The organism is Kitasatospora sp. NPDC048545 (genome assembly GCF_040651155.1).
Classification (GTDB): Bacteria; Actinomycetota; Actinomycetes; order Streptomycetales; family Streptomycetaceae; genus Kitasatospora.
Genome location: NZ_JBEZIQ010000073.1, coordinates 1 through 45,644, shown reverse-complemented (window position 1 = coordinate 45,644; position 45,644 = coordinate 1). Strand labels below are relative to the sequence as shown.

The following is a 45,644-nucleotide window of genomic DNA, read 5'->3' as shown; positions in this document are numbered from 1 at the left end:
ACCGTGCATCTGAGTATCCGTACTCAGTACCCCGGTGCTCCCCCGGGCGCTCACCCCGGCGGCGGAACCGGCGGGGGCCCGCACGGCGTCCCGGGCGCGTCCGCACGGACCCCTCAACCGGGACGTTAGATCAGGCTCTTCAGCCGACCGCCTCGACGCTCTCACCGGGCGGGCGTCCGCTCACCCGTTCGGACTCAAGGGCGGTCTGCAGGATCACCACGGCGGCGGCCTGGTCGACCACCGAGCGGCCCTTCTTCGCCTTGACCCCGGAGGCGCGCAGCCCGTGGGTCGCCGTGACGGTCGACATCCGCTCGTCCACCAGCCGCACCGGCACCGGGTAGAGCCGGTTGGCCAGCCGCGCCGCGTACCCGCGGACCTTCTCCGCCGCCGGGCCCTCCTTGCCGCTCAGCGAGCGGGGCAACCCGACGATCACCTCCATCGCGTCGTACTCCTCGACGATGGCGGCGATCCTGGCCTGCGACTTCACGCCGGCCGGGACGGTTTCCACGGGCGTGGCGAGCACCCCGTCGGGGTCGCAGGACGCGACCCCGATCCGGGCGTCACCGACGTCGACGGCGATCCGCCGCCCACGCCGGAAGGGCCTCTCCTCCTGCTCCATCAGCTGGCGCGCTCCGCGACCAGGCCGCGCACCGCGGCGATGGCCTCGCCGACCGCGGCCGGGTTGGAGCCGCCGCCCTGGGCGACGTCGTCCTTGCCGCCACCGCCGCCACCGAGGGTCTTGGCGGCGGTCCGGACCAGCTCGCCGGCCTTGATGCCGCGGCCGCGGGCGTCCTCGTTGGTGGCGATCACGGTCAGCGGGCGGTCGTTGGCCACGGTGAAGGCGGCGACCACGGCCGGGCGCGAGCCGAGGCGGCCGCGCACGTCCAGGACCAGCTTGCGCAGCTCGTCCGCGCCCACGCCGTCGGCGACCTGGGCCGCGACCACGGCGATGCCGTGCACGTCCTCGGCCGAGTCGGCCAGGCCGGCGGCGGCGGCCAGCACCTTCTCGGCGCGGAAGCGCTCGATCTCCTTCTCGGCGTCCTTGAGCTTGGCGAGCATGCCCGAGATCTTCTCCGGCAGCTCCTCCGGGCGGCCCTTGACCAGCTCGGTGAGCTGGGAGACCACGGTGTGCTCACGGGCCAGGAACTTGTACGCGTCGACGCCGACCAGCGCCTCCACGCGGCGCACGCCGGAGCCGATCGAGGACTCGCCGAGCAGCTTCACCAGGCCCAGCTGGGCGGTGTTGCCGACGTGGGTGCCACCGCACAGCTCCTTGGAGAAGTCGCCGATGGAGACGACCCGGACCTCGTCGCCGTACTTCTCGCCGAACATGGCGATGGCGCCGGCCTTGCGGGCCTGGTCCATCGTCATGACCTCGGCGGTGACGTCCAGTTCACGACCCAGCACGTCGTTGATCTTCTGCTCGACGTCGACCAGCACGCTGCCCGGGACGGCGGCAGGCGAGCCGAAGTCGAAGCGGAAGCGGCCGGGGGCGTTCTCGGAGCCGGCCTGGGCGGCCGTCGGGCCGAGCGCGTCGCGCAGCGCCTGGTGGGTCAGGTGGGTCGCCGAGTGGGCGCGGGCGATCGACCGGCGGCGCTCGGTGTCGATCGTGGCGTACGCCGAGGCGCCCAGCACGACCTCGCCGAACAGCACGCCGCCCGAGTGCACGATGACGCCCGGGACGGGCTGCTGCACGTCGCGGATCTCCACCACCGCGCCGGACTCCAGCCGGATCCGGCCGTGGTCGGCGAGCTGACCGCCGCCCTCGGCGTAGAACGGGGTGCGGTCGAGGATGATCTCGACCTCGTCGCCCTCGGAGGCGGCCGGCGAGGGGACGCCGTCCACCAGCAGGCCGACCACGGTGGCCTCGCCCTCGGTGAGGGCGTAGCCGGTGAAGACGCTCGCGCCGGCCTTGTCGGCGACGTCGCGGTACGCGGCGACGTCGGCGTGGCCCATCTTCTTCGCCTTGGCGTCGGCCTTGGCGCGGTCCCGCTGCTCCTGCATCAGGCGGCGGAAGCCGGCCTCGTCGACCTGGAGGCCCTGCTCCTCGGCCATCTCCAGGGTGAGGTCGATCGGGAAGCCGTAGGTGTCGTGCAGCTTGAACGCCTGCTCGCCGGAGAGCACCACGCCACCGGACTGCTTGGTGTCGGTGACCGCGGCGTCCAGCAGGTTGGTACCCGCCTTCAGGGTCTGCAGGAAGGCGCCCTCCTCGCCGATGACGACCGTCTCGATGCGCTTGCGGTCGGTCTCCAGCTCGGGGTACTGCGGCGCCATCGCCTTGATGGCGACGTCGATGAGCTCCTTGGCCACCGGCTCGGTGGCACCCAGCAGGCGCATGTTGCGGATGGCGCGGCGCAGGATGCGGCGCAGCACGTAGCCGCGGCCCTCGTTGCCGGGGGTGACGCCGTCGCCGACCAGCATCAGCGCGGTGCGGATGTGGTCGGTGACCACGCGCAGCGAGACGTCCGACTTGTGGTCGGCGCCGTAGGTGTGGCCGGTGAGCTCGGCGGCACGGTCGAGGATCATCCGGCTGGTGTCGATCTCGAAGAGGTTGTCGACGTCCTGCAGGATGGCGGCGAGGCGCTCCAGGCCGAGGCCGGTGTCGATGTTCTTGCTCGGCAGGTCGCCGAGGATCTCGAAGCCGTCCTTCCCGTCGCCGTGGCCGCGCTCGTACTGCATGAAGACCAGGTTCCAGATCTCCAGGTAGCGCTCGCCGTTGACGGCCGGGCCGCCCTCCTCGCCGTACGCGGGGCCGCGGTCGTAGTTGATCTCCGAGCACGGGCCGCACGGGCCGGGGACGCCCATCGACCAGAAGTTGTCCTTCATGCCGAGTCGCTGGATGCGCTCGGACGGGACGCCGATGACGTCACGCCAGATCTGCTCGGCCTCGTCGTCGTCCTTGTAGACGGTGATCCAGAGCTTCTCCTTCTCCAGGCCGTAGCCACCGTCCGCGACGGGGCTGGTGAGCAGCTCCCACGCGAACTTGATGGCTCCTTCCTTGAAGTAGTCGCCGAAGGAGAAGTTGCCGCACATCTGGAAGAAGGAGCCGTGCCGGGTGGTCTTCCCGACCTCCTCGATGTCCAGGGTGCGCACGCACTTCTGGACGCTGGTGGCGCGCGAGTACTGCGGCTTGACCTCGCCCAGGAAGTAGGGCTTGAACGGCACCATGCCGGCGTTGACGAGCAGCAGGGTGGGGTCGTCGGCGACCAGGGACGCCGACGGAACGACGGTGTGGCCGCGCTCCTCGAAGAAGCGCAGCCAGCGGCGGCGGATCTCAGCCGACTCCATTAGTGGTCCTTCCGGTTCGGGGTGCCGCCCCGCGGCGGCAGGGCGCGGCGGGGCGTTTCTTCAGTGGTCCGGGGGGTGGTGCGGGCACTGCGGGCGGGGGGCAGGGCGGCGGCCGGGCTGCCGGGCGCCGCCGAGATAGCTCGGTACTGCGGCTCGCCGCGCAGGGCTCTGCGCGCGGTGCGGGGCTCCGCCACGGCGGTGCCGCGCAGGCCGAGGTCGTCCTTCAGCTGCTCCTCGCGCTCGGCCATGCCGGCCTTCACGTCCTGCGCGAACTGCTTGGCCAGGTCGCCCAGGTGCAGCGCACCGCGCGCGGCGGTGCCGGAGAGGCTGTCCGGGGTGAGCCGCTGGACGGCCTCGTTGGCCTTGTTCATGGCCCAGACGGTGGCGCCGGCGCCGACCGCCATCCAGAAGATGCGTCGCACCATGCCGTCAGCCCCTCACCGCTCGCCGGACCCTGGAGAGCAGACCGCCCCTGGGGGCGGTCGCGGCGCGCACCTCGGCCCGGATCAGCCGGGCCAGTTCCTCGCGCTCGCCGGTCTGCAGCGGCACGGACGGCAGGGTGCCCTGCTGCTTGGCGACGGCCTTGCGGACGCCGTAGCTGAAGGCCGCGACCTTCACCAGCGGTCCGCCCAGGGTGGCGGCCACGGTGGAGGAAAGCGCGTTGGCGTTGGCGGCGGCGTCCTGCACGTTGGCGGTGATCTCGTCGACCCGCTCCAGCTGCTCGTTGGCGCTGCGCACCGCGGCGCCCGCGTCGGTCAGCAGGGGCACGGCCTGATCGGTGACCGCGGAGACCAGCACGGCGGCCTCCTTCAGCACCCGGGAGAGGCGGACCAGCACGACGGCGAGCAGGGTGACCAGGACCGCCCAGAACACGGCGACGAGCAATCCGGCCAGCTCTCCCACGGACACCTTTGCGCGCTCCCTCGCCTTGCTGTTCTCCAGACGGAACCCTATCGCGCCCGCGCCCGCTTTCCGGACCGGGTCGCGGCCCCGGGCGATCCGACCGGGTGTGCGATCCGCGCGCGTAACCTACCGGCCGGTCACCTCGTTCTGCCAGGCAGGCCGTCGCGCGGACGGCCCGAGCACGTCCGGACCGCGACGGTCCGGCCTGGAACACGGGGAGCAGCGGTTGGCCGGCGACTGGACAGCACAGCCCGGGGAGCCCGCGGCGGGGCCGCGCGGGCCGGAGTGCGGCCGGCTGCCGGCCGAGGTGACGGGGTTCGTCGGGCGCCGGCGGGAGCTGGCGGACGTGGCGGACCTGCTGGCCGCCGCCCGGTTGGTGACGGTGACCGGCCCCGGCGGGGTGGGCAAGAGCCGGCTGGCGCTGCGGGCGGCGGCCCGCGCGGACGCCGTCTTCCCGGACGGCACCTGGCTGGTGGACGTGACCCCGGTGCAGGACCCGCTGCTGCTCGGCCACGCCGTCCTGGAGGCCCTGCGGTTGACCGACGGCACCGCCTGTCCGCCGCTGGACGTCCTGACCGAACAGCTGGCCGACCGGCGCCTGCTGCTGGTGCTGGACGGGTGCGAGCACCTGGTGGAGGCCTGCGCCGAGCTGGCGGACGCGCTGCTGCGGGCGCTGCCGGGCCTGCGGCTGCTGGCCACCAGCCGCACCGCGCTGCGGGCCTCCGGCGAGCACCTGCTGACCCTCGCGCCGCTGCCGGTCGGTCCGGTGCCCGCGGGTGCTCCGGAGCCCGGCGCGCTGCCGGACGCGGTGCGGCTGTTCGCCGAGCGGGCCCGGGCGGTCCTGCCGTCCTTCGAGGTGACGGAGGCGAACGCGGAGGCGGTCGGCGTGCTCTGCCGACGGCTGGACGGCATCCCGCTGGCCGTGGAGCTGGCGGCCGGACGGCTGCGCGCGCTGTCGGTGGAGCAGATCACCGCCCGTCTGGACGACCGGTTCCGGCTGCTCACCGGCGGCTCCCGGACGGCGCTGCCGCGGCACCAGACGCTGCGCACGACGATCGGCTGGAGTCATGAGCTCTGCACGGTGCAGGAACGTTTACTCTGGGCCCGCCTCTCGGCCTTCGCCGGCAGCTTCGACCTCGAAGCCGCCGAGTACGTCTGCGCCGGCGAGGGCATCGAGCCCGAGGACGTGCTGGACCTGGTCGACGAACTCGTCGCCAAGTCCGTGGTGCTGCGCGAGGACAGCGCCTTCGGCGTCCGCTTCCGCCTGCTGGACACCCTGCGCGAGTACGGCGGCCACTGGCTGCGCGCCACCGGCGAGGAGCAGCGGCTGCTCCGCCGCCACCGGGACTGGTACCTCGGCGTCGCCACCTGGGGCGAGGTCGAGTGGTTCGGCCCCCGCCAGGCGGAGACCGCCGAACGCACCGAGCTGGCCCACACCAACCTCCGCGCGGCACTGGAGTTCTGCCTCGCCGAGCCCGGCGAGGAGCAGATCGCGCTGCTGCTGGCCGGCACGCTCTGGTTCTACTGGGTCGGCTGCGGCCACCTCGGCGAGGGGCGGCACTGGCTGGACCGCGCGCTCGCCCTGGGCCGCGAACCCACCGAGGCCCGCGCCAAGGCGCTGTGGGTGACCGGCTACACGGCCACGCTGCAGGGGGACCTGGGCGCCGCCCGTCCGGCCCTGGAGGAGTGCCGCCGCCAGGCCCTGGACACCGGCGACGACCGGGCCCTCGCCTACGCCGTCCACCGTCAGGGCTGCGCCGCCCTGATCGGCGACGACCCGAACCGCGCCGCCGAGCTCTTCGAGGAGGCTCTCTGGCACTACCGGACCATCGGCGAGCTCAACAGCAACGTGGTGATGGCGATGCTGGAGCTGGGTCTGGCCTACCTCTTCCAGGGCGACCTGGACAGCGGCGAGCTCTGGTTCGGCCAGGCCCGCGAACTGTGCGAGGAGCACGGCGAGCAGTGGGCGTACGCGTACGTGCTGTACGCGATGGCGTACTCGCACTGGCTGGACGGCGCGGTCCAGCCGGCCCGTGCGCTGGCCCGCGAGTGCGTCCGGCTGAACCACCTGTTCCACGACCTGCTCGGCATCGTGCTGGGGATCGACCTGCTGGCGCTGCTGGAGACCGAGCCGAGCGGCCCGGGCGAGCCGGGCGACCTGCGCGAGGCCCGGGTGCTGCAGGGCGCCGCGCACCGGATCTGGCGCACAATCGGCACCCCGTTCCTCGGCTCGCGGAACTTCTTCGGCACCCACCAGGAGTGCGCCGAGCGGGCCCGGGCCGGTCTGGCCGAGCAGGAGTACGAGGAGTGCTACCGGGCCGGCGCCCGGCTGGACCTGGACGAGGCCGTCTCCCGGGCGCTCGGCGGAGGAGGTTCGGCGGAGGGTTCGGAGCCGGGCGCGGGGCCCTTCTCGGTGCCGCCGGCCCCGGCCCCCTCACCGGCCCGGAAGGGCTGAGGCACGGGCCGGAAGGGCCGTTTCACAGGCCGGAATAGCTGAAGCTTGCCCATTGCTTGAGGAGGCAAGGATCCACCCGGAAGGAGCACCATGGCCGTCCACAACGCCGCCGACGAGTACCGCATGGCGAAGTTCTACTTCGACTCCAAGGCGTACACCGATGCCGCCCGCATGCTCGAAGGCGTGCTCGCCGAGGAGCCGGCCAACCTCTCCGTCCGGCTGCTGCTCGCCCGCAGCTACTACCACTCCGCCCGACTCGGCCGCGCCGAGGCCGAGTTGCACCGGATCCTGGAGGCGAACCCGGCCGAGGACTACGCCCAGATGATGCTCGGCCGCACCCTGGAGCGCCAGGGCCGCACCGAGGAGGCCCGCCCGCACCTGCGGCTGGCCGCCGCCATGGCCGGCGAGAGCGTCTGAGCACCGGGCGCAACCGGAAAAGGGGCGAGCCCCCGCCGCCTCGAAAGGCGACGGGGGCTCGCTGGTGGTCACGCGAAGAGCGGAACCGCTCGCGGGTCAGCGCGAGTAGTACTCGACGACGAGCTGCTCGTCACAGATCACCGGGACCTCCTTGCGCTGCGGCGCGCGGTCCAGGCGGAAGGCCAGGGCCTTCAGGTTGACCTCGAGGTACTTCGGGGTCTGGCCCTCACCCGCGTAGCCACCCTCACGGGCGACCTGGAACGGGACCTTCTCCTTGCTGCGCTCGCGGACGGTCACCACGAAGCCCGGCTTCATCTGGTACGACGGCTTGTTGACCTTGCCACCGTTGACCTCGATGTGACCGTGGACGACCATCTGGCGGGCCTGGTAGATGGTGCGGGCAATGCCCGAACGCAGCACCAGGGAGTCCAGACGGGTCTCCAGCTCGGCGACGAGCGCCTCACCGGTCTTGCCCTCGGCCTTCTTCGCGCGGTCGAACGCGCGCGCCATCTGCTTCTCGCTCAGGTCGTACTGGGCGCGCAGACGCTGCTTCTCGAGCAGACGGACCTTGTAGTCCGAGTTCTGCTTGCGACCACGGCCGTGCTGGCCGGGCGGGTACGGGCGGGCCTCGAAGTACTTGACGGACTTCGGGGTCAGCGGCACGCCGAGCGCACGCGCGATCTTGACCTTGGGACGCTTCTGGTTCGCCATGAACCAAACCTTCCTTGCTTACGAATACGGCTTTCACCAGGTGTTGACGGAGGTCGCACGTCGCGACCCGGAGAAAACCCCGCCGCCTGCGCGATGGGATCAGCCGCTCTCCGGAGCCGGGCACGAGAGTGCTTGTCACACGGACGGTCCGGAACCCCGGGCCACCCGCGACACCGAAACGGTGCGCGACGCTCCTGTTGCGGGCCCCTCGGAAGGGGCCTACGGCCGCTGTCCCGCTGGTGCGGCCGGTCGGTGGGGTCTCCCCCGCCGCCGTCCCGGGACATGGCACTCCGATCGAGTATAGCCGCCGATCACTCGCCCTTTTGCCCGGGCTCCCGCTCCGGCGCCCGCTCCGGCGTCGACGCCGGATCCGGGTCCGGCTTCGACGCCGGCCTCGGCTCCGGCTTCCGCTCCGGCTTCTTCTCGCTCCGCCGCTCCCCCCGCAGCCGCCCCCGGGTCCAGTCCACGACGTCCGCGTAGCGGGCCTCGCCGCCGCGCCGCGTCGGCTGGTAGTACTCCTTGCCGTGCACCGCGTCCGGCGCGTACTGCTGGCCGGCGATGCCCTCCGGCAGGTCGTGCGGGTACTGGTAGCCCTTGCCGTGGCCGAGCTTGCCCGCACCGCCGTAGTGCGCGTCCCGCAGGTGCGCCGGCACCGCGCCCGCCAGGCCCTGCCGGACGTCCGCCAGCGCCGCGTCGATCGCCAGGTAGGCCGCGTTGGACTTGGGGGCCAGGGCCAGCGCGATCGCCGCCTGGGAGAGGATGATCCGCGCCTCCGGGAAGCCGATCAGCGCCACCGCCTGCGCGGCCGCCACCGCCGTCTGCAGCGCCGTCGGGTCCGCCAGGCCGACGTCCTCGCTGGCCGAGATCATCAGTCGGCGGGCGATGAACCGCGGGTCCTCGCCGGCCTCGATCATCCGGGCCAGGTAGTGCAGGGTCGCGTCCACGTCGCTGCCGCGGATCGACTTGATCAGCGCGCTCGCCACGTCGTAGTGCTGGTCACCGTCCTTGTCGTAGCGCACAGCCGCCTGGTTGACGGCCGTCTCCGTGGTGGCCAGCGTGATGCTCGACTCGCCCTTCTCCAGCGCCGCTCCGGCCGCCGCCTCCAGCGTGGTGAGCGCCCGCCGGGCGTCGCCGCCGGCCAGCCGCACCAGGTGGTCCTCGGACTCCCCGGTCAGCTCCAGCGCGCCCTCCAGGCCGCGCTCGTCGGCCACCGCGCGGCGCAGCAGCGCGCGGATGTCCTCGTCGGTCAGCGACTCCAGGGTGAGCAGCAGCGAGCGGGACAGCAGCGGGGAGATCACCGAGAAGTACGGGTTCTCGGTCGTCGCCGCGATCAGGGTGACCCAGCGGTTCTCCACGGCGGGCAGCAGCGAGTCCTGCTGGGCCTTGGAGAAGCGGTGGATCTCGTCCAGGAAGAGCACCGTCTCCCGGCCGGACATCCCGACCGCCCGCCGGGCGCCGTCGATCACCGCCCGGACCTCCTTGACCCCGGCGGTGATCGCGGAAAGCTCGACGAAGCGCCCCTCGACGGCCTGGCTGATCACGTGCGCCAGGGTGGTCTTCCCGGTGCCGGGAGGCCCCCAGAGGATCACCGAGCTGGTGGCCGCCGGCCCGCGCGAGCCCGCGACCAGCCGCCGCAGCGGCGAACCGGGCTTCAGCAGCTGCCGCTGCCCGGCGACCTCGTCCAGGGTGCGCGGTCGCATCCGTACGGCCAGGGGCGCCCGCCCGGGCTCCTTGGCCTGGCGTTCCTCGGCGGCGGCGGTGAAGAGGTCCGGTTCGTCCACACCGGAAGCCTATGCGAGCGCTCGGACAGCGGGTCCCGCGGCGGACGGCCGGCACCGGCCGCCGCCCGGGGCGACGAGGCCCCGGCCTAGCGGAGCAGCCCGGCCGCGTGGTCCGGGACGTACTTCTGCAGGTCGCGCGGGGGCCGCTGGTAGCCGCGCGGGGCCGGCCGCGGCGGCAGCTCGATCTGCGGCGCCTTGATCTCGTGGTACGGCACGGTGGAGAGCAGGTGGGAGATCATGTTGATCCGGGCGCGGCGCTTGTCGTCGCTCTCCACCACGTGCCAGGGCGAGTCCGGGACGTCGGTGTGGATGAACATCTCGTCCTTGGCCCGCGAGTAGTCCTCCCAGCGGGTGATCGACTCGACGTCCATCGGGGAGAGCTTCCAGCGCTTCATCGGGTCCCCCAGCCGGGCCCGGAACCGCCGCTCCTGCTCGGTGTCGCTCACCGAGAACCAGTACTTGCGCAGCAGGATGCCCGCCTCGATCAGCATCCGCTCGAAGGTCGGGCACTGGTGCAGGAACTGCCAGTACTCCTCGTCGCTGCAGAAGCCCATCACCCGCTCCACCCCGGCGCGGTTGTACCAGCTGCGGTCGAACAGCACGATCTCCCCGGCCGCCGGCAGGTACTCCACGTACCGCTGGAAGTACCACTGGGACTTCTGCCGCTCGGTCGGCATGGGCAACGCCGCGACCCGGGCGATGCGCGGGTGCAGGTACTCCGTCACCCGCTTGATCGCCCCGCCCTTGCCCGCGGCGTCACGTCCTTCGAAGACCACCACCACGCGGGCGCCCTCGACCCGCACCCACTCCTGGAGCTTCACCAGCTCCTGCTGCAGCCGCAGCAGCTCCCGCTCGTACGGCCTCTTCGCCAGTCGCTCCGGCTTCGCGGTCCGCTGCTCCTCGGCCACCCTCTGACCCTCCCGTCCGATCCGTGCTGATGCACACTCACCGTAGGCGCAGCACGGCGAATTCGCAGGCCGGAACGGAACCGGGCGGCGGCGGAGCGGGAGGAGTGCGGCGGTCTAGACCGCGACGAAGGGCTCGGGGTAGCGGCAGAGCCCGCGCGGGCCGCCGTCGTACGCCGTCAGCGGCAGCGCCTGGAAGTAGGCCTCCGGCACCTCGAAGGGGCCGACGACCTCGTGCCGCCCGGCCGGCGCGAAGCCGAACCGCGCGTAGTACTCCGGATCGCCGAGAACGACCACGAGCTTCTCCCCCGCATCCTCGGCCGCCGACAGCACGGCCCGGACGACGAGCTCGCCGACGCCCCTGCGCTGCCACTCGGGCGCCACGGCGACCGGCGCGAGCGCCACCGCGTCGCCGTCCCCGACCTGCAGCCGGGTGAGCAGCGCGTGGCCGACCACCAGCCCGGTGTCGTCCACGGCGACCACCGACAGCCCGGGCAGCCAGGCGGGATGGCGGCGCAGCGCGTCGACCAGGTCGGCCTCGTCCGGACCGGGGAACGCGGCCATGTGGACGCGTCTGGTCGCCGGGGCGTCCTGCGGACATTCGATTCTCGTTGTGACCTGCATGGGGTCGACCCTCCCTGTGTCACACACCGTTGTGGACCGGCCCCGGACGGTGGGTGGACCGTCCGGGGCCGTTGCAGGTTAGCGGATGACGTGTCGTCAGGACTTGGGCTGAGCCTCGGACTTGGCGTCCTCGCGGACCTTGGGCTGGGCGTCCACGCCGGCCTCGCGGCGCTGCGCCGGGGTGATCGGGGTCGGAGCGCCGGTCAGCGGGTCACCACCGGTGGACGTCTTCGGGAAGGCGATGACGTCGCGGATGGTGTCGTACCCGCCGAGCAGGGTGACGATCCGGTCCAGACCGAAGGCGACACCACCGTGCGGCGGCGGGCCGTAGTTGAACGCGTCCAGCAGGAAGCCGAACTGCGAGGCCGCCTCCTCCTCGGAGAGGCCGATCGCGTCGAACGCCCGCTTCTGCACGTCGCGCTGGTGGATACGGATCGAACCGCCGCCCAGCTCCGAGCCGTTGAGGACCAGGTCGTACGCGTTGGACAGCGCCGCACCGGGGTCGGTGTCGAACGTGTCCAGCGACTCGCCGGTCGGGGCGGTGAACGGGTGGTGCACCGCGTGCCAGCCCTGGAAGGCGCCCTTGTCGTCCTCGATCGGCTCGAACATCGGGAAGTCGACGACCCAGAGGAAGGCCCACTTGGACTCGTCGATCAGCTCGCAGCGGCGGCCGATCTCCAGACGGGCGGCGCCGAGCAGCTCCTGCGAGGCGCGCTCCTTGCCGGCCGCGAAGAAGACCGCGTCGCCGTTCTTGGCGCCCGCGGCGGCGGCCAGGCCGGCCAGGTGCTCCGCGGACAGGTTCTTGGCGACCGGGCCGCGCAGCTCGCCGGTCTCGGCGTCGATGAGCACGTAGGCCAGGCCCTTGGCGCCGCGCGCCTTGGCCCAGTCCTGCCAGGCGTCCAGCTGCTTGCGCGGCTGCGAGGCACCGCCGGGCATGACCACGGCGCCGACGTACGGGGCCTGGAAGACGCGGAACTCGGTGCCCTTGAAGTACTCGGTGAGGTCGGTGAGTTCCTGGCCGAAGCGGACGTCCGGCTTGTCGGAGCCGTAGCGACCCATGGCGTCCGCGTAGGTCATCCGCGGCAGCGGGTTGGGGACCTCGTAGCCGTGCACCTCGCGCCAGATCGCACCGATGATCTTCTCGCCGAGGGCCAGGATGTCCTCCTGGTCGACGAAGGAGGCCTCGATGTCCAGCTGGGTGAACTCCGGCTGCCGGTCGGCACGGAAGTCCTCGTCGCGGAAGCAGCGGGCGATCTGGTAGTAGCGCTCCATGCCGGCCACCATCAGCAGCTGCTTGAACAGCTGGGGCGACTGCGGCAGCGCGTACCAGTGGCCGGGCTGCAGGCGGACCGGGACGAGGAAGTCGCGGGCGCCCTCGGGGGTGGAGCGGGTGAGGTACGGCGTCTCGATGTCGAGGAAGTCGTTCTCCTCCATCACCCGGCGGATGATGTTGCTGACCTTGGAGCGCAGCCGCAGGCCCTTGGCCGGGCCCTCACGGCGCAGGTCCAGGTAGCGGTAGCGCAGCCGGACCTCCTCGTTGACCGTGCCCGGCTCGTACTCGGCGACCGGGAAGGGCAGCGGGGCGGCCTCGGAGAGGACCTCGATCGCGCTGACGACGACCTCGACGGCGCCGGTCGGGATGTCGGGGTTCTCGTTGCCCTCGGGGCGGACGCGGACGTCGCCGACGACCTTGACGCAGTACTCGGCGCGCAGGCCGTGCACCGAGTCCAGGTCGCGGACCACGATCTGCACGGTGCCGGAGGCGTCGCGCAGGTCGATGAAGGCCACGCCGCCGTGGTCGCGGCGGCGGGCGACCCAGCCGGCCAGGGTGACGGTGGTGTCTGCGTGCTCCGGGCGGAGCGTGCCCGCGTCGTGCGTGCGGATCACAGCTGCTTCTCCTTCAGGGTGGTGACGAGTGCGTCGAGGGCGACGGGGGTCTGCTCGCCGGTGCTCAGGTCCTTGAGCTGGACGACGCCCTCGGCGAGGTCCCGGTCCCCGGCGATCAGGGCGAAGCGGGCGCCGGACCGGTCGGCGGACTTCATGGCGTTCTTGATGCTCTTGACGCCGAAGGCGAGGTCGGTGGCCACGCCGGCCCGGCGCAGCTCGACCACCTTGGCGAACAGGACGTTCTTGGCCTCCTCGCCGAGCGCGACCGCGTACACGGCGGTGGCGGCCGGCAGGTCGAGGGTGACGCCCTCGGCCTCCAGTGCGAGGTAGGTGCGGTCCACGCCGAGGGCCCAGCCGACGGACGGCAGCGCCGGGCCGCCGATCATCTCGGAGAGGCCGTCGTAGCGGCCGCCGCCACCGATCGCGGACTGCGCGCCGAGGCCGTTGTGCACGAACTCGAAGGTGGTGCGGGTGTAGTAGTCCAGGCCGCGGACCAGCTTCGGGTCGTCCACGAAGGCCACGCCGGCTGCGGTGAGCAGCTCGCGGACCTTCTCGTCGTACGCCTTGCAGTCCTCGCACAGGTAGTCGCGCAGCATCGGGGCGCCGACCAGCTGCTCCTGCACCGACTCGCGCTTGTCGTCCAGGACGCGCAGCGGGTTGATCCCGGCGCGGCGGCGGGTGTCCTCGTCCAGGTCCAGGCCGGAGAGGAACTCGATCAGCGCGGCGCGGTAGACCGGGCGGCACTGCTTGTCGCCGAGGCTGTTGAGCAGCAGCGAGTAGTCGGCGAGGCCCAGCGAGCGGAAGGCGTCGTCGGCCAGGATGATCAGCTCGGCGTCCAGTGCCGGGTCCTCGGCGCCGATCGCCTCGGCGCCGACCTGGGAGAACTGGCGGTAGCGGCCCTTCTGGGCGCGCTCGTAGCGGTAGTACGAGCCGGAGTACCAGAGCTTGACCGGCAGGTTGCCCTGCTTGTGCAGGTTGGCCTGGAGCGCGGCACGCAGCACCGACGCGGTGCCCTCCGGGCGCAGCGCGAGTTCGTCGCCGCCCTTGGTGGTGAGGGTGTACATCTCCTTGGTGACGATGTCGGTGGACTCGCCGACGCCGCGGGAGAACAGCTTCACGTCCTCGAAGACCGGGGTCTCGACGTAGCCGTAACCGGCCCGGCGGGCGGGCGCGGCGATGCGCTCGCGGATCGCCAGGAAGGTCGCGGAGCTGGGGGGCAGCAGGTCGTAGGTGCCCTTGGGGGCGGTGAAGGTGCTCAACTTCTCTTCCGTCACATTCCTCGTCGCGGGAAAGCCGGGGCGCCGGCCGCCCCCGCTGCCTGTCGGAGGTAGGGGTTGGTGGCGCGCTCGCGGCCGATGGTGGTCTGACCGCCGTGGCCGGAGAGGACCACGGTGGAATCGTCGAGGGGCAGGCACACCCGGGCCAGCGACGTCATGATCGCCTCGCTGTCCCCGCCCGGGAGGTCGGTACGCCCGATGGAGCCGGCGAACAGCAGGTCACCCGAGAACAGCACCGGGGGGAGGTCCTCGGCACCGGGCGTCCGGAAGGTCACCGACCCCCCGGTATGGCCCGGGGCGTGGTCCACGGTGAGCTGCAGGCCGGCCAGCTCCAGCACGCTGCCGTCGGTGAGCTCGCGCACGTCGTCGGGCTCGCCGACGGTGAGCTCGCCCATCAACTGGGTGCCAAGGGAGCGGCCGAGCGCCTTCTCCGGGTCGGACATCATGTACCGGTCCTCGGGGTGGATCCAGGCCGGGACGCCGCGGGCGCCGCAGACCGGGACCACCGAGGCCACGTGGTCGATGTGGCCGTGCGTGAGCAGCACGGCGACGGGCTTGAGCCCGTGCTCGCGGACCATGTCCTCGACGCCGCGGGCCGCCTGGTGGCCGGGGTCGACGATGACGCACTCCTCGCCCGCCGCCGGAGCGACCAGGTAGCAGTTGGTGCCCCAGGCTCCAGCGGGGAATCCGGCGATGAACACGCGCGTCCTTCGGGTGTGCGGCGGTCGGTGAGCGAGAACCACCAGTAGTGATGCTGCCTATTGGTTACTCAGGGGCAGCCTACCGGCGGTCCGGCTCCGGTTGCGAACCAGATAGGGGTGGCGGGACGGGCCGTCTGACAGGTTCACCGCGTCCTTACGGGCCCGGTCCCTACACTTGGCCGCCGAGGGATGCGATGATCCGCTCCGGAATCCATCCACTTTTCCCGCACATCCGTAGGAGACACGGCCGGTGGTCAGTAGCGAACAGCGGCGGCGGCAGCTCGCCCGCGAGAAGTACGAGCGCCAGATGGAGCGCCGGGTCGAGATGGCGGCCGCCCGCAAGCGCCGCAACACGATCATGGGCGCGTCGCTTGCCGTCGTTGTCCTGGCCGGAGGCGGGACGCTCTTCGCCACCGGCGCGTTCAACTCGGACGACAAGGGCAAGAGCGCCGCGAACAGCGCGCAGGCCGCGCCGACCCAGGCGGCCGAGCCGACCGCCCCGACCCGCAAGCCGGTCGAGGGCTGCACCGACCCCGCGCCGGGCGCCCCCAACGGCAAGAAGTGGCAGGCCGAGCCGGCCATGTCGGTCGACCCGGCCGGCTCGTACACCATGACGATGGACACCAACTGCGGCAAGGTCACGATCGCGCTGGACGCGGCCAAGGCCCCGCACACGGTGAACTCCTTCTCGTTCCTGGCCGGTGAGAAGTACTTCGACCACACCAAGTGCCACCGCCTCACCACCAGCGACATCTTCGTGCTGCAGTGCGGCGACCCGACCGCCAGCGCGACGGTCCCGGGCGGTGCGGGCGACCCCGGCTACAAGTTCGCGGACGAGAACCTGACCGGCGCGACGTACCCGGCGGGCACGGTGGCGATGGCCAACTCCGGCCCGGGCACCAACGGCAGCCAGTTCTTCCTGGTCTACAAGGACACCCCGCTGCCGCCGAAGTACACCCCCTTCGGGAAGATCACCGGCGGCCTGGACGTGGTGCAGAAGATCGCCGCCGCCGGCACCCTGGAGGGCGGCACGGACGGCCACCCGATGGCGGACGTGACGCTCAACGCCCTTACAGTGTCCAAGGGTTGAGCAATCCCGGGACGGTCGGCGCGCGGTGTCCGCACCGCCGCCGCCCGGCCCCGGCCCGAAGTCGCCCGGCCCGGATGCGGACAGCACCGGGCCTGGTCGCCTATGTTGGCGTTGTATAGGGTGCCCGGACCCGCCTAGCCGCCACCCTCGGCAGCAAGGCACGGCGGACGGGGACGGCGGACTCATCGGTCCGCCGCACATCAACTGTGGACGACGGTCGCGCGCCGCCCCGGCGCGGGCGCGACGTCATGTGGAGGACGCGCTATGAGCAGCGACCCGTGGGGCCGTGTGGACGAGCAGGGCACGGTCTACGTCAGGACGGCCGACGGCGAACGCGTCGTGGGTTCCTGGCAGGCCGGCTCGCCCGAGGAGGCCCTCGCCTACTTCGAGCGCAAGTACCAGGGCATCGAGGTGGAGATCGGCCTGCTGGAGAAGCGGGTGCGCACCACCGACCTGGCCGCCAAGGACGCCCAGACCGCACTGGAGCACCTGCGCGCGCAGGTGGTCGAGGGGCACGCGGTCGGCGACCTGGAGTCCCTGGCCAAGCGGCTGGACACGCTCGCCGGCGAGATCGAGACCCGGCGCGAGGAGCGAAAGGCCGCCCGCGCCAAGGCGCAGGACGAGGCCCGCGCGGCCAAGGAGGCCCTGGTCGCCGAGGCCGAGCAGCTCGCCGAGTCGACCCAGTGGCGGGAGGCCGGGGACCGGCTGCGCGCCCTGGTGGACACCTGGAAGGGCCTGCCCCGTCTGGACCGCAAGAGCGACGACGAGCTGTGGCACCGCTTCTCGCACGCCCGCTCGGTCTTCTCCAAGCACCGCAAGGCGCACTTCGCCACCCTGGACGCCGAGCGCGAGACCGCGCGGCAGACCAAGGAGGCCCTGGTCGCCGAGGCCGAGGCGCTGTCCTCGTCCACGGACTGGGGCAGCACCGCGGCCGCCTACCGCGACCTGATGGCGCGCTGGAAGGGCGCCGGCCGCGCCCAGCGCGACATCGAGGACGAGCTGTGGGCCCGGTTCCGCGGCGCGCAGGACGTCTTCTTCCAGGCCCGCTCCGCGGTGTTCAGCGAGCGGGACGCCGAGCAGGTGGAGAACCAGAAGCTCAAGGAGGCGCTGGCCACCGAGGCCGAGGCGATCCTGCCGATCACCGACCTGAAGGCCGCCAAGGCCGCGCTGCGCGAGGTCAACGAGCGCTGGGAGGCGATCGGGCACGTGCCGCGCGAGGTCCGTCCGAAGCTGGACGGCCGGCTGAACGCGGTCGAGCGGGCCATCCGCGAGGCCGAGGACAGCGAGTGGAAGCGGTCCAACCCGGAGGCCAAGGCCCGCGCGGCCGGCATGGTCGGCCTCTTCCAGGCCAAGGCCGACAAGATCCAGGCCGACCTGGACAGGGCCCGCGCCGCCGGCAACGCCTCCAAGGTCGCCAAGCTTGAGTCCGAGCTGGCCGGTGTGCAGACGCTGCTGGAGCAGGCGCACAAGAGCCAGGAGGAGTTCAGCGGCTGATCACCGCCGAACGGACCGTCCGGACGACGAAGGCCCCCGGGGAAGCTCCCCGGGGGCCTTCGTCATGCCGTTCCCGTCACGTCCGGCGCGACACCGCCGTCACTTCCGGGCGGAGGTGACGCGGTAGACGTCGTACACGCCCTCGACACCGCGCACCGCCTTGAGCACGTGGCCGAGGTGCTTCGGGTCGCCCATCTCGAAGGTGAAGCGGCTCATCGCCACCCGGTCGCGTGAGGTCTGCACCGCCGCCGACAGGATGTTGACGTGCTGGTCGGAGAGCACCCGGGTGACGTCCGAGAGCAGGCGGGAGCGGTCCAGCGCCTCGACCTGGATGGCCACCAGGAAGACCGAGGACTGGGTGGCCGCCCACTCGACGTCGATCATGCGCTCCGGCTGCTGGCTCAGCGACTCCACGTTGACGCAGTCGGCGCGGTGCACCGACACGCCGTTGCCGCGGGTCACGAAGCCGACGATCGGGTCGCCGGGCACCGGGGTGCAGCAGCGGGAAAGCTTGACCCAGACGTCCTCGACGCCCTTGACGATCACGCCCGGGTCGCCCTTGGCCCTGCGGCGCGCCGCCCGGCGGTTGTCGTGCGTCGGGGTGGCGGTCTCCGCCAGGTCCTCGGTCGCGCCCTCCTCGCCGCCGAGCGCCTGGACCAGCTTCTGGACGATGTTCTGCGCGGCGACGTGCCCCTCGCCGATCGCGGCGTAGAGCGAGGAGATGTCGGGGTAGCGCATCTCGTGGGCCAGGGTGACCAGCGAGTCGCCGGTCAGGATCCGCTGGATCGGCAGGCCCTGCTTGCGCATCGCCCGGACGATCGCCTCCTTGCCGTGCTCGATCGCCTCCTCGCGGCGCTCCTTGGAGAACCAGGCGCGGATCTTGTTGCGGGCGCGCGGCGACTTGACGAAGCCCAGCCAGTCCCGGGAGGGGCCGGCGTTCTCCGCCTTGGAGGTGAACACCTCGACGGTGTCGCCGTTCTCCAGGGTCGACTCCAGCGGCACCAGCCGCCCGTTCACCCGGGCGCCTATCGTCCGGTAACCGACCTCGGTGTGCACCGCGAAGGCGAAGTCGACCGGGGTCGCGCCCGCCGGCAGGGCTATCACGTCGCCCTTGGGGGTGAAGACGAAGACCTCGTTGCTGGCCAGGTCGAAGCGCAGCGACTCCAGGAACTCTCCCGGGTCGGCGGTCTCCTTCTGCCAGTCCAGCAGCTGCCGCAGCCAGGCCATCTCGTTGACGGCGCCGGCCTTGTCGTCCTTGCGGACCTGGGTCGGGGTGTCGGTGCGCACCTTGGAGGCCCCGGCGACCGCGCGCTGCTTGTACTTCCAGTGCGCGGCGATGCCGTACTCGGCCCGCCGGTGCATGTCGAAGGTGCGGATCTGGAGCTCGACGGGCTTGCCCCCGGGACCGATCACCGTCGTGTGCAGCGACTGGTACATGTTGAACTTGGGCATCGCGATGTAGTCCTTGAACCGCCCCGGCACCGGGTTCCACCGCGCGTGGATGGTGCCCAGCGCCGCGTAGCAGTCGCGGACGGTGTCGACCAGGACCCGGATGCCCACCAGGTCGTAGATCTCGGCGAAGTCCCGGCCCCGGACGATCATCTTCTGGTAGACCGAGTAGTAGTGCTTCGGCCGACCGGTGACGGAGGCGGTGATCCGGGCGCCGCGCAGGTCCGCCTGGACCTGGTCGATGACCGTCGCCAGGTACTCGTCCCGCTTGGGGGCGCGCTCGGCGACCAGCCGGACGATCTCGTCGTACATCTTGGGGTAGAGGATCGCGAAGGCGAGGTCCTCCAGCTCCCACTTGATGGTGTTCATGCCCAGCCGGTGCGCCAGCGGGGCGTAGATCTCCAGCGTCTCGCGGGCCTTCTTCTCCTGCTTCTCCCGCTTGAGGTAGCGCATGGTGCGCATGTTGTGCAGGCGGTCGGCCAGCTTGATCACCAGAACCCGCGGGTCCTTGGCCATCGCGACGACCATCTTGCGGACGGTCTCGGCCTGCGCGGCCTCGCCGAACTTGACCCGGTCCAGCTTGGTGACGCCGTCCACCAGCAGGGCCACCGAGTCGCCGAAGTCCCTGCGCAGGGTCTCCAGGCCGTAGTCGGTGTCCTCGACGGTGTCGTGCAGCAGCCCGGCCATCAGCGTCGACGCGTCCATCCCGAGCTCGGCGAGGATCGTCGCGACGGCCAGCGGGTGGGTGATGTACGGGTCGCCGCTCTTGCGCTTCTGACCGCGGTGCCATCTCTCGGCGACCGCGTACGCCTTCTCGATCTCGCGCAGCAGCGCCGGGTCGGCCTTGGGGTCGTTCGCCCGGATCGAACGGAACAGCGGTTCCAGGACGGGGTTGAGCACGCTGGAACGCTGGCCGCCGAGGCGGGCCAGACGGGCGCGCATGCCGCCGGTGGAACCGCGGCCGGACGGGGCGGGCGAACGCGGGGAGGTCGGAGCCGGGCGTGCCGGGGTGGCCCCCGAGGGCGTGGGACGGTCTTCGGGGGCGGCCGCTGCGGCCGTGGGCACAACCTCGTCGGGCAAGGACAACTCCTCGGGGCACCGGGCCGACCCCTGCCGGGGCCCGAACGAGCGGACACAACCGGGAGGGGATGAATCTTCATGGTACCGAGCCGGGCGCCCCGGTGTTCATCCGGCCGGGCCAGCAAACGGAGGGGCGGCGGTCGGATCGCTCCGGCCGCCGCCCCTTCGCACACGTCCCTCAGACCGTGACCAGCGTCTCCAGCGGAGCGCCGGCCAGGTGCCCGGCCAGCCGCGCGCGGCCGTCCAGGAAGCCCAGCTCCATGAGCACCACGACGCCCACCAGTTCGGCGCCGGCCTCCTTCACGAGGTCCAGTGAGGCACCGATGGTCCCACCGGTGGCCAGCACGTCGTCCACCACCAGCACCCGCTCACCGGGTGCGAAGGCGTCGCACTGGACCTCCAGCGTCGCCGAGCCGTACTCCAGCTCGTACGAGCGCCGGAACACCTCGCCGGGCAGCTTGCCCTGCTTGCGGATCGGCACGAAGCCGAGCCCGGCCTCGACGGCCGCCGGGGCCGCCAGCACGAAGCCGCGCGCCTCCAAGCCCACCACCTTGGTCGCCCCGAGCTCCTTCGCACGGTCCGCGAGCGCCCGGGTGAGGGCGCCGAAGGCCTCGGCGTCGGCGAGCAGCGGCGCGATGTCCTTGAACAGCACGCCCGGCTTCGGGTAGTCCGGGACGTCCCGGATCCGGCTGTTCAGCAGCTCGGCCAGGAGGGTGTCGGCGGTGGTCACGGTGGTCGTCCTCGGGGTTCGTGGTTCGGTTCAGCGCTTGGTGGACGGACGGCCCTTGGCACGGGAGCCGGCCGCGCTGCCGCGCTGACCGACCATGCCCGCGGGCTGGCCCTCCTCGGCGACGTCGTCCGCGGGCCCCTCGTCCCCGGCCTTGGCGGCCGCGGCCCGGTGCTGCAGGACGCGCTTGCGCAGCGCCTTCATCTCCGGCTGCTCCTCCTTGAGCTGCGCCAGCAGCGGGGTGGCGACGCAGATCGAGGAGTAGGCACCGGCCGCGAGGCCGATGAACAGCGCGAGCGAGATGTCGTTCAGCGTGCCGGCGCCCAGGATGCCGCCACCGATGAACAGCAGCGCGGCGACCGGCAGCAGCGCCACCACGGTGGTGTTGAGCGAGCGCACCAGGGTCTGGTTGAGGCCCGCGTTGGCCGCCTCGCTGTAGGTGAGCTTGTTCTGCTTGGCGAGCCCCTTGGTGTTCTCCTTCACGGTGTCGAAGACGACGACCGTGTCGTAGAGCGAGTACCCGAGGATCGTCAGGAAGCCGATCACCGTACCGGGAGTGACCTCGAAGCCCACCAGGGCGTAGACCCCGATGGTGATCAGGAGGTCGTGGATGAGGGCGACCAGGGCCGCCACCGCCATCCGCCACTCGAAGGCGATCGCGAGGTAAACCGTCACCAGGATCATGAAGATGATCAGACCGGTGAGCGCCTTGTTGGAGATCTGCTTGCCCCAGCTGGGGCCGATCACCTGGGCCTCGACGGTGTCCAGCGGAACGCCGACCTTCTCGGCGAGCTGCGCGCGCACCTCGTCCGAGCTCTTCGGCTCCTCGGTGCTGACCTGGATGCGGATCTTGCCGTTGTCGGTCGACTGCACCAGCGGGTGCGAGGAGACGACCTGGTCGGCCTTCTCCTGTGCCTGCGAGACGGTCAGGCCGGGCTTGGACACGGTGTAGACCGAGCCGCCCTTGAACTCGATGCCCAGGTGCAGGCCCATGGCCAGACCGATCGCCGCGACCAGCACGATCACGCCGGAGATGGAGTACCAGAGCTTGCGGCGCCCGACGAAGTCGAAGCTGATTTCGCCCTGGTAGAGCCGGTGGCCCAGATTGGAGAAGCGCGACACGGTGTCAGGCCTCCTTCACGGCGGCAGAGGAGGAAGAGCTACGGCGACGGCTGCTGCGCAGCGGCGGGCGGGCGCCCAGACGCTTCGGGTCCAGGCCGGACCACGGGTGGCCGTCGAGGAAGAACTTGCGGCGGGCCAGCAGCGTGATCAGCGGCTTGGTGAACAGGAAGATCACCACGACGTCGAGCGCGGTGGTCAGACCCAGGGTGAACGCGAAGCCCTGGACCTTGCCGACCGAGACCACGTAGAGCACGGCGGCACAGAGGAAGGACACGAAGTCCGAGACCAGGATGGTGCGCCGGGCGCGCGGCCAGGCCCGCTGGACCGCCGGGCGCAGCGGGGCGCCCTCGCGGACCTCGTCGCGGATGCGCTCGAAGTACACGATGAAGGAGTCGGCGGTGATGCCGATCGCGACGATCGCACCGCAGACCGCGGGCAGGTTCAGCGCGAAGCCGATCCCGCCACCGAGCAGGCTCATGATCGAGTAGGTCATGATCGCCGAGACGATCAGACCGGCGATCGAGACCAGGCCGAGGCCGCGGTAGTAGACCAGCGAGTAGGCGACGACGAGCAGCATGCCGATCGCGCCGGCGACCAGGCCGGCCTTGAGCTGGTCGCTGCCGAGCGCCGGGGAGACGGTGGTGATGTCGCTCTTGGTGAACTCCAGCGGCAGGGCGCCGTAGCTGAGCACGTTGGACAGGTCCTGCGCCTCGGCCTGGGTGAACCGGCCGGTGATGACCGCGCTGCCGCCCGGGATCGGGCCGTTGACCTGCGGGTGCGAGACGACCTGGTTGTCCAGGACGATGGCGAACTGGTTGTTCGGCGGGGTCTGGGTGGCCAGCTGGCCGGTGACCTTGGCGAAGGCGTCGGTGCCGGTGCCGTTGAACTGCAGTTGGACCTGCCAGCCGGAGCCGGTCTGGGTGTCGAGGCTGGGCTGGGCCTTGGAGACGTCCGCGCCCTTCACGGCCGCGGGGCCGAGCGCCAGCTTCTCGTAGTAGCCGTTCTCGGCCTTCTGGGAGCAGGCGACGACGGCCTTGTCGTCGGCCCCGGTCTGGGCGGCGCGGACCTCGGGCTTGGAGCAGTCGAGGGCGGCGAACGCGGCGGACAGCTCCGGCGGCACGGTGCCCTGGGTCATCGCGGCGCTCAGGTCGGCGGCGCTCGGCGGGGTGGCCGGGGCGCTCGGGGTGCCGGTGGCGGCCGGGGCGGCGCTGCCGGTCGCGGCGGCGGACGGGGCCGCGCTCGCGCCGGTGGCGGCCGCGGACGGGGAGGAGCCGGCTGCCAGTGCCTCACCGACGGTGCGGCCCTGCTTGGTGGCGCTCGCGGTCGCGGACGGCGTGCCGGTCGCGGCGGCCGACGGGGTCGCACCGGCGGACGGGGCCGCGGCCGGGGTGCCGGTGGCACCGGCGGACGGGCTGCCGGTGGGCGCCGGAGCGGTGACGCCGCTGGGGGCCACGGCCAGGACCGGGCGGAAGAACAGCTTGGCGGTGGTACCCACCTGGTCCGCCGCGTTCTGCCGGTCGCCGCCCTTGGGGATGTTCACGATGATCGTGTTGTCGCCCTGGGTCTGGACCTCCGCCTCGGAGACACCCATACCGTTGACGCGGCGCTCGATGATCCCGGTGGCGATGTCCATGCTGGACTTGTTGATCGCCTTGGGGTCGGTCGACTTCGCGGTCAGCGTGATGCTGGTGCCACCGGCGAGGTCGATACCGAGCCGGGGCTTGGTGTTGCCCGTCCCGAACATGAGGGCGACCAGTCCGACGGTGACGACCAGGATGAGGGCCAGTGCCCGCCCTGGGTAGCCGTCGCGCGGGCGCGACTTGGGTGTTGCCACCTTGCTCGTTTCTCCCTGTCCATGCCACATCCCCGACCGGACCCCCGTCCGGCTCGTGGCTGAACGGGGGTGGGGTGGTTCTGCGGCCCTGAGGTCCTGTGGGCTCGCGGCACTGTGCCGCGCGGCCGAGCGGGTTGCCCGGCCGTACTACTTGCTCGCGGGAGCCCCGCCCTCGACGTCGCCCTTCTCGGCGCCGTCCTTGGTGAGCGACAGCGGCTTGTCCTCGACCGGCTCGGCGTCGACGTCCTCGGCCTCCGGCTCGGGGAACTCGTCGTCGGTGGGGCGGCCGTTGATGATCGCGTCGTACTCCTGGGGGTCCAGGACGGCCGCGATCGCGCTCTTGGTGAAGTGGGTGACCACGCCGGGCGCGATCTCCAGCTCGACGGTCTCGTCGTTGACCGCCTTCACCTGGGCGTACAGACCGCCGATGGTGCGCACTCCCGCCCCGGGCTCCAGCGAGGTCTGCATGCTCTGCTGCTGCTGCTGGCGCTTCTTCTGCGACCGGAACATGAGCACGATCGCGATGATCGGGAGGAGAAGGATGATGAGGTTCACTGCAGCCAGGGTCCTTTACGGGCCGCCGGCCGGCGGCCTGTGTGGTATGGGTCGGCCCGTCAGGTGAGAGGGGCGGTCCGGCGGAGTCTATGCAACCCCGAACTGATCGGACAACGCCAAGCATCGCATCCTGCCGCCGAAAGTGGCGACCCTCCGCCTGCACAGTTTCCCCGGGCTTCGTTCCCGGCTCCTCCTTGCGGTGCGGCGGCCGCACCGGGCGGGAACGTACCACCGCGGCTCACCCGTTCAGCCGATGGCGGTCAACTTTCGTCGGCCGGGAAGAGCTCCGGCTGGGGCGGCACACCGCCCCGGGTGGTCTGGACCGGCGGGGTCTGCACCGACGGGGTCAGGCCGAGGTGCCGCCAGGCCGCGGCGGTGGCGATCCGCCCGCGCGGGGTCCGGGCGAGCAGACCCTCGCGGACCAGGAAGGGCTCCGCCACCTCCTCGACCGTCTCGGCCTCCTCCCCCACGGCGACCGCGAGTGTCGACAAACCGACCGGTCCGCCGCCGAACAGCCGCAGCAGCGCGTCCAGCACCGCGCGGTCCAGCCGGTCCAGGCCGCGGGCGTCCACCTCGTAGACGGCCAGCGCCTGGGCGGCGATCCCGGCGGTGACCACCCCGTCGTGCCGGACCTGCGCGTAGTCGCGGACCCGGCGCAGCAGCCGGTTGGCGATGCGGGGCGTGCCGCGCGAGCGCCCGGCGATCTCGGCCGCGCCGGCCGCGTCTATCTCGACGTCCAGCAGCGCGGCCGAGCGGTGCACCACCCGCTGGAGCTCGGCCGGGGCGTAGAACTCCATGTGACCGGTGAAGCCGAAGCGGTCGCGCAGCGGCGGCGGCAGCAGGCCGGCCCGGGTGGTGGCGCCGACGAGCGTGAAGGGCGGCAGCTCCAGCGGGATGGCGGTGGCGCCCGGACCCTTGCCGACGATCACGTCGACCCGGAAGTCCTCCATCGCCATGTACAGCATCTCCTCGGCGGGCCGGGACATCCGGTGGATCTCGTCGAGGAAGAGCACCTCCCCCTCGGTGAGCGAGGACAGGATCGCCGCGAGGTCACCCGCGTGCTGGATCGCCGGGCCGGAGGTGATCCGGATCGGGGCGCCCAGCTCGGCCGCGATGATCATGGAGAGGGTGGTCTTGCCCAGCCCGGGCGGCCCGCTCAGCAGGACGTGGTCGGGCGCGGCGCCGCGCTTGCGGGCGGCCTGGAGCACCAGGGACAGCTGCTCGCGCACCCGCTCCTGGCCGATGAACTCGTCCAGCAGCTTGGGGCGCAGCGCCGCCTCCACCGCCTGGTCCTCACCGTCGGCGGCAGCCGTGACCAGCCGGTCGGCGGGTTCCGAGTCGTACATCGTGGCGTGCTCCAGGGTCTCCGAAGTCGACAAAGGGACAGATCGTCAGGTGGTCTCAGCGGGCCCGATTGAGGCCCCGCAGCGCGAGCCGGAGCAGGGCGCCGACGTCCGGCGTCTGCTGGGCCTCGGCCTCCGGGGTGACGGCCGCGACCGCTTCGTCCGCCTCGCGCGGGGCGTAGCCGAGGCCGGTCAGCGCGGAGTGCAGCTGCTCGCTCCACGGCGCCGGGCCGCTCGCGATCGGCTTCTGCGCGGGCACCGCGCCGTGCGGGGCGCCCAGCTTGTCCTTGTACTCCAGCAGCAGCTTGGCCGCCTTCGCCTTGCCGATGCCCGGGACAGCAACCAGCGCCTTCTCGTCACCGTTCGCGATCGCGGCCCGCAGCGCGTCGGGGCTGTGCACCCCGAGGATCGCCTGCGCCAGCTTGGGGCCGACGCCCGGCGCGGCCTGCAGGATCTCGAAGACGGCACGCTCGTCGTCGTCCGCGAAGCCGAACAGCGTCAGCGAGTCCTCCCGGACCACCAGCGAGGTCGCCAGCCGGGCCGGCTCGCCCAGCCGCAGGCCGGCCAGGGTGTTCGGGGTGCACTGCACCGCCATGCCCACCCCGCCGACCTCGACCACCGCGAGCCCCGAGGAGATGGCCGCCACGGGCCCTTGAACGAAGGCGATCACCGGCCGGTGCCTTTCACAGGAACAGTGCCTCTCGGGTAAGCGGAACGGGCTCTCGCCGGTTCGGAGCGGGGGGCGGCGCGGGCGGCCAGGACGGCGGCCTCCAGGCGGTTGGTCGCCCCGCCGCGCCAGATGTGACAGATCGCGAGCGCAAGCGCGTCGGCGGCGTCCGCCGGCTTGGGCGGGGCGTCCAGCCGCAGCAGGCGCTGCACCATGGCCGTGACCTGGGCCTTGTCGGCCCGGCCGGAGCCGGTGACGGCCGCCTTGACCTCACTCGGGGTGTGCAGGGTGACGGGGATGCCGCGGCGCGTCGCGCAGAGCATCGCGACGGCGCTGGCCTGGGCCGTGCCCATCACCGTCCGCACGTTGTGCTGGGCGAAGACCCGCTCGACGGCGACCAGGTCGGGCCGGTGCTCGTCCAGCCAGGCCTCGATGCCCTGCTCGACCAGCAGCAGCCGCTGCCCGATCTCGGCGTCGGCGGGCGTGCGCACCACCCCGACCCCGGCCATCCGCAGGGGCCGACCCGGCGCGCCCTCGACCACGCCGACCCCGCACCTGGTCAGCCCCGGGTCCACGCCCAGTACCCGTACCACTCGCCCCGCCTCTCCCTGACTCGCCACTCGCGGCGAAGGACCTCCGCAGGCTACCGCCCGGGTCCGACAACCCGCCCGACGACACCGGCCCGGCGGTCCTGGGACCACCGGGCCGGGCAGTGGGAACGATCACCCACCGACGATCACTGGGCAGTGATCACTCGGCGTCGAGCTGCGCACCGACCTCGTCGGAGATGTCGAAGTTGGCGAAGACGTTCTGCACGTCGTCGCTGTCCTCCAGGGCGTCGATCAGCTTGAGGATCTTGCGGGCGCCGTCGACGTCCAGCTCGACCTGCATGCTCGGGAGGAAGTTGGCCTCGGCCGAGTCGTAGTCGACACCGGCGTCCACCAGCGCGGTGCGCACGGCGACCATCTTGGAGGCCTCGGAGACGATCTCGAACGACTCGCCGAGGTCGTTGATCTCCTCGGGCTCCTGGTCCAGGACGACCTCGAAGAGCTTGTCCTCGTCCACGCCGTCGGCCTTGGGGACGATGACGACGCCCTTGCGGGCGAAGAGGTACGACACCGAGCCCGGGTCGGCCATCGAGCCACCGTTGCGGGTCATCGCGACGCGGACGTCGGAGGCCGCGCGGTTGCGGTTGTCCGTGAGGCACTCGATCAGGACGGCGACGCCGTTGGGGCCGTAGCCCTCGTACATGATGGTCTGGTAGTCGGCGCCGCCGGCCTCCAGACCGCCACCGCGCTTGACGGCGCGGTTGATGTTGTCGATCGGGACCGAGCTCTTCTTCGCCTTCTGGATGGCGTCGTAGAGGGTCGGGTTGCCCTGCGGGTCGGGACCGCCCGTGCGCGCCGCCACCTCGATGTTCTTGATCATCTTGGCGAAGAGCTTGCCGCGCTTGGCGTCGATCACGGCCTTCTTGTGCTTGGTGGTAGCCCACTTAGAGTGGCCGGACATCGCCAGCTCCTTTACGTCGCCAAAGGGAAATGAACAGATGAGATCTTACCGGTGTCGTCACCGGTGAGGTGCACACGGTCAGCGCGCGGTCAACACGCGCCCGTCCCGCACCCGGCCCGCGGTCAGCCCGCGACGGCCGCGAGGTGCTCCTCGACCATCTTCACGAAGTACGCGTGCACCCGGTGGTCGCCGGTCAGCTCCGGATGGAAGGAGGTGGCCAGCAGATTGCCCTGGCGCACGGCCACGATCCGGCTGTCCGGACCGTCCGCGGCGGGCAGCTCGGCCAGCACCTCGACGCCCGCGCCGACCGCCTCGACCCAGGGGGCGCGGATGAAGACGCCGTGCACCGGCGCGTCGTCCAGGCCCTTGAAGGCGATCCCGGACTCGAAGGACTCGTTCTGCCGGCCGAAGGCGTTGCGGCGCACCGTCATGTCGATGCCGCCGACGCTCTCCTGGTCCTCCCGACCGTCCAGGATCTTGTCCGCCAGCATGATCATGCCCGCGCAGGTGCCGTACACCGGCATCCCCGCGGCCACCCGCTCGCGCACCGGGTCCATCACGCCGAACAGCAGCGCCAGCTTGGACATGGTGGTGGACTCCCCACCGGGGATCACCAGTGCGTCGACCTCGGCCAGCTCCTCGGCGCGGCGCACCGGACGGGCGAGCGCGTCGGCCTCGGCCAGCGCCACCAGGTGCTCGCGGACGTCGCCCTGCAGGGCGAGGACGCCGATGACTGGAGTGCTCACGGTCTTCAACCTCAATCGATCGTTACTACGGACGTACGTGGCGCGGCCCGCCGCGGCGCCGAAGCGCTGCGGCGGGCCCTGACCTTCGGAACCCGCGGGGCGACTACCAGCCGCGGTTGGCGTAGCGCTCGGTCTCCGGCAGGGTGTCGCAGTTGATGCCGACCATGGCCTCGCCCAGGTTGCGGGAGGCGTCCGCGATGATCTTCGGGTCGTCGTAGAAGGTGGTGGCCTTCACGATGGCCGCGGCGCGCTTGGCCGGGTCGCCCGACTTGAAGATGCCGGAGCCGACGAAGACGCCCTCGGCGCCCAGCTGGCGCATCAGCGCGGCGTCGGCCGGGGTGGCCACGCCACCGGCGGAGAACAGCACGACCGGCAGCTTGCCGAGCTCGGCGACCTCCTTGAACAGCTCGTACGGGGCGCGCAGCTCCTTGGCGGCGGCGTACAGCTCGTTGTTGTCCAGGGCGCGCAGCCGGCCGATCTCGTTCTTGATCTGGCGCAGGTGGCGGACGGCCTCGACGACGTTGCCGGTGCCGGCCTCGCCCTTCGAGCGGATCATGGCCGCGCCCTCGGCGATGCGGCGCAGGGCCTCGCCCAGGTTGGTGGCGCCGCAGACGAACGGGGTAGTGAAGGCGAACTTGTCCGAGTGGTTGACCTCGTCGGCCGGGGTCAGCACCTCGGACTCGTCGATGTAGTCGACGCCGAGCGACTGCAGGACCTGGGCCTCGACGAAGTGGCCGATGCGGGACTTGGCCATCACCGGGATGGAGACCGCGGCGATGATCTCCTCGATCATGTTCGGGTCGGACATGCGGGCCACGCCGCCGTCCTTGCGGATGTCGGCCGGAACCCGCTCCAGGGCCATGACGGCGACCGCCCCGGCGTCCTCGGCGATCTTGGCCTGCTCGGCGTTGACCACGTCCATGATCACACCGCCCTTGAGCTGCTCGGCCATGCCGCGCTTGACCCGGGCGGTGCCGATCTGCGGCTGGTCTGCGGTGGTGGGGGTGGTGGACACGTGAGACCTCACTCGAAGATGAACCAGTGCTATCGCCCTATGGTAGGCGGAACAGGGGGCCCCTCCATGCGCCACCAAGTCCAGCCAGGGCGAAGGGATACGACAAACGGGCCGTATCCCCGGACACCCTATGCAGGCGCCCCTTCCGGCGTGAGAGCGGGCGGCGGGGCGTCGTCCATCTCGAAGGCCATCGGGAACGGCGCCTTCCCCGCCAGCCGGAAGTACCGCACCAGCCGGTGCTCGCGCACCGCCCGCGCCGCCCGCACCGCGTCGTTGTGGAACCGACGGGCCATCGGCACCCGGCGCACCGCGGCCGTCAGATCACGAACCGCGTCCTCCCCGCCCGGCTCGGCCACCAGCGCCGCCACCTGCGCCGGCTCCTCCAGCACCGCCCGCAGCGCCAGGCTCAACTGGCTCTCCGCCACCTCGCGCTGCTCGTCGTCGGCCTGCCGGGCCGCGTGCGCAGCGTCCAGCAGCAGCAGCGACGCCGCCGGGTCCAGCAGCGAGGACGTCGCCAGCTCCACCGCCACCGAGGCCCGGCGGACCAGCTGCGCGTCCAGTGCCGCCCGCGCGGCGTCGATCCGGGCGTGCAGCCGGTCCAAGCGTCCGGCCGTCCAACTCAGGTACATGCCGAAGAGCACCACGGCCACGCCGGCCCAGATCCAGGTAGTCACGGGCCGCTACGTTACCGGGTGTCACCGGGCGGCCCGACCGGCGTCAGCCGACCGCGACCGCGTTGCGGTAGCTCTCCCGGTCGATGTCCGCCACGTTGACGGCGGTGAACAGCCGGGTGCCCGGCGCCGGCCGGACGTGCGCGGCCAGCAGCGCCAGGACGCCCTCGCCGAGCGCCGCCTTCGCCTCCGGCGTCCGGCCCGGGAACATCTGGACCTCGACGTACACCTGGACGTCGGCCGGGGTCCCGCTCGTACCGACCACGAGCTCCTCGCTCTGCCGGAACAACGTCTTGCAGGACTCGGGCTTCGCGCCGACGGTGTCCTCGGCGAGCCGGTTGATCGCCAGGCCCAGTGCCCGGCGGTCGAAGCCGCCGGCCAGGCCGGCCGAGTAGTCGACGGAGATGTGCGGCATCGTCTTCCCCCATGCGGTGAAGCAGTACGGTCGGCCCGACCCTAACCCCACCGACACCCGGGCCCGACCCGGCCCCACCACCGTGCGGGCTCAGTCCCTGGCCAGCCCGAACCGGCCGCGCCGCCCGCTGCGCTCGTCCTCCTCGACGACCGCGGCGGCCCCCGCCGTCACCGTCTCGTACACGGCCAGGATGTCCGCGCCCACGGTCGACCAGTCGAACCGCCGCACGTGCCGCGAGGCCGCCTTGCGCAGCTCGTCCAGCCGCCCCGGATCGTCCAGCAGCCGCAGCGCCGTCCGGGCCAGCGCGTCCGCGTCCTCCACCGGGAACAGCTCGCCCGCGTCCCCGCCGTCCAGCACCTGCTTGAACGCGTCCAGGTCGCTCGCCAGCACCGGGGCGCCCGCCGACATCGCCTCGACCAGGATGATCCCGAAGCTCTCGCCGCCCGTGTTCGGCGCCACGTACAGGTCCACGCTGCGCAGCAGCCGGGCCTTCTCCTCGTCGCTCACCATGCCGAGGAACTCCACCTGCCGGCGCACCTCCGGCGCCAGGCCCGCGACGGCCTCCGCCTCGTCGCCCTTGCCCGCCACCAGCAGCCGCACCCCCGGACGCTCCGCCAGGATCCGCGGCAGCGCCGCCAGCAGCGTCGGCAGGCCCTTGCGCGGCTCGTTGATCCGGCCGATGAAGCCGATCGTGCCCGGCTCCCCCTTCGCCGCGCCGCCCGTCCAGCGCTCGTCCGGCTCGGCGTCCGCGAAGAAGCCCACGTCCACGCCGTTCGGGATCACCACGGCGTCCCCGCCCAGGTGCTCCACCAGGGTCCGCCGGGCGTACTCCGACACCGCGATCCGGGCCCGCATCTTCTCCAGGCCCGGCTGCAGGATCGGCGAGGCCGCGATCATCGCCCGCGAACGCGGGTTGGAGGTGTGGAACGTCCCCACCATCGGCCCGGTCGCCGACCAGGCGGCGAGCATCGACAGGCTCGGCGAGGCCGGCTCGTGGACGTGCAGGATGTCGAAGCGCCCGTCGTGCAGCCACCGCCGCACCCGCGCCGCCGACAGGATGCCGAAGCTCAGCCGCGCCACCGACCCGTTGTACGGCACCGCCACCGCCCGCCCGGCCGAGACCACGTACGGCGGCAGCGCGTCGTCGTCCTCGGCCGGCGCCAGCACCGACACCTCGTGCCCCAGGCCGATCAGGTGCTCGGCCAGGTCCCGGATGTGGAACTGCACCCCGCCGGGGACGTCCCAGTCGTACGGGCAGACGATGCCGATCTTCACGGGTTCCTCAAGCTCCTTCGGACAGTCGTAAGGGTCGGCGGTCAGGACCCGGAGGCCTCGGCCGCGGGCTCGGGCGCCGATTCCGCGGGCACCGCGGACGGCTCCTTCACCGTCTCACGGGCCGGCAGGTCGGCCAGCCAGAACTTCTGCAGCATGTGCCAGTCCTCCGGGTGCTCGCGGACGTCGCGCTCCCACACCGCCGCCATCGCCTGGGTCATCGCCCGCGCCTGCTCCTTGCGGTCGCCCTCCCCGGGCACCGCCACCTCGGGGTGGATCAGCGCCCGCAGCACCGGGCCGTCGTACCAGAGCGTCACCGGCAGCAGCGCCGCACCGGTGCGCTGGCACAGCGCCGCCGGACCGGCCGGCATCCGGGTCGCCTCACCGAAGAAGGACACCTCGATGCCCGCCTCCGACAGGTCCCGGTCCCCCACCAGACACACCAGCCGGCCCTCGCGCAGCCGCCGCGCCAGCGTGCCGATCACGTTCACCGAACCGCCGGTCAGCGCCAGGACCTCCATGCCCTGGCCCTCCCGGAACTCCACGAACCGGTCGAACAGCCGCTCCGGCTTCAACCGCTCCGCGACCGTCGTGAACGGGTAGCCCTGCTGTGCCACCCAGGTGCCCGCCAGGTCCCAGTTGCCCATGTGCGGCAGCGCTATCACCGCGCCCCGGCCGGTGTCCACCGCCGCCCGCAGGTGCTCGAAGCCGTCCACCTGCACGTCCCGGGCCACCCGCTCCCGGCTCCACACCGGCAGCCGGAACGACTCCATCCAGTACCGCAGGTACGAGCGCATCCCGGCCCGCGACAACGACCGCAGCGCGGCGTCGTCCAGCTCCGGACGGACCCGGCGCAGGTTCGCCTCCAGCTGCAGCACCCGCTTGCCGCGCTTGCGCCACGCGTAGTCCGCCAGCCGCTCGAACAGCCCCCGCGCCACCGGCTCCGGGAGGTGTTTCAGCAGCCCCCACCCCAGCGCGTACGCCCAGTACACCAGTCGGTCCGTCACCGCAGGACGCCCCCCATCAGCTCCCGGCCGCCGCTCGGTCGGCCTCGAACGCCTCCCGGCGCACGGTCAGCATCCGCTGGAACACCGTCACCAGGCTGCCCGCCGCCACCAGCCACAGCGCCACCGGCAGCAGCCACTCCACGTACGGCACGCCGAACGTGTGCAGACCCGCGATCCCGGCCGCCACCAGGCTGGCCACCAGCCGCTCGGCCCGCTCCACCAGCCCCGACACGTCACACGGCAGGCCCTGGCTCTCCGCCCTCGCCTTCGTGTACGACACCACCAGACCGCTCGCCAGGCAGAAGATCGCCACCGCGCACAGCAGGTTGTCGTCGCCCTTGCCGGCGTACCACATCGCCAGGCCGCCGAAGATCGCCGCGTCCGCGACCCGGTCCAGCGTGGAGTCCAGGAACGCCCCCCACTTGCTGGTCCGGCCCAGCTGACGGGCCATGTTCCCGTCCACCAGGTCCGAGAAGATGAACAGCGTGATCGTGATGGTGCCCCAGAAGAACTCCCCGCGCGGGAAGAACACCAGCGCACCGGCCACCGAACCGGCCGTCCCGACCAGCGTCACGGTGTCCGGGCTCACACCCAGACGGATCAGGAACGCGGCGAACGGGGTCAGAACACGTGTGAAGAAGGCACGCGCGTATTTGTTGAGCATGGCCTTCCCAGCCGCCCCGATCTCCCGGATACCCGCCTGGCGCAACACGCGCGGCAGACGGCCGGACGGATCAGCCCGTCCGGCGCACCCATCGTAGCCACGCCCGGGACACGCTCCACCGCACGCACCGCCGGACCGCACCCCCGCCACGGCACGCACACGTACGGTCACCGCCCGGCCGTGCGACACCCACCCCGGCCCCGCCGCACAGGCGGCGGCTCGAAGACCGGCCCTAAACTGCGAAGGACAGCCTCGGCGCCACGGGAGGAGACCCCGATGCCCGACCGCAGCACGGCACGAGCCGGCCAGGCACCCGCCGTCACCGGCCCCCGGGACCTGCGCAACGTCGTCCTCATCGGCTCCAGCGGTGTGGGCAAGACCACCCTCGCCGAATCCCTCGCCCACGCCGCCGGCGCCACCGGCCGCGCCGGACGCGTCACCGACGGCACCACCGTCTCCGACCACGAGGACATCGAGCACCAGCAGCAGCGCTCCGTCCAGCTCTCGCTGCTGCCCCTCGAGTGGAAGGGCGTCAAGATCAACCTGCTCGACCCGCCCGGCCACCCCGACTTCACCGCGGACCTGCGCGCCGCCCTGCACGCCGCCGACGCCGCCGTCTTCGTCGTCTCCGCCACCGACCCGGTCACCGCCTCCACCCGCACGCTGTGGCGCGAGTGCGCCGCCGAAAACGTCCCGCGCGCCATCGCCGTCGCCAAACTCGATGTCGCCCGCACCGGCTTCGACGACATCCTCGCCGTCTGCCACGACGCCTTCGAACTCGGACCGGACACCCTCCGCCCGCTCTTCCTGCCCGTCCTCCACGACGGCCGGCCCGACGGCAGCGTCGACCTGCTCACCGGCGACACCTACGGCGACGCCACCCCGCTCCCCGACACCGGCCCCGCCCACGACAGCCTCGTCGAGGCCATCTCCGGCCAGGACGACACCCTCATGGAGCGCTACCTCTCCGGCGACACCCTCGACACCGACTCCCTCGAAGCCGGCCTGCGCCGCGAAGTCCTCGACTGCACCCTCCACCCCGCCGTCCCCACCAGCGAGAACGGCCTCGGCGCCGCCGAACTCCTCGACCTCATCGCGCACACCTTCCCCGACCCCACCGAACGCACCCGCCCCGGCCCCGACTGCGACCCCGACGCCCCGCTCGCCGCCCAGGTCATCCGCGTCACCGGCGACGCCTACGTCGGCCGGATCAGCCTGCTGCGCGTGTACGCCGGCACCCTGCGCCCCGACACCAAGATCCACCTCGTCGGCCCGGCGCACACCGCCGACCAGAACGGCGACGAACGCGTCACCGGCCTCACCAGCCCCTTCGGCAAGGTCCAGCGCCCCGTCCCGCACGCCGTCGCCGGCGACCTCGTCTGCGCCGCGAAACTCACCACCGCCCGCGCCGGCGACACCGTCCACGACCCCGGCCACCCCGTCGAACTCGACGGCTGGACCCTCCCCGAACCCCTGCTCCCGATCGCCGTCGAGGCCCACAGCAAGGCCGACGACGACAAGCTCTCCCAGGGACTCACCCGGCTCACCGCCGAGGACCCGGCGCTCCGCCTCGAACAGAACCCCGACACCCACCAGCTCGTCCTCTGGTGCACCGGCGAGGCCCACGCCGAGGTCGTCCTCGACCGCCTGCGCACCCGCCACGGCGTCCACGTCGACACCGTCGAACCCAAGGTCGCCCTGCGCGAGACCTTCGGCACCGCCGCCGCCGGCCACGGACGCCTCGTCAAACAGTCCGGCGGGCACGGCCAGTACGCCATCTGCGACCTCGAAGTCGAACCCCTCCCGGCCGGCTCGGGCTTCGAGTTCCAGGAACACGTCGTCGGCGGCGCCGTCCCCAAGCATTTCATCCCCTCCGTCGAGAAGGGCGTCCGCGCCCAGCTCGCCAAGGGCGTCTCCACCGGCCACCCGCTCGTCGACGTCCGGGTCACCCTCACCGACGGCAAGGCCCACTCCGTCGACTCCTCCGACGCGTCCTTCCAGAACGCCGCCGCCCTCGCCCTGCGCGACGCCGCCGAACACGCCGTCATCCGCCTACTCGAACCCGTCGCCGCCGTCAGCGTCCTGCTGCCCGACGACTACCTCGGCGCCGTCCTCGGCGACCTCTCCGCCCGCCGCGGCCGCGTGCTCGGCACCGAGACCGCCGGCCCCGGCGTCACCCTGCTGCGGGCCGAGGTCCCCGAACTCGAACTCGTCCGCTACCCGATCGACCTGCGCTCCCTCACCCACGGCACCGCCGAGTTCTCCCGCGCCTACCTGCGCCACGAACCCATGCCCGCCGCACTGGCCGAGCGCCAGACCGACTGAGCGCCCAGGCCGTACGGACCGCACCGACCCACCGCCGACAGCCGACAGCCGCCCGGGCGGCTGTCGGCGTCACCCGGACGGGCTCAGGGCCGGACGGGCCCGCGGTTCGGCAGCGCGCACGCGGCCGTGCCGCCCGGCATCCGGTGCCGGTTGCGCGCCACCCAGCGGTAGACCACGCCCGCCACCGGCCGCACCGGCGCCGCCGTCAACACCGCGCCCAGGTACGCCCACGCCCCACCGGAGCGCATCAGCAACCGCGCGACCGCCTGTGCGCCCCCGTGCACCCGCCCGGTCGGCGTCACCCACAGCACCTCGCGTTCGGCCCGCTCGGCCGACACCTCGCCCCGACCGCCCGCGAGCCCGTCCAGCACCCCGAGGTCCGCGAACTGGAAGGCCACCGCCTCCCAGCCCCCCGAGGCCAGCGTCTGGCGCAGGTACCGCTCCGCCCACCGCACGCAGGACGAACAGAACGCGCAGTCCCCGTCGAAGACCAGCACCGGATCCTTCACAGCGGCTCCCCTTTCCTCGCTCCCCCACCATCCTCCTCCACCCCACCGCGCCCCGCCCCGGCGGGTATCGACCGGCCCGAACCTGGGCATCATGCCTCTCGGGTCCGGCACGGCTCGAACGTGACGGTACTTCAGACGATCATCCGCGCCGGGGTGCCGCAGCACGGTAACCTGCCGCTGACAAGGGGAGGAGGGGACGCCACCGTGACCACACTCGACATGACCCCGGGTGCGCAGATACCCCGGACCGACGCCGGCCCGCAGACCGCCGTCACCCAGGCGCTCTCCTCGGCCGCGTACCGCGACGGCGAGATCGGCGACTTCGTCACGGCCGTCGCCGACGCCAAGGAGAAGAAGGGCCGCTTCGCCCTCTTCCGTCCCAACCTCGGCGAGGCCTTCAGCAAGGCCCTGGTCTCCCGCGCCCTCGGCGGCGACCGCAAACCCATCGTCCCCGCCTTCGGCGTCGACACCCGCCAGGTCGTCGAACACTGCCTGGCCGCCGAGGAGTTGCGCAACACCCGAGACCGGCAGCTCACCACCGTCACCCTGGTCACCGGCGCGCTCTTCCTCCCCGGCACCCTGCTCTGGCTCGCCGCCTTCCAGGTGCGCGCCTGGCTGAAACGGGACAACCCGAAGAACGCCGGCGTCTACGGCGGCATCGTCCTCGCGCTCGCCGCCGCACTCGCCGTCTTCCTCGTGCTGCGCCCGCCGGCCGCCGGCGCCCTCGGCGTCTACCTGCGCGTCACGATGCTCGCCCCGGTCATCGGCTGGTACCTCGCCCGGCGGATCGTCGAACGCTCCGCCAAGGACCTGCGCGCCCGCTGGCAGGCCCTGGTCGAGGGCTCCGCCGTCGCCGCCACCGTCGCCAAGGCCGTCCCCCGTGACGACCTCGACAAGAAGGCCACCACCCTGCGCGACAAGCTCGGCCGCCTCGACGCCGAGCAGGAGACCAACGTCCACCACTACGCCGGCCCCAAGGGCATCCTCGGCGCCGGCCGCCGCTGGGGCGAGTGGCGCCTCGCCGACACGCTCCACCCCGCTGACGGCCACGCCGACTTCCGCGCCTTCCACCCCTGGGACCTCGTCCGCCGGATCTCCTCCCACCTCAAGGGCCTCGGCATCAGCCACGTCGCCAACAGCGGCATGCCCAACGTCACCATCAAGCAGTGGGTGGTCTTCGACATCGGCGAGGGCGCCGACGAGATCAGCCGCCCCGGCAACGCCGACATGGACGGCGACCGGATGCGCGACTTCGCCGTGCAGAGCATCGCCGACAAGCAGACCTTCTCCGGCGGCCCCCGACACTACCTCGCCACCCAGTTCATCACCCACGACGGCAAGCTGGTCCTCACCTTCACCGTCACGGTGACCCTGCTCGCCAACGTCCTCAACATCACCGTGTCCGGCTACGCCCTCGGGCCGGTCAAGGGCGTCTTCTTCGACAAGCCGAAGGACAAGGAGAAGTCGGTCTCCAAGACCGTGAAGTTCTGGGAGGAGCGCACCGTCAAGCTCCCCCTGATCGACAACGACGAGGTCGTCCGCCAGGCCGTCCGCGCCCCCTTCTACCGGATGCCCGGCCTGCTCGGCTGGCTCGGCGGCGGGCTCGGCCTGCCCGAGCCGTTCGGCCTGCGGCACATCTGGGCCGGCCGCGCCTGGGACAACCGCTCCATGGTCGACAACGCCATGAACGCCTCCGTCCCGGTGCTCAACGCGGTCCACAGCGCCACCCTGGAGTTCCTGCAGGAGCACGACCTCGACGCCGACCGCTTCTTCAAGACCCGCACCTCGATCATCAAGTCCGAGGCGCAGAGCCCCCGGCCGTACGACGTCGACACCTTCAACGCCGGCTGAGCCGACCCCGCACGGCGGAGGGGCCCGCCACCGATCTCGTCGGTGGCGGGCCCCTCCGCGTTCCGGCGTCCGCGTCCGGTCCGGGTCAGCCCTGCGGCCAGACCTCGGCCAGCATCTTCCGGGTGTCCGCCAGCAGCTGCGGCAGCACCTTGGTGTGGCCGACCACCGGCATGAAGTTGGTGTCCCCGCCCCAGCGCGGAACCACGTGCTGGTGCAGGTGCGCCGCGATCCCGGCGCCGGCCGCCGCGCCCTGGTTCATCCCGATGTTGAACCCGTGCGCCCCGGAGGCCGCCCGCAGCGCGGTCATCGCCTTCTTGGTGAAGTCCGCCAGCTCGGCCGTCTCCGCCCCGTCCAGGTCGGTGTAGTCGGCCACGTGCCGGTACGGGACCACCATCAGGTGCCCGCCGTTGTACGGGTACAGGTTCAGCACCGCGAAGACGGCGCTCCCCCGGGCGATGACCAGCCCGTCCTCGTCGCTCAGCGACGGGATCGAGCAGAACGGACAACCGTCGTCCGGAGCCGGGCCGGTGGGCTTGTTCTCACCCTGGATGTACGCCATCCGATGGGGGGTCCACAGGCGGCGGAAGCCGTCCGGCTCCCCGACGCCCCGCTGCAGTTCCGGCTCAGTCGTCATGCTGATCAGCATATTCGCCCGACGGTGGATGCAAAGCCGCGCGGGACAGACTCATCGAGAGCCTGCCCCGCGCGTGACGGTCGTGCTACCGGATCACACCTGGATCCGGTTCTTGACCGCGTCCACGATCTCGGCGACGGCGTCCGCGACCGGAACGCCGTTCTTCTGCTCGCCGTTGCGGTAGCGGAAGGACACCGCGCCCGCCTCGACGTCGTCGTTGCCCGCGATCAGCATGAACGGGACCTTGGTCTTCTGGGCGTTGCGGATCTTCTTCTGCATGCGGTCGTCCGAGGTGTCCACCTCGACCCGGATCCCGTGCTTCTTCAGCTCCGCCGCGACCTCCAGCAGGTACGGCACGTGCTCGTCGGTGATCGGGATGCCGGTCACGGTGACCGGGGCCAGCCACGGCGGCATGGCGCCGGCGTAGTGCTCCAGCAACACCGCGAAGAAACGCTCGATCGAGCCGAACAGTGCACGGTGGATCATGACCGGACGCTGACGCGAACCGTCCGCCGCGGTGTACTCCAGGTCGAAGCGCTCCGGCAGGTTGAAGTCGAGCTGGATGGTCGACATCTGCCAGGTCCGGCCGATGGCGTCCTTCGCCTGCACCGAGATCTTCGGGCCGTAGAAGGCCGCGCCGCCCGGGTCCGGCACCAGCGGCAGGCCCTGCTTCTCGGCCACGCTCGCCAGGACGGCGGTGGCCTCCTCCCAGGTCTCGTCGCTGCCGACGTACTTGACCGGGTCCTTGGTCGACAGCTCCAGGTAGAAGTCGGTCAGACCGTAGTCGCGGAGCAGGTTGAGCACGAAGGTCAGCGTGGAGTCGAGCTCCTCCGCCATCTGCTCACGGGTGCAGTAGATGTGGGCGTCGTCCTGCGTGAAGCCGCGGGCACGGGTCAGGCCGTGCACGACGCCGGACTTCTCGTAGCGGTACACCGTCCCGAACTCGAAGAGGCGCAGCGGCAGTTCACGGTACGAGCGGCCGCGCGCGTCGAAGATCAGGTTGTGCATCGGGCAGTTCATCGGCTTGAGGTAGTAGTCCACGCCCTCGTCGAGCTGCATGGGCGGGTACATGCCGTCCGCGTACCAGTCGAGGTGGCCGCTCTTCTCGAAGAGCTTCCCCTTGGTGGCGTGCGGGGTGTAGACGAACTCGTAGCCCTCTTCCTCGTGCCGCTTGCGCGAGTAGTCCTCCATCGCCCGGCGGATGATGCCGCCCTTGGGGTGGAAGACGGCGAGGCCGGAGCCGATCTCCTCGGGGATGGAGAAGAGGTCCAGCTCGTTGCCGAGCTTGCGGTGGTCGCGCTTCTCGGCCTCGACCAGGAAGTCGAGGTGGGCCTTCAGCTCGTCCTTGGACGGCCAGGCGGTGCCGTAGATGCGCTGCAACTGCGGGTTCTTCTCGCTGCCGCGCCAGTAGGCGGACGCGTTGCGCATGAGCTTGAACGCCGGGATGTGCCGGGTGCTGGGCAGGTGCGGGCCGCGGCAGAGGTCGCCCCAGCACTGCTCGCCGCTCTTGGCGTCCAGGTTGTCGTAGATGGTGAGTTCGCCGGCGCCGACCTCGACGTCGGCGCCCTCGCCGGCGGTGGCGGCGGAGCCCTTGAGGCCGATCAGTTCGAGCTTGTACGGCTCGGCGGCCAGCTCCTCGCGGGCGGACTCGTCGGTGACCACGCGGCGGGAGAACTTCTGCCCGCGCTTGATGATCTCCTGCATCTTCTTCTCGATGGCCTTGAGGTCATCGGGGTGGAAGGGCTTCTCGACGTCGAAGTCGTAGTAGAAGCCGTCCTTGACCGGCGGACCGATGCCGAGCTTGGCCTCGGGGTAGAGCTGCTGCACGGCCTGGGCCATGACGTGCGCGGTGGAGTGGCGCAGGGTGTCGAGGCCGTCCTTGCTGCCGATCTCGACCGGCTCGACCTCGTCGCCGTCCTGGACGGCGTAGGCGAGGTCCTTGAGCTGGCCGCCGACACGGGCGGCGATGATCGAGCGGTCGTCGGCGAAGAGCTCGGCGGCCGTGGTGCCCGTCGTCACCACGCGCTCTTCCCGATCGGGTTCGCGGCTGATGATTACCCGGACGTCCGTCACCGGTCTCTCCTGACGTGCTGGATTTCAGAGGACGCAACACTGCGCTGCGCGTGACGATGGTACCGAGAGCGCCGCCCCCGCCGTCCACCTGCCGCCCGCCTCCGCCCCTGCGGTCCGCCCCGCTACGCCCCCTCGTTCCTCTCCCCCGGGCCCTCCGCGAGGCCTTTCAGCAGCCGCTCGCGGTCCTCGTCCTCCCAGTCGCGCAGTTCGAAGCCTTCGGGGCGGGTCAGCCGGCGGAAGCCGCCGCGGCTCTCCAGCCGGCCGGAGACCCGGACCGGGAGGCCTGCGAGGTGGGCCTCCGCGGCGAGCCGGTAGTCGGGGTCGGACAGCCGGAGCTTGAGTTCGCGGACCTCGGCGCCGGCGAGGACGCGCAGCCGTACCGCGCCCTGGCCGGCCGGGTCGGCGCGCTTGAGCCGGGTGACCACGCCGACGACGGTGACGACGACGGCGGGCTCGATCCGCTCCAGCAGTTCGGCGGCCTCGGTGAGGGCGGGGAGGTCCCCGGGCGAGAAGTCGAGGACGATCCGGCGGTCCCCGAAGCCGCCCGGCGTCCCCACGGCGGGCGACCAGGCGACGGTGAGCCGGGCGGCCGTCGCGCCGCGGACGAGTTCCTCGACGGACCGCACGAGTTCCCGGCTGACTCCGGCCCGGACGGCGTTCTCGAAGGCCTCGGGCCCGCCGCTGACCCGGCGGTAGTCGACCGCGTCGCGCAGCGCCTCCAGGGCGCGGACGAGGGTGGTGACGGCGGCCCGCCCCTCGGGGGCGGGGGTGTGCGCGGTGAGGGCGGCGCCCTGTTCGACCACCAGGACGCGGTCCAGGAAGTCCCCGGCGGGGCCGTCCAGCCGGGCGCCGAAGTGGGCGGCCCTGGTCCGGGCGGCCTTGGCCCCGGCGGCGAGCATCCCGCGCGCAGCCCGCCGGAGGCACTCGGCCTCGTCCCAGGGGGTGGCCTCGGCGGGGCCGGGCGGTTCCCGGCGCCAGCACAGTTCGTCGCCGGGGACGGCCAGGGCCAGCAGGATCGACCGGGCGGAGGGGGTGCGGGAGCGGGAGAGCGCGGTGACGGCGTCGGCGAGAAGGTCGACGGCGTCGTCGAAGCCGTCGCCGGCCGGGACGAGGAGGCTGGTGCCCGGTTGGTCGTCGGGCGGGGTCCAGCGGCCGTAGCGGGCGGCCGGTCCGCCGCGGCGGACCCAGCCGTGCCGGGCGAGCAGGGTGGCCAGCACCGCGGGGTCGACGGTGGCGGGGTCGGGCAGTGTCGGGGCCGGCTCGCCCGGTCCGTGGGGCGGTGTCATGGGTTCGGCTCCTCGCTGCCGGGGCCGGGCGGTCACGGGCTGCCGCCCGCGCCGACCCGGGCCATGATGTCGCAGAGCGCGCGGTCGTCGAAGACCTTGTCGGTGGGCACCCGGACGTTGGTCCGCCGCTGTCCGGTGACCGGGTGGCCGGCCAGGTTGACCCAGTAGCAGCAGTGCCGCAGTTCCAGGGCGTCCGGGCGGGCCCGCAGCCAGTGGTCGACCCGGCTCGGCAGCAGCATCACGACCAGGATCCGGGGCACGGCGACCCTGGCCCGGGCGAGCTTGCGCAGGTGGTCGTTGTCCAGGGTGAAGCTGAAGAACCGTCCGGCCGGGTCGGGCGCGATCTGCTGGGTGGCCTTGAGCTGGATCTTGAGGGTGACCTCGTCGTCCACCCGGTGCACCCGGGAGCCGTGGTTGACCTGCCAGTCGATGCCGTTGTCCGGGAAAGGCTGGGAGAGCGAGCAGCCGGCCGCGGCGGCGACCGCGTGCAGGTAGCCGACCTGCAGCGTCTCCATGCAGGCGGTCACCGCGAGGTTCCCCCGCAGGACGGCCGATGCCTCCTCGGGCTGCGGCTGTGTCAGTGCCATCGCCCCGTGGCCTCCCCCGGGTCCGGGCCCGTCCGATTCGAACGGGACGGTCATCGGCAGGATCCCCGGTCGAGCCTGGGCCAAACGGGTTGAAGCACCGTCAGAACCGGGTATCAACCGGGCGCGGAACGCACGCCTGAGGGGCAGTCATGCAGCAGCACTGGTACACCGGCCCACTCGCTTCCTTCGACACCGAGACCACCGGCGTGGACGTGGAGACCGACCGGATCGTCTCGGCCGCCCTGGTCGTCCAACTCGCCCCGGGCGCACCGGTGCGGACCACCACGTGGCTCGCCGATCCGGGCGTCCCGATCCCGGACGGCGCCCGCGCGGTGCACGGCATCACCGACGAGCACGTCCGGCTGCACGGCCGGTCGGCCCGTACGGTGGTGGCGGAGGTCGTCCGCGCGCTCGCGGCCGAGGCCCGGGCCGGGCACCCGGTGGTGGTGATGAACGCGCCGTACGACCTGACGCTGCTGGACCGGGAGTTGCGCCGCCATCACGGGCTGACGCTGATCGGCGGTCTGGACGCGGCGGGGCTGCTGGTGCTGGACCCGCGGGTGCTGGACAAGCACGTGGACCGCTACCGCAAGGGCCGCCGGACGCTCACGGACCTGTGCGCCCACTACGGCGTGGAGCTGGCCGGGGCGCACGACGCGGCGGCGGACGCGACGGCGGCGCTGGCGCTGACCCGTCGAATAGGTGCCCGTTACCCGGCGGCGCTCGGCGGGCTGACGCCGGCCGAACTGCACCTGCGGCAGACGGTCTGGCACGCGGCGCAGGCGCGCGGGCTGCAGAGCTGGTTCGACCGCTCGGGGGTGGCGGAACGGGTGGACCCGTCCTGGCCGCTGCGGCCGGCCCGGTGCGGCTGCGGACGCCGGATGGAGCCGGAGCACGGCTGCGAGGCGGCGGCGTAGCGGACGGTCCGGCAATCGGCCCCGGAACGCACCGCAGGCCCTGACCGGTTTCCTGGTCAGGGCCTGCGTGCTGTCCGGGTGGGCGATACTGGGATCGAACCAGTGACCCCTTCGGTGTGAACGAAGTGCTCTCCCGCTGAGCTAATCGCCCGGGCAACGAGATGAACTGTAGCACCATTCGGAGGTCGTCGTACAACTCGTCCTTCCGGAGTCCCCCGACGCATCCGCAGAACTCGCGCTCCGCGCGGAAGGTGACTGCGCCTCAGCGGATTAGTGACGACTCTTCGGCGCTTTCCGGAAATACACGTGAGGCCCAGCCGATAATCGGCTGGGCCTCACGTATCACAATGCATTCCGGTGGGCGATACTGGGATCGAACCAGTGACCCCTTCGGTGTGAACGAAGTGCTCTCCCGCTGAGCTAATCGCCCGGGTGCAGGGAAAACATTACCGCATCCCGGAGGGTGCTCCGAACACGCTCCCCGTCCGCGACCCCGGGGCCGGCCCGCTCAGCTCTCGTCCAGTTGCCAGGGGAGGGTCAGGCCGTAGCGCGCGAGGTACCAGCCGCCCGCCCCGACGACGACGGCCAGCCCGAGCGCGGTGACCGTCAGGTTGCGACGGCGCACCCGGGGGTCCATCGCCCGCCGGGCCGCCTCGGCGACCTTGCGGCGGGTCCAGCGCAGGGCCCGCCGGGCCCAGACGAACTCGGTCGCCCAGATCCCCATGCCCAGGAAGATCACCACCCAGCCCGGACCGGGCATCGGCAGCATCACCACGCCGAGCCCGACCACCGCGAGGCCGGCCACGAAGACCACCGCCTGCCAGACCCGGTGCAGCCCGCGGGAGCGGCGCACGAAGGCCGGCGCCCGCGAGCCGACCTCCCGGCCGCCGTCGACGACGTCATCCGGGGTGATCGCTTCACCCGTTCTCGTGTTCCCGGCCGTCTTGTCGTTTCGCACAGTCATGCCAGGAAACTAACCAAGAAGCGCCTCGGTAATGCCCGGCCCACCCACTCCGGGACGAATCCGCAATGCGCCGTCAGGGGTACGACTCGCGCCCGAATCGGGACAGAGGGGTTTACATCGGTCTTGGGGGTGGGATGGTCCGTTCGCCGACGTGCGATTCCCCGAGCGCACACTGAGCGAAAGGCCATGGCGCTTATGAACACCACGGTCAGCTGCGAGCTGCACCTGCGCCTCATCGTGTCCAGCGAGTCCTCACTGCCCGTTCCCGCGGGCCTGCGCTACGACACCGCCGACCCCTACGCCGTGCACGCCACGTTCCACACGGGCGCCGACGAGACAGTGGAGTGGGTGTTCGCCCGAGATCTCCTCGCGGAGGGGCTGCACCGACCCACCGGTACCGGCGACGTCCGGGTGTGGCCGTCGCGCAGCCACGGGCAAGGGGTGGTCTGCATCGCGCTGAGCTCTCCGGAAGGAGAAGCCCTGCTGGAGGCCCCGGCCCGGGCGCTTGAGTCGTTCCTCAAGCGGACCGACGCCGCGGTGCCGCCCGGCACCGAACACCGTCACTTCGACCTCGACCGGGAGCTGTCCCACATCCTCGCCGAAAGCTGACCCCCGACCGGAGACGGTCACGCCCCGCTGTCAGCGGGGCAGCACCGCCTGCCGTCATCGCTGCCGTCCTACTCGGGGGCACGGCAGCGGACTCAGCCGCGCACGACGCGGCCTCGGGGCCGGTGGAACGGCCCGCTCCCACCGGAGCGGGCCCGCAGCACCACAGGCGCCCGGCACCGAGGCCGGCCACCCGTTCGGGGGGGGGGGGCCGGGGGCGGGGGGCCGGGGGGGTTGCGGGGCGGGCGCGAAGACGCCCCACCCCGCCGCCCCCCCGCGCACG

The 45,644-nt window shown here is 72.1% G+C and carries 41 protein-coding genes and 2 tRNA genes; 8 read left to right on the top strand and 35 right to left on the bottom strand.

The features are described 5' to 3' along the window. Window positions 1–139: 139 nt before the first annotated feature. The 4 genes from ruvX to AB0D10_RS40795 are packed head-to-tail and all read right to left on the bottom strand — an operon-like array spanning window position 140 to window position 4,197. The gene (gene ruvX / locus AB0D10_RS40810; protein ID WP_360266355.1) at window positions 140–619 is read right to left on the bottom strand and encodes a Holliday junction resolvase RuvX; all 480 of its coding nucleotides are present in this window, start codon (window positions 617–619) and stop codon (window positions 140–142) included. Next, complete coding sequence (gene alaS / locus AB0D10_RS40805) at window positions 619–3,288, bottom strand: alanine--tRNA ligase (RefSeq protein WP_360266353.1); 2,670 nt, start codon at window positions 3,286–3,288, stop codon at window positions 619–621. Before alaS ends, ruvX begins: the two co-directional genes overlap by 1 nt. Continuing rightward, complete coding sequence (locus tag AB0D10_RS40800; protein ID WP_360266351.1) at window positions 3,288–3,713, bottom strand: DUF6167 family protein; 426 nt, start codon at window positions 3,711–3,713, stop codon at window positions 3,288–3,290. Before AB0D10_RS40800 ends, alaS begins: the two co-directional genes overlap by 1 nt. A 4-nt stretch (window positions 3,714–3,717) precedes the next feature. After that, entirely contained in the window at window positions 3,718–4,197 is a 480-nt protein-coding gene (locus tag AB0D10_RS40795) for a DUF948 domain-containing protein (RefSeq protein WP_360266349.1), read from the bottom strand. A 220-nt stretch (window positions 4,198–4,417) separates the two neighbouring features. On the opposite strand from AB0D10_RS40795, the gene AB0D10_RS40790 reads away from it, so the two are divergent. Both AB0D10_RS40790 and AB0D10_RS40785 read left to right on the top strand, forming a co-directional pair. Then, entirely contained in the window at window positions 4,418–6,646 is a 2,229-nt protein-coding gene (locus tag AB0D10_RS40790) for an AAA family ATPase (protein WP_360266346.1), read from the top strand. A 90-nt stretch (window positions 6,647–6,736) separates the two neighbouring features. After that, window positions 6,737–7,063 (top strand): tetratricopeptide repeat protein, encoded by a 327-nt coding sequence (locus AB0D10_RS40785; protein WP_360266343.1) that lies wholly within the window; start codon window positions 6,737–6,739, stop codon window positions 7,061–7,063. A gap of 96 nt (window positions 7,064–7,159) precedes the next feature. On the opposite strand, the gene rpsD is transcribed toward AB0D10_RS40785, so the two are convergent. The 7 genes from rpsD to AB0D10_RS40750 form a co-directional block, all read right to left on the bottom strand. Further along, complete coding sequence (gene rpsD, locus AB0D10_RS40780) at window positions 7,160–7,774, bottom strand: 30S ribosomal protein S4 (RefSeq protein WP_063346792.1); 615 nt, start codon at window positions 7,772–7,774, stop codon at window positions 7,160–7,162. Window positions 7,775–8,085: 311 nt separating this feature from the next. After that, window positions 8,086–9,555, bottom strand: a complete 1,470-nt coding sequence (locus AB0D10_RS40775; protein ID WP_360266339.1) for an AAA family ATPase — start codon at window positions 9,553–9,555, stop codon at window positions 8,086–8,088. Window positions 9,556–9,641: 86 nt separating this feature from the next. Next, window positions 9,642–10,463 carry a polyphosphate kinase 2 gene (ppk2, locus tag AB0D10_RS40770; protein ID WP_360266337.1) on the bottom strand — a complete coding sequence of 274 codons (822 nt, stop codon included), beginning with the start codon at window positions 10,461–10,463 and terminating at the stop codon, window positions 9,642–9,644. 114 nt (window positions 10,464–10,577) lie between these two features. Continuing rightward, window positions 10,578–11,084, bottom strand: coding sequence for an N-acetyltransferase (locus AB0D10_RS40765; protein WP_360266334.1), 507 nt, complete (start codon window positions 11,082–11,084; stop codon window positions 10,578–10,580). Between the two features lie 96 nt (window positions 11,085–11,180). Continuing rightward, the gene (gene aspS, locus AB0D10_RS40760; RefSeq protein WP_360266332.1) at window positions 11,181–12,971 is read right to left on the bottom strand and encodes an aspartate--tRNA ligase; all 1,791 of its coding nucleotides are present in this window, start codon (window positions 12,969–12,971) and stop codon (window positions 11,181–11,183) included. Then, complete coding sequence (gene hisS, locus AB0D10_RS40755; RefSeq protein WP_360266329.1) at window positions 12,968–14,230, bottom strand: histidine--tRNA ligase; 1,263 nt, start codon at window positions 14,228–14,230, stop codon at window positions 12,968–12,970. The genes aspS and hisS overlap by 4 nt, the downstream gene beginning before the upstream one ends. Window positions 14,231–14,241: 11 nt before the next feature. After that, window positions 14,242–14,949: an MBL fold metallo-hydrolase gene (locus AB0D10_RS40750; RefSeq protein WP_360266327.1), complete on the bottom strand. Its 708-nt coding sequence runs from the start codon at window positions 14,947–14,949 to the stop codon at window positions 14,242–14,244. A gap of 250 nt (window positions 14,950–15,199) precedes the next feature. Between AB0D10_RS40750 and AB0D10_RS40745 the strand changes: the two genes are divergently transcribed. Both AB0D10_RS40745 and AB0D10_RS40740 read left to right on the top strand, forming a co-directional pair. After that, window positions 15,200–16,039, top strand: a complete 840-nt coding sequence (locus AB0D10_RS40745; RefSeq protein ID WP_360266325.1) for a peptidylprolyl isomerase — start codon at window positions 15,200–15,202, stop codon at window positions 16,037–16,039. Window positions 16,040–16,303: 264 nt separating this feature from the next. Beyond that, window positions 16,304–17,533: a DUF349 domain-containing protein gene (locus tag AB0D10_RS40740; RefSeq protein ID WP_360266322.1), complete on the top strand. Its 1,230-nt coding sequence runs from the start codon at window positions 16,304–16,306 to the stop codon at window positions 17,531–17,533. A 99-nt stretch (window positions 17,534–17,632) separates the two neighbouring features. On the opposite strand, the gene AB0D10_RS40735 is transcribed toward AB0D10_RS40740, so the two are convergent. The 16 genes from AB0D10_RS40735 to pgsA all read right to left on the bottom strand — a co-directional run bounded on the left by AB0D10_RS40735 (window position 17,633) and on the right by pgsA (window position 33,609). Continuing rightward, the gene (locus AB0D10_RS40735; RefSeq protein WP_360266319.1) at window positions 17,633–20,068 is read right to left on the bottom strand and encodes a bifunctional (p)ppGpp synthetase/guanosine-3',5'-bis(diphosphate) 3'-pyrophosphohydrolase; all 2,436 of its coding nucleotides are present in this window, start codon (window positions 20,066–20,068) and stop codon (window positions 17,633–17,635) included. Between the two features lie 172 nt (window positions 20,069–20,240). After that, window positions 20,241–20,792, bottom strand: a complete 552-nt coding sequence (locus AB0D10_RS40730) for an adenine phosphoribosyltransferase (RefSeq protein ID WP_360266316.1) — start codon at window positions 20,790–20,792, stop codon at window positions 20,241–20,243. Between the two features lie 30 nt (window positions 20,793–20,822). Continuing rightward, the gene (secF, locus tag AB0D10_RS40725; protein ID WP_360266313.1) at window positions 20,823–21,911 is read right to left on the bottom strand and encodes a protein translocase subunit SecF; all 1,089 of its coding nucleotides are present in this window, start codon (window positions 21,909–21,911) and stop codon (window positions 20,823–20,825) included. Between the two features lie 4 nt (window positions 21,912–21,915). Then, complete coding sequence (gene secD, locus AB0D10_RS40720; RefSeq protein ID WP_360266363.1) at window positions 21,916–23,655, bottom strand: protein translocase subunit SecD; 1,740 nt, start codon at window positions 23,653–23,655, stop codon at window positions 21,916–21,918. 237 nt (window positions 23,656–23,892) lie between these two features. Next, on the bottom strand, window positions 23,893–24,300 hold the full coding sequence (yajC, locus tag AB0D10_RS40715; RefSeq protein ID WP_360266311.1) for a preprotein translocase subunit YajC: 408 nt from the start codon (window positions 24,298–24,300) through the stop codon (window positions 23,893–23,895). Window positions 24,301–24,560: 260 nt separating this feature from the next. Next, window positions 24,561–25,646, bottom strand: a complete 1,086-nt coding sequence (ruvB, locus tag AB0D10_RS40710; protein WP_360266361.1) for a Holliday junction branch migration DNA helicase RuvB — start codon at window positions 25,644–25,646, stop codon at window positions 24,561–24,563. Window positions 25,647–25,701: 55 nt separating this feature from the next. Then, on the bottom strand, window positions 25,702–26,313 hold the full coding sequence (ruvA, locus tag AB0D10_RS40705; protein ID WP_360266309.1) for a Holliday junction branch migration protein RuvA: 612 nt from the start codon (window positions 26,311–26,313) through the stop codon (window positions 25,702–25,704). Then, window positions 26,310–26,903 carry a crossover junction endodeoxyribonuclease RuvC gene (gene ruvC / locus AB0D10_RS40700; RefSeq protein WP_360266306.1) on the bottom strand — a complete coding sequence of 198 codons (594 nt, stop codon included), beginning with the start codon at window positions 26,901–26,903 and terminating at the stop codon, window positions 26,310–26,312. The genes ruvA and ruvC overlap by 4 nt, the downstream gene beginning before the upstream one ends. A gap of 157 nt (window positions 26,904–27,060) precedes the next feature. Continuing rightward, the gene (locus AB0D10_RS40695; protein WP_360266304.1) at window positions 27,061–27,819 is read right to left on the bottom strand and encodes a YebC/PmpR family DNA-binding transcriptional regulator; all 759 of its coding nucleotides are present in this window, start codon (window positions 27,817–27,819) and stop codon (window positions 27,061–27,063) included. A 122-nt stretch (window positions 27,820–27,941) separates the two neighbouring features. Then, window positions 27,942–28,565 carry a pyridoxal 5'-phosphate synthase glutaminase subunit PdxT gene (pdxT, locus tag AB0D10_RS40690; RefSeq protein ID WP_360266301.1) on the bottom strand — a complete coding sequence of 208 codons (624 nt, stop codon included), beginning with the start codon at window positions 28,563–28,565 and terminating at the stop codon, window positions 27,942–27,944. 103 nt (window positions 28,566–28,668) lie between these two features. Then, entirely contained in the window at window positions 28,669–29,580 is a 912-nt protein-coding gene (pdxS, locus tag AB0D10_RS40685) for a pyridoxal 5'-phosphate synthase lyase subunit PdxS (protein ID WP_360266299.1), read from the bottom strand. A 128-nt stretch (window positions 29,581–29,708) separates the two neighbouring features. Continuing rightward, the gene (locus AB0D10_RS40680) at window positions 29,709–30,209 is read right to left on the bottom strand and encodes a hypothetical protein (RefSeq protein ID WP_360266358.1); all 501 of its coding nucleotides are present in this window, start codon (window positions 30,207–30,209) and stop codon (window positions 29,709–29,711) included. A gap of 88 nt (window positions 30,210–30,297) precedes the next feature. Further along, on the bottom strand, window positions 30,298–30,666 hold the full coding sequence (locus AB0D10_RS40675) for an isomerase (RefSeq protein ID WP_360266297.1): 369 nt from the start codon (window positions 30,664–30,666) through the stop codon (window positions 30,298–30,300). Between the two features lie 90 nt (window positions 30,667–30,756). Then, on the bottom strand, window positions 30,757–31,941 hold the full coding sequence (locus AB0D10_RS40670) for a glycosyltransferase family 4 protein (RefSeq protein ID WP_360266294.1): 1,185 nt from the start codon (window positions 31,939–31,941) through the stop codon (window positions 30,757–30,759). A 41-nt stretch (window positions 31,942–31,982) separates the two neighbouring features. Further along, window positions 31,983–32,945, bottom strand: a complete 963-nt coding sequence (locus tag AB0D10_RS40665; protein ID WP_360266291.1) for a phosphatidylinositol mannoside acyltransferase — start codon at window positions 32,943–32,945, stop codon at window positions 31,983–31,985. A 16-nt stretch (window positions 32,946–32,961) separates the two neighbouring features. After that, window positions 32,962–33,609: a phosphatidylinositol phosphate synthase gene (gene pgsA / locus AB0D10_RS40660; protein WP_360266289.1), complete on the bottom strand. Its 648-nt coding sequence runs from the start codon at window positions 33,607–33,609 to the stop codon at window positions 32,962–32,964. Between the two features lie 276 nt (window positions 33,610–33,885). Here pgsA and AB0D10_RS40655 point away from each other — a divergent pair, with 276 nt between their 5' ends. Beyond that, complete coding sequence (locus tag AB0D10_RS40655) at window positions 33,886–35,934, top strand: elongation factor G-like protein EF-G2 (RefSeq protein WP_360266287.1); 2,049 nt, start codon at window positions 33,886–33,888, stop codon at window positions 35,932–35,934. 83 nt (window positions 35,935–36,017) lie between these two features. Here AB0D10_RS40655 and AB0D10_RS40650 read toward each other — a convergent pair whose 3' ends face one another. After that, entirely contained in the window at window positions 36,018–36,443 is a 426-nt protein-coding gene (locus tag AB0D10_RS40650) for a DUF393 domain-containing protein (protein WP_360266284.1), read from the bottom strand. Between the two features lie 204 nt (window positions 36,444–36,647). Between AB0D10_RS40650 and AB0D10_RS40645 the strand changes: the two genes are divergently transcribed. Beyond that, window positions 36,648–38,294 carry a hypothetical protein gene (locus tag AB0D10_RS40645; RefSeq protein WP_360266281.1) on the top strand — a complete coding sequence of 549 codons (1,647 nt, stop codon included), beginning with the start codon at window positions 36,648–36,650 and terminating at the stop codon, window positions 38,292–38,294. 85 nt (window positions 38,295–38,379) lie between these two features. Here AB0D10_RS40645 and AB0D10_RS40640 read toward each other — a convergent pair whose 3' ends face one another. The 4 genes from AB0D10_RS40640 to AB0D10_RS40625 form a co-directional block, all read right to left on the bottom strand. Continuing rightward, window positions 38,380–38,940, bottom strand: coding sequence for an HIT domain-containing protein (locus tag AB0D10_RS40640; RefSeq protein WP_360266278.1), 561 nt, complete (start codon window positions 38,938–38,940; stop codon window positions 38,380–38,382). 81 nt (window positions 38,941–39,021) lie between these two features. Beyond that, window positions 39,022–41,001: a threonine--tRNA ligase gene (gene thrS, locus AB0D10_RS40635; protein ID WP_360266275.1), complete on the bottom strand. Its 1,980-nt coding sequence runs from the start codon at window positions 40,999–41,001 to the stop codon at window positions 39,022–39,024. A 122-nt stretch (window positions 41,002–41,123) separates the two neighbouring features. After that, window positions 41,124–42,287 carry a hypothetical protein gene (locus AB0D10_RS40630; RefSeq protein WP_360266272.1) on the bottom strand — a complete coding sequence of 388 codons (1,164 nt, stop codon included), beginning with the start codon at window positions 42,285–42,287 and terminating at the stop codon, window positions 41,124–41,126. Window positions 42,288–42,319: 32 nt separating this feature from the next. Then, window positions 42,320–42,874: a DUF4365 domain-containing protein gene (locus tag AB0D10_RS40625; RefSeq protein ID WP_360266269.1), complete on the bottom strand. Its 555-nt coding sequence runs from the start codon at window positions 42,872–42,874 to the stop codon at window positions 42,320–42,322. Window positions 42,875–43,023: 149 nt separating this feature from the next. On the opposite strand from AB0D10_RS40625, the gene AB0D10_RS40620 reads away from it, so the two are divergent. Then, the gene (locus AB0D10_RS40620) at window positions 43,024–43,791 is read left to right on the top strand and encodes an exonuclease domain-containing protein (protein ID WP_360266267.1); all 768 of its coding nucleotides are present in this window, start codon (window positions 43,024–43,026) and stop codon (window positions 43,789–43,791) included. A 79-nt stretch (window positions 43,792–43,870) separates the two neighbouring features. Here the strand turns inward: AB0D10_RS40620 and AB0D10_RS40615 are convergent. From AB0D10_RS40615 to AB0D10_RS40605, 3 genes are all read right to left on the bottom strand, one after another. After that, window positions 43,871–43,942, bottom strand: a tRNA-Val gene (locus AB0D10_RS40615). Between the two features lie 207 nt (window positions 43,943–44,149). Next, window positions 44,150–44,221: transfer RNA gene (locus AB0D10_RS40610), tRNA-Val, on the bottom strand. 78 nt (window positions 44,222–44,299) lie between these two features. Then, entirely contained in the window at window positions 44,300–44,755 is a 456-nt protein-coding gene (locus AB0D10_RS40605) for a TIGR02611 family protein (protein ID WP_360266264.1), read from the bottom strand. Window positions 44,756–44,950: 195 nt separating this feature from the next. Here AB0D10_RS40605 and AB0D10_RS40600 point away from each other — a divergent pair, with 195 nt between their 5' ends. Next, a complete protein-coding gene (locus AB0D10_RS40600) occupies window positions 44,951–45,364 on the top strand; it encodes an SsgA family sporulation/cell division regulator (RefSeq protein ID WP_030056266.1) in 414 nt (137 codons plus the stop codon). Window positions 45,365–45,644 lie beyond the last annotated feature (280 nt).

Coding starts and splice junctions, on each gene's coding strand:
- ruvX (WP_360266355.1), bottom strand. CDS start 619: ATGGAGCAGGAGGAGAGGCCCTTCCGGCGTGGGCGGCGGATCGCCGTC.
- alaS (WP_360266353.1), bottom strand. CDS start 3,288: ATGGAGTCGGCTGAGATCCGCCGCCGCTGGCTGCGCTTCTTCGAGGAG.
- AB0D10_RS40800 (WP_360266351.1), bottom strand. CDS start 3,713: ATGGTGCGACGCATCTTCTGGATGGCGGTCGGCGCCGGCGCCACCGTC.
- AB0D10_RS40785 (WP_360266343.1), top strand. CDS start 6,737: ATGGCCGTCCACAACGCCGCCGACGAGTACCGCATGGCGAAGTTCTAC.
- rpsD (WP_063346792.1), bottom strand. CDS start 7,774: ATGGCGAACCAGAAGCGTCCCAAGGTCAAGATCGCGCGTGCGCTCGGC.
- AB0D10_RS40765 (WP_360266334.1), bottom strand. CDS start 11,084: ATGCAGGTCACAACGAGAATCGAATGTCCGCAGGACGCCCCGGCGACC.
- AB0D10_RS40740 (WP_360266322.1), top strand. CDS start 16,304: ATGAGCAGCGACCCGTGGGGCCGTGTGGACGAGCAGGGCACGGTCTAC.
- secD (WP_360266363.1), bottom strand. CDS start 23,655: ATGTTCGGGACGGGCAACACCAAGCCCCGGCTCGGTATCGACCTCGCC.
- ruvB (WP_360266361.1), bottom strand. CDS start 25,646: ATGTACGACTCGGAACCCGCCGACCGGCTGGTCACGGCTGCCGCCGAC.
- AB0D10_RS40695 (WP_360266304.1), bottom strand. CDS start 27,819: ATGTCCGGCCACTCTAAGTGGGCTACCACCAAGCACAAGAAGGCCGTG.
- AB0D10_RS40680 (WP_360266358.1), bottom strand. CDS start 30,209: ATGTACCTGAGTTGGACGGCCGGACGCTTGGACCGGCTGCACGCCCGG.
- AB0D10_RS40675 (WP_360266297.1), bottom strand. CDS start 30,666: ATGCCGCACATCTCCGTCGACTACTCGGCCGGCCTGGCCGGCGGCTTC.
- pgsA (WP_360266289.1), bottom strand. CDS start 33,609: ATGCTCAACAAATACGCGCGTGCCTTCTTCACACGTGTTCTGACCCCG.
- AB0D10_RS40655 (WP_360266287.1), top strand. CDS start 33,886: ATGCCCGACCGCAGCACGGCACGAGCCGGCCAGGCACCCGCCGTCACC.
- AB0D10_RS40640 (WP_360266278.1), bottom strand. CDS start 38,940: ATGCTGATCAGCATGACGACTGAGCCGGAACTGCAGCGGGGCGTCGGG.
- AB0D10_RS40630 (WP_360266272.1), bottom strand. CDS start 42,287: ATGACACCGCCCCACGGACCGGGCGAGCCGGCCCCGACACTGCCCGAC.
- AB0D10_RS40625 (WP_360266269.1), bottom strand. CDS start 42,874: ATGGCACTGACACAGCCGCAGCCCGAGGAGGCATCGGCCGTCCTGCGG.
- AB0D10_RS40620 (WP_360266267.1), top strand. CDS start 43,024: ATGCAGCAGCACTGGTACACCGGCCCACTCGCTTCCTTCGACACCGAG.
- AB0D10_RS40605 (WP_360266264.1), bottom strand. CDS start 44,755: ATGACTGTGCGAAACGACAAGACGGCCGGGAACACGAGAACGGGTGAA.
- AB0D10_RS40600 (WP_030056266.1), top strand. CDS start 44,951: ATGAACACCACGGTCAGCTGCGAGCTGCACCTGCGCCTCATCGTGTCC.